Source organism: Acetobacter senegalensis, assembly GCF_001499615.1.
Classification (GTDB): Bacteria; Pseudomonadota; Alphaproteobacteria; order Acetobacterales; family Acetobacteraceae; genus Acetobacter; species Acetobacter senegalensis.
In genome coordinates this window covers 1-57671 of record NZ_LN606600.1, presented here as the reverse complement: position 1 = coordinate 57671, position 57671 = coordinate 1, and the positions used below count along the sequence as shown (strand labels likewise).

Here is a 57671-nt window from a genome sequence, read left to right as displayed (position 1 = left end):
TTTCCTGTTACGCCGTTGTGTGGGAGGGCGTGATACCCGGCGTGCCCAAAGGATGGTAACGCATTCGAGAGCAGACGGACCCGCGCGCAATTTGTTAAGGGAAAACAGGACCATGGCAACATCTGTCGTAACGGAAGATAACCATATCGATCGGGATATAACCATCAGCAACAGCAGGCAGTGCGCGCAGGACGCACGCTGAAATAAACCAAAGGAGATTTTCTGGCTGAGTGAGCCTGAAGCGGAGCAGGAATGAATTTTTTGTCGTGTACAATCTGGCTTGTTGGGGTGGGGGGCGCTGAATGTGACCACCTCGTGGCCCAGTTCAGCCAGCGTGGCTTCAAGGTTCAGGTGTTTCCCGATGGAAAAGCGGCTTTCGGCGCGTTTGACGGGTCTCTGCCAGACATGCTGGTGGTTGCGGCTTCCTTGTCGGATATGTCTGCCAGCCAGCTTTGCCAGCGTTTGCGCCTTAACTCCGTGACGCGGGGCATCCCCGTTGTCGTGCTGACACAGGCTGCGGATGCCGTGGTGGAACATGAAGTTCTGGGGCGGGGAGCTGATGCGTGCTTCCCCCTGAAGGGCGATCCTGCGTTTCTGATGTTCCGCATCTGCGCACTGCTGCGGGATTACGACGAGGAGACGCCTACACGGGATAATGCCGTGTTCCGTCAACCATCCGTGGCGGTGGTGACGGCTCCGGGAGGCGCATTATGGTCCTGGCGCGGCGGGGGGCAAGGCGGCGTTCCTTTGCTGGTGGAACTGCTTCAGCAGGACGGCGAATCCGTAAAACTGATTGATGATCCGGATCGGCTGGATTTTTCGGCCTACCCTGTGGGCTCGCACCCATCTGACTGTGTGGTGGTTGATCTGGGCTGCCCGCTTTTTGATGGGCTGGCGTTGGCCCGAACACTTGTGGCCATGCGGCGGCGGAACCGGCAATGCATTCGGGTGCTTGGGATGGCGGAGCGGGGGCAGGTTTCCAGCCATCTGGCGGTCATTGCTTTCGGAGCGGGGATTGATGATCTGGTGGATGCCGATATTTCGCCTGATCTGCTGATGGCGCGGATTGGCAGCCTTGTGCGCCGCAAGATCCTGCAAGATGAAATGCGCAGGGAAGAAGCGCATATTGAAAGCGCGCGCGCCCGTATGGCGCTGGCCGATGCCCTCAGGCGTGTGAATGCTGATCTTGCCGCAGCCAACAGGAAATTGATCGAGGCACAGGCAAAACTGGTGCAATCGGCCAAAATGGCATCGCTGGGGGAGTTGGCAGCGGGGATCGCGCATGAATTCAACAACCCGCTTGCTTTTGTTCTGGCGCATGAAGGCACGGTAAACCGCAGCATTACACGCGCCATGCAGGCTGTGCGGGAAGGAGATATGCAGGCTGCGGAGAGCGCGCTGGCCAAAAGTCAGGAACGGCTGGCGTCTTCCTTTGTCGGGCTATCCCGCATGCGTGATCTGGTGGCCAGCCTCAGGCGGTTTTCAAGATTGGAGGAAGGGGAATTCACCCGGCTTGATGTGCCAGAGGCACTGGCCATGGTGTTGATGCTGCTAGCCCCTAAACTTGGGCAGGAGATCCGCGTTGTCTGCCATCTGGATGCGCCGCCAGAACTGTTCTGTCAGGCGGCACTGGTTAATCAGGTGGTCATGAATATTGTGAGTAACGCAGCAGACGCCATTTTGGAAAAGCGTCGTGAAAACAAGGAGGCTTCTCCTGGTGTGGCTGAAGAGGACAGCATTGAGATCAGTTCCTGTCTTGAGCCACGCAACGGAGAGGAAGAGGGGCAGGATTACGTGATCCGTATCAGTGATACAGGGCCGGGTGTGCCGGAAAATTTGCAGGAACGGATATTTGAACCTTTTTTTACAACAAAACCTGTAGGCTCAGGGACCGGGCTTGGACTGGCCACCGCTTATGGCGTTGTGCAGGCTCATGGTGGGAGTATTGTTGTGACGAACGCGCAGGAAAAAGGTGGTGCCTGCTTCACATTGCGGGTGCCCTACAGGGCTGTGGAGGAGAGGCGGAGTGATTACGCTGCCTGAACCAGACCGGAAAGCCGTTGTTCTGGTTGTAGATGACGAGCTTGAAATCCTTGTCGCGCTGGCTGATCTGCTGGAGGATACGTACGACGTTCTTTCAGCATCGTCGGGAGAGCAAGGACTAGCTCTGCTTCAGCAGAACCCGGATGTTGCGGTCATTATTTCTGATCAGCGCATGCCTCACATGACGGGTGACGCCTTTCTGGCGCGCGCGCGCATGGTTTCGTCGGCAGGCGCTATCCTGCTGACGGGATATGCTGATATCTCGGCTGTGGAGGCTGCTCTCAATCAGGGCAAGATCTCGTTTTTCGCTTACAAGCCGTGGGATGATGAAACGCTTCTGTCCATGGTGGCGCAGGCGGCCGGACGGTATGAGCTTGAAAAGGAACTGGCGTGCGAGCAACGGCTGTTGCGCGGGCTTCTGGACAATCTGCCGTTCGGGTTGGCGTTCAAGGATGAGAAAGGGCGCTTTATCCGGCTGAACCAGCAGATGGCGGCGCAGTTTGGTCGTCCTGCTGAAGCCTGCATCGGGCAGAAGGAAGAGACCCTGATTGACGCCGAACGTCTGCAAAGTCTCAAAGAGGCTGAGGCAGCGCTGGCGTCTGGCGCGCGCGATCAGCAGGTTCTCAGGCTCACCAGCCCGGACGGGCAGGCCCGCTGGCATGACCTCACCCGTATGAAACTGGGTGGCGCGCCGGATGACGCCGGACAACCGCGAAAAGATGAACTGGCTGATTATTCCATCCTGATAGACCGGGATGTGACAGATCTGCTCAATCTGGAGCAGCGGCTGCGGCAGGCCCAGAAAATGCAGGCCATTGGAACGCTTGCCGGAGGTGTTGCGCATGATTTCAACAATCTGCTCACCGCCATTATGGGATCGCTTGAACTGGTGATGGATCTTGAGCCACCCAAGGAGCCTGGGGTGGCGCGGTTGTTCCATAATGCAATAGAGGCTGCACGGCGCGGCGGCGCGCTGACGCAGAAACTGCTTGATTTCAGCCGTCCGCGCCATTTGTCCTGCCAGCAGGTGGAGGTGGGGCAGATCTTGCGAGATCTGCAAAGTTTCATGGTGCGTGGGCAGGTGCCTGATGACCTGCAAACCGCTCTGGGCGCAAACAGTGAGGAAGCCGCCAGCCGAATTGGCTCCGTGCAGTTTGATATCCCGGATGAGGCTCTTCCGCCGGTCTGGACCGATGCAGTGCAGCTTGAACTGGCCATTTTCAATCTGTGCATCAATGCGCAGGATGCGCAGCCTGATGGGGGCACTATCAGCGTCTCCGTGCGCAAGGCTGCGCGTCTGCTCGGGCGGAGCACCACGGCCGCCGCTGGCGGTGCGTGGGTGGTGGTGCAGGTGATGGACCGCGGTGTGGGCATGACAGAGGAAATGCAGGCCCGTATTTTTGATCCGTTTTTCACCACCAAGGATATTGGGAAAGGAACAGGCCTCGGTCTTTCCATGATTTACGGCTTCATCAACCATTGCGGGGGTGAAGTCCGTGTGGAAAGCGTGCCGGGAGGGGGGACGTCCATAGAACTCTGGCTGCCAGCCATGGCGACGGATGTGAACGCGGAAGACTCGTCTTCTTCTGTCGTGACCCCACTGCCAGCACAGCAAGAACGGGCCGCTACGCTGCCGCCCGTAGGGGACGGGCGCCTCATTCTTGTGGTGGATGACGAGACAGGGGTGCGGAGTGTCACATCCGGCTTCCTGCGTCGGGCTGGCTACGAGGTTCTGGAGGCGTCAAGCGGGGCGGAAGCTCTGGCCATGGTCGAGGGCAGGCCGGAAATCTCGCTGGTGGTGATGGACGTGATGATGCCGGGCATGAATGGCGATGAGGCCGCACGGCGCATTCATGTTCTGCGGCCGGATCTGCGGGTTCTGTTTGTCACGGGGTATACGGATCTGGGGCTTCTGCCTGCCGGTGTAACGGTGTTGCACAAGCCTTACACGCGGGATGCGCTGCTGGGGGACGTGCGGGCAATGCTGGCAGCGTAAACTCCCCTCTTGTGCTGACGGAAGGAAAGCCTATTTCTTTCTACCATGTATAGCGATCACACAGCCTCCTCCCCGCATGATCCCGTCGGATGGCACGGGACCACTATCCTCTGTGTTCGGCGTGGCCCGGACGTTGCCATGGCAGGTGACGGTCAGGTGACACTGGGCCAGACCGTCATCAAGGGCAATGCGCGCAAGGTGCGCCGCATTGGCCCGTCCGGGTCCATTCTGGCAGGTTTTGCCGGAGCCACGGCGGATGCCTTCACCCTGCTTGAACGGCTTGAAGCCAAGCTTGAACGCTACCCCAACCAGCTTGAGCGGGCCTGTGTGGAACTGGCCAAGGATTGGCGGACAGACCGTTATCTGCGCCGGCTGGAAGCCATGATGGCCGTGGCGGATGCTGAACATTCCTACACCCTGACCGGGAACGGTGATGTGCTGGAGCCGGAAGATGGCATTATCGCTATTGGATCCGGCGGGAATTACGCCCTTTCTGCTGCCCGTGCGTTGTTGACCGTAGACGGGCTGGATGCGGAGGAAATTGTGCGCCGCTCCATGAAAATTGCCGGGGACATCTGCGTTTACACCAATCATTCCGTCAGGGTGGAAACGCTTTCTGCCAGCACGGCAACCGGGAAGGGAGAAGCGTGATGGAAGCACCAACCTTTTCCCCCAGAGAAATTGTCTCGGAACTTGATCGGTTTATCGTAGGGCAGGGTGACGCCAAGCGGGCTGTGGCCATTGCCATGCGTAACCGCTGGCGGCGTGCGCAGCTGGGTGAAGGACTGCGCGAGGAAGTTGTGCCCAAGAACATCCTGATGATTGGCCCGACCGGGTGCGGTAAAACCGAGATTGCCCGCAGGCTGGCCAAGCTGGCGCAGGCTCCCTTCCTGAAAGTGGAAGCCACCAAGTTTACGGAAGTGGGCTATGTGGGCCGCGATGTGGATAGCATTGTGCGTGATCTGGTGGAGGCCTCCATCACCATGCTGCGTGATGTCAGGCGGCGTGATGTGAAGGTGAAGGCCGAGCAGGCGGCGGAAGACCGGCTGGTGGACGCTCTGGTGGGGCAGAGTGCTGCGGCCGAGACCAAAAACAAGTTTCGTACCATGCTGCGCAATGGCGACCTTGAAGATAAAGAGGTTGATATTGCCGTGGTTGAAGCGCCGCCGCAGGGTGGGGGCGAAATGCCCGGCGTGATGCCCGGAAATGTCATCAATTTTGGCGAGATGATGAAAGGCTTCATGAACCGCACACCACAGCAGCGCCGCCTGAAGGTTGCCGCCGCGCGTGAGTATCTGGAGCGGGAAGAAGCGGACAAACTGCTGGATAATGAAGCCCTGACGCGTGAAGCCGTAGCCCATGCGCAGGATAACGGCATTGTCTTTATTGATGAGATCGACAAGGTATGCGCCCGCGCGGCAGAAGGCGGCGCACGCGGGGGCGATGTCTCACGTGAAGGCGTGCAGCGTGATCTGCTGCCGCTGATTGAAGGCACAACGGTTTCCACCAAATATGGGCCGGTGAAGACAGACCACATTCTGTTCATTGCCTCCGGTGCGTTCCATTTGGCCAAACCATCTGATCTGCTGCCGGAATTGCAGGGGCGTTTGCCCATTCGTGTGGAATTGCAGCCGCTCACCCGTGAGGATCTTCGGTCTATCCTGACCGACCCCGAACACTCTCTGCTCAAGCAATATACCGCTCTGATGGGGACGGAGGGTGTGACGCTTTCCTTCTCTGATGGCGCAGTGGATGCTCTGGCTGAACTGGCGGCGGATATTAACGAACGAGTGGAAAATATAGGCGCTCGTCGTCTGGCCACGGTTCTGGAAAAACTGCTGGAAGAAATCTCCTTCACGGCTTCTGACCGGAAGGGGGAAACCATTGTGGTGGAAGCCTCGCTTGTGAATGACAAGGTTGCCCCGCTGGCCCGCAAGGGTGATCTCAGCCGGTTTATTCTGTAATGGAGGCGCCGTTCGTTCTCCCTGCGGAAGAGACCGCAGCCGAAGCCATTGACGCCATTCGTGATGAGCTGGAACTGTTTGATGACTGGATGGAGCGCTATCAGTACATCATAGAAATGGGGCGCAAATTGCCCCCATTTCCCAAGGATTGGTGTGATGATGCCCATCGGGTGCCGGGATGCCAGAGCCAGGTCTGGCTGGAGGCTAAGGAGGAAGATGGCATTCTGTATTTTGCCGGTCTTTCCGATGCCGCCATTGTCTGCGGTTTGGTGGCGCTGTTGCTGCGTGTCTATTCAGGACGCAGCCCTGAGGAAATCCTGAACACTGACCCGCAGTTTTTGCGGGATCTGGGATTGGTTCAGGCACTGTCCACCAATCGTGGGAACGGGGTGGAAGCCATGGCGCGTGCAATCCGGTCTGCGGCGGCCCCTCAGAAAATATCCTAAATCAGTATAGGTCTTCTGCCCGCGTCTGACAGGGGCGGGCAGAAGACATTTTGGGCCTCTTTCCTGTATCTGGGCAGGAAAGAGCTTGTGGCATTGTGTCCGGGGTGCAAATTGTATCTAATGTGTAACGGACGGGGCGGCATTCTGACTGCTTTCTGCCGAAATGATGTGTGCAGGCTTATGCTGTCATGAATGTCGCGTTTCTTTATATTGCTGAACCCTATCAATGTTATCATGGTGCATCACTGGCCTTGGCCCTGGGGGCGTATGCGGGCGTTGATGTTGTTAATTACTACAACTTTCCGGAAACACGGGAGCATCTGAAGCGGATTGGCCGTGTGATGGGCGCGCCAGAACCGGATATGAAATTTCTGGACCGTTCCTTCCCCATAAAAATGCATGAGGCCGCAAAGCGTCTGGATCGCGTCAAACTGATGCTGCTGCGGCAAAATGCGGAAGAACTGAACCAGTATGATGCGATTGTTGCCACGGAATACACGGCAGGCTTTTTACGCAAGTTGGGCGTAACCCGGCCCAAACTGATTCTTGTGCTCCATGGGGCAGGGGACCGGCTGGTGGATGATGAAGCCCTGATGCGGGATTTTGACTTTACGTTGTTGCCCGGCCCGAAAGTTGAACAGTACAGTCTTCAGAAGAATCTGGTGCGACCGGGCCACTATGCCACGGTCGGGCTACCGCGCATGGATGTCTGTGCGGCAATGCAGCAGGACACACCGGAGGGACTGTTTTCAAATCCCAGACCATTTGTACTCTATAATGCCCATTGCAAGCGGAAGCTTTCCTCGCTGCCACGCTTCATGCCTGCCTTGTTCAAGGGGTTTAAGGGGCAGTCACGCTATAATCTGGTTGTGGCGCCGCATATCAAGACCTTTCATAAAAGCCTTGGTATGAAAACCCGTTTCATGAAGCGGTATAATGCTCCGACCATTCATGTTGATACACAATCTGATCGCCTGATTGACATGACCTATACCGCCCACGCGGATATCTATGTGGGGGATGTCAGCAGTCAGGTGTACGAATTTCTGGTGAAGCCCCGGCCCTGCGTGTTTTTGAATACAACCGGTATTGAGTGGCGGAACAATCCGCATTTTCTGCACTGGAATCTGGGCGAAGTGGTTGATCGACCCGAAGAGGTGATGCCTGCCATCATGCGGGCGCAAGAGGTTCACGCCCGTTATCGTCCCTTACAGGAAAAGCTTGTGAAAGACTCTCTGGGAGATCCGGTTCTGGGGGCATCAAAGCGAGGGGCAGCGGCCATCATACGCTTTATGAAATAGACGCGGCTTAATCTCTGAATATGCTGCGTCGTTCTGGTCTTGTGTCTGGATGTTTCAGGGTATTGTTTTTCTAAAAGTATAAGAATTCTTTAGACGTTTTCTGGAGTTCAGATGAACAGCTTCCGGTAGCCGCCTCTATGCCGAAGAAGAGGTGGCTAGGAAAAGGCATTAAGCAACTTGGCGGGATCTGGAGCCCAGTTTTAAATTTGCCAGTATGTGGGAACATCAAGATCTTATGGCCGGAAACTACTGCAAGAGTAGGTTCTTAGAGCCAGCCACTTCAGTTCTCTGGTCAGCTTTCTTGGCTTTTCTGAAAAATTTTGAGTGCTGCGCTTACTTTTTCTTTCTGGTTTCTGATACCTATCCTTGTCGCTTCATGGATAAGAAATAAAAAAACCGGCAACCTGTTTTCAGGTGCCGGCTTTTTTGTAAGCCTGTTCTGTTCTTTGGAGACGGGATTTAGGCGGATTTTTTCTCGGAGAGGCCTTTCAGCACATCCGCAGGACGAATGGGCTGATGGCGCAGCCGTACGCCCACGGCATTGAAGACGCCATTGGCAATGGCCGCCCCAATGGTGGTGACCCCCGGTTCCCCAAGGCCCATGGGTTTTTCAGTGCTTTCCACAAATTCGATGTCGATTTCGGGTGCATCTGAAATACGCAGGGGCGTGTAGGTGTTCAGGTTCCGGTCCCGCACATTGCCGTTCACAATTTCCGTGTTTTCGAACAGCGCCATGCTCAGGCCCCACAACGCGCCGCCTTCGGTCTGGGCTGCCGCACCGTCCGGGTCCACAATGGTGCCTGCATCCAGCACCAGCCAGATTTTCTGGCAGGTAACGACGCCTGTTTTACGGTCCACATGCACCTGCACGGCACCAGCCGTCCAGGTTGGCATATTGCGTTCCTGCCCGAAGGTTGTGGCAATGCCGATGGCTGTATCAGCGGGCAACTGCACTTTGCCGTAGCCACATTTTTCCACCAGCCGCTTCAGCACGTTGGCCTGACGCGTTGCACCACCCACGGAATTAGGCGCGCTGCCAACGTTGCGACCTTTGGCTGTCAGCAGGGAAAGGCGGAACGCCACAGGGTCCTTGCCGAGTTCGTGTGCCAGTTCATCCAGAAAGGCTTCATGCGCCCAAGGCGTCCAGCCGGAACTGACCGACCGCAGCCAGCCCGGACGGAAGGTAGCGTCAGCCAGGTCATTATCCAGCGCCCGCACCCGCATTGGGCCAACATCATACCAATGGTCAGCACCTGCAATGGCGAACTGATCGTAAGGTTTGCCGTCGGCTCCTTTTTCCATGAAGGCCGCAGCCATCACGCCTGTGGGCCAGCCAGCGGAAGCATGGTGCTCCCACCCTTTGAGGCTTTTCTGGTCATCCAACGCCACGCGCACCGTCTGAATGGACGGGGAGCGGAAGGAGTCAAATAGCATGTCGTCCGAACGGGTCAGGATCAGTTTGACCGGCTTGCCACCCAGCGCCTTGGAGATGAGCGCTGCGGGTACAGCGTAGTCTCCGTTCAGGCGGCGGCCAAAGCCCCCACCCAGCAGATAGCTGCGCATGATCACCTGAGATTCCGGCACCTGCAAGGCTTTGGCAATAACCGGCAGGAACAGGGACTGCCACTGGTTGCCGCAATGGATTTCCCATTTGCCGTCCTGCAGGCGTGCCAGCGCATTCATGGGTTCAAGCTGGTAATGCAGCACGGAGGCACAGGTATATGTGCGTTCAAAAACCTGCTTGGCGGATGAGAAGGCTTCATCCACCCCGGAATCATTGAACACGCAGGAACCACCGGTTTTCTCGGCAATCTGTTTGCGGCCGTGCTCAATAATGTCCTTTTCAGACACATTGGCGGTCTTGCCCGGTGTCCAGGTGACTTTCAGCGCATCCGTCGCGCGGATGGCCGCCGGGTAGGAGGACGCCAGAACGGCAACCCAGCCGGGCACAGTATCCGACGGGTCTTCCAGAACGATGTAGCGGATATAGCCTTTGATCTTCTTGGCTTCGCTATCATCTACAGAGACAACCTTGGAGCCATAGCGGGTTGGCGGCAGTTTGGGGCGCGCATACACCATGCCGTCCAGCTTGGCATCAATCCCGTAGATGGCGGTGCCGTCGGTCTTGGCCGGAATATCCAGCGCCTTGACGTCCTTGCCAATCAGGCGACGTTCGGACGCGGGTTTCAGCGGCAGCTTGGCCATTTCATCAGGCGTATAGGTGCGCGTGGGGTGCGCGCGGCTGACAATATCGCCATAGGAAATGGATTTGCTGCCAGCAATCACGCGGCCATTGCGGGCGATACAGCTCGCGGGCGAAACGCCCATCAGCTTGGCGCCTTCTTCCACCATGACCGTACGGGCTGCCGCACCAGCCTGACGGAAGACATCCCATGTCATCCACACGGACCATGACCCACCTGTGACCATCAGCCCCCATTTGGGGTCTGTATCCACCTGCGTGATCTTGACCTTGTCCCAGTCGGCTTCCATTTCGTCCGCGATGATCCGGGCGAGGGCGGTGCCGGTGTGCTGGCCCATTTCCGCACGGATGACGTTGACGTTCACCACGCCATCCGGTGCGATGGAGCACCAGATGGTGGGTTCAAAAGCGCCATCACCGGGTAGCCCGGCAGAAGCGGGGAAGGTCTGCGCGGCCTTGGCTTCCCGCGCGAACCCGAACAGAAAAGCGGAGCCAGCAGCCGTCAGCAAAAAGCCTCGGCGGGTTGGTCCACGTCCTGCTGCGCGATCCTGCTGTGCCGCAATGCGTTCAAGTTTACCCATTTGATGCAGTCTCCTCACGCATGGCGGCAGCGGCTTTCTTGATAGCCTTGCGAATACGGATGTACGTCATGCAGCGGCACAGGCTACCGCCCATAACGCCATCAATCTGTTCATCCGTGGGGTCCGGATAATCCTTCAGCAGGCTTGCCGCCTGCATGATCTGGCCGGACTGGCAGTAACCGCACTGAGGCACCTGAATGTCACGCCATGCTTCCTGCACCGGATGTTTGCCTTCCGGGTGCAGGCCTTCAATGGTGGTTACTTCAGCACCTTCAATGGAGCTGACAGGGGTGATGCAGGAGCGCGTGGCGCGCCCGCCCACATGCACCGTGCACGCACCGCACTGGCCTACACCGCACCCGAACTTGGTGCCGGTCTGGTCCAGTTCGTCCCGCAGTGCCCACAGAAGGGGGGTATCATCTGGCACATCGACGGATACGTCACGGCCATTGAGTTTGAACTTAATCATGTCTGGCTCCGTGTGCCGTCTCAGTGAGAAGAATTGACAGGAATGGTCTTGACGGTCTCGCGCACTTCAGCGGCTTTCTTCTCAAGGTCTGTCCACGGCGGCAGGGTGGTGCGTGTGCGGCGCAGATAGGCTGCAATACGCGCCATGTCGGCATCGGACAGGGCATTGTAGAAACTGGGCATGGCAATGCCGGACTGGCCTTCTTCAGCCGTAAGGCCGCGCAGCATTACCTGGAAGAGGTTTGTCGGCTCGTCCAGCCACAGGGCGTTGTTGAGCGCCAGATCCGGGCGACCAAGCACAGGGGAAGGGGCCGCATTGTAATGGCAGGCCGCGCAGGCGCCCTGATACAGTTTGGCGTCCGGGTCCACATTCGGGCCGATCAGATCAATCTTGGATTGCTCCATGGCGCGGGCAAGGGCGGCCTTGTCATGCTTCTCGCGTTCCGCAGCGTGGTCCACGTCCGCATAATAATGGGCAATGGCGTGCACATCATATTCCGGAACCTGAGACAGGAAACGGTGCGGTACAGGAGACATGGGGCCACCGGCAGGACCGTGCAGCGGGGCCACGCCAAAGCGCAGATACTGATACAGTTCGTCTTCGGTCCAGGTGGTGGGGGTGGGGTTCTTGTCGTTCAGCGGAGGGGCAATCCATCCATCCACAACCGCGCCATCATACATGGAGCCCTTCTTTTCGGCCCCCATGAAGTTACGGGGTGTATGGCACGCGCCACAGTGGGCGTTGCCTTCCGCCAGATAGGCCCCACGGTTCCACAAGGCATCATGGCTTGGGTCAGGCTTGTATATGCCGGGGGTGAAGAACAGCAGTTTCCAGGCTGCCTGACCAATGCGCAGGCTGAGCGGGAAAGGTAGTTCATTCGGACGCCGCGCCATATGTACGGCCGGGCGGGTCATGAGATAGGCGTACAGATCAGAAATGTCCTGATCCGTCATTTTGGTGAAGTGATCATACGGGAAAGCCGGGATCAGATGCACACCCTTGCGGGAGACGCCCAGACGCATGGCGCGACGCAGTGCTTCTTCTGACCAGCGGCCAATCCCCATTTCCGGGTCCGGCGTGATGTTGGAGGAATAGATGGCCCCGAACGGGGTTTCCATCTTGTAGTCACCCGCCAGTTCCGGGCCACCGCCCATGTCTGTGCGGGTGTGACATTCCGCGCAATAACCTTCAGCCGCAACAATGCGGCCGCGTTCAATCTGCTCCGCCGAGAAGCTGCTCGCCGCCGGTGGATCAATTGTGGCGATAGGCGGGTACCACGCATAATACAGGAAGCCGAGTCCACCCAGGACACCGGCTCCAACCACTCCGGCTAAGAGACGTTTGATCACTCTACCCCCAATCCAGTAAAGACAGCGCCCGCCATACGCAGAAAGACCGCCACAGCAGTCTTCCCTCCCTAGCGTTGGCAGGCGGCAGTCTAAAGGCCCGTTATTTCTTAAAGATAAGGCTTATCTTGAATTGAGTAGCAAATAAACGCATAGGTTCGGCTCTCGCGCGCCAAAAAATGAATAAGATTTATTTGGATCACGAGAATGTTAGAAGAAACCGCTGATTTTCGCAGTATCTATATTTTAACGTATATAGACAAGGCCAATTTTGCATGAAAGCCATGCAGTCAAGGCTTGCGACATTACGCCGTTTTATTGTGTTGGGGACCGGGAGATGCTTCTCCTGAAAAGCGCTGGAGCCTTTCAGGAGGAGGGGTTTTGTTATGACAAGCCCAGATTTTTCAGAGTGTGGCGCACGCCGTGCTCACGCATGCTGGTGCGCAGAGCCACCACATCTTTTGTAAAGGCGGGGTAAGCATCCAGCCCCCATCCGGCAAAGACCGGCATCCGCAGGCCTGCGGCCAGATCACTCTCCAGCGCCAGAGCCTTTGCCGCATCAGGCAGCCCGGGTTCAGACAGCGTGTAGGATTTGTGGCTTTCCGTCTCGCCGCGCAGATATTCCAGGAAGCACGCGACGCCAAATGCTAGGCGGCGGTGATCCTTGTTGGCCCCCAACACACCTTTTACTGTGTCTGTCAGGAAGACAGGCAGTTTGGATGCGCTGTCTGATGCAATACGAAGAAGCTGGTCACCCACAGCCGGGTTGCGGAAGCGGTGCAGCACCTGATGGGCATAGCCTTCAAGCGAAACACCTTTGGGAGGCGTGATGAAGGGGGAGGCATCCTGTGCCAGAAACTGCTCCAGAAGTGTGACCAGAGAGGTATCACCCATTGCATCTGGCACGGTCTGATAGTCCATCAGCAGGCCGGGCAGGGCCAGCATGGAGTGAGAGGCATTGAGCATGCGCAGCTTGACCTGCTCATACGGCCCCACATCGTTGGTGAATTCTACCCCCACGGATTCCAGTTCCGGACGGCCTGCGCAGAAATTATCTTCCACCACCCACTGGGTGAAATCTTCCGCAAACAGAGGCATCTTGTCCGCAACGCCGCTGAGTTCGTCCAGTCGGGTAACATCTGCTGATGAAACGGATGGGGTGATGCGGTCCACCATGGTGGAGGGGAAGGTCACGTTTTCCGCAATCCATTCTCCCAGAGCAGCATCACGGGCTTTGGCGTAGGAGCAGAAGGCTGTGCGGGCAACCACACCGTTATCCTGCAGATTATCGCATGTGAGAACGGTGAAGGGGCCAACCCCGCTATCCCGGCGCAGGCGCAGGGCTTCTGTTACCAGCCCGAAGGCGGTTTCTGGCAGATCCCGTTTCAGATCAGCGGCAATGGCCGGGTCATCAAGCATGAAGCGGCCATCGGCATCTACATAATAGCCGCCTTCTGTAATGGTCAGGCTGACAATCTTAATAGCAGGGTCAGCCAGCCGACGAATGGCTCCGGCCCGGTCTTTTGCTGCCTGCACATACTCGGTAATGGCACCAAGCACGCGCGTGGTATGGCCGCCATCTGTTGCAAATTCGGTAAGGGTATAAAGGCCGTTCTGTTCGGCCATAATCGCTGCGCGGCGGGTTTCACGCTCATTATCGCGTAGCCCTATGCCTACAATCGCCCAATCCTGCTGGCCGGGACGAGCCAGAACCCGATCAACATACATCGCCTGATGAGCCCGGTGAAAATTGCCAACAGCCAGATGTGCAATGCCGGGTGTGGTCTTCTGACGGTCATAAGCAGGGGTGAGAACCTGCGGCGGAAGCTGTTTGAGCGTGGCGTTGGAAAGGGGAGTCATGAAAGTGGCGTACCTCATAATGTTGTTCACGCCCAATGGGGCATGAAAGGTGAAAAGAAGCGCGCAGCAAAATACTGTTTTGCGCTTCCGTGCACATGGGTCAGGCCGTGCACGAAGGAGAAAGCGCGGAAGAAAGCACAGGGTTGCCCGGCAGGATGGCCTGCGGGGGCCATGATGAAAAGGAGAACCCGCAGCAGGTGCCTTATGCCATGAAGGCATGGCATGCCCCTTAGTGGCAGGAGGCGGCTGATAGCGCTTTACAGGCGCGTGTGGCCTGACTGTGAATGGAGCATAACATACTCTGACTGAAAAATCCTGCGCGGAGATGACTTGAAAATGTAAGGGGCTTCCGTTAAGGGAGGCCCTTCGCACACGCGCCCGGGCTTGTGGGGCATGCCCGGCCGTGTTCTGTCGTTCTTATGGGGCGACGCGTTTTTCGAGCTTTCAGGAGTAAAGAAATGCCCAAGATGAAGACCAAATCGTCGGTCAAGAAGCGGTTCAAGATCACCGCAACCGGCAAGGTGCTCTCTGGTCCGTGCGGCAAGCGTCACGGCATGATCAAGCGCCCGCAGAAAATGAAGCGCACCAACCGCGGCGCACAGGTGATGACACCGCAGGACGGTCGTACCGTCAAGCAGTGGGCACCCTACGGGCTGGTTTGAGGAGTATCTGAGAAATGGCACGTGTAAAACGCGGTGTAACCACGCACGCCCGTCACAAGAAGGTTCTTGAACTTTCCAAGGGCTTCCGTGGTCGGTCTTCCACAAACTACCGTATTGCTCTGGAACGGCTCGAAAAGTCTCTCCAGTACGCATACCGTGACCGCCGGAACAAGAAGCGCGAATTCCGCGCTCTGTGGATCCAGCGTATCAATGCCGCCGTGCGTGAGCATGGCCTGACCTACAGCCGTTTCATCAACGGTCTGGACAAAGCTGGCATTGAAATCGACCGTAAGGTTCTGGCCGCCATCGCTTTTGATGACGCCGCAACCTTCGCTGAAATCGTGAAGAAAGCTCAGGCCGCTCTGGCTGCCTGAAATTTCGGCCGATAAAGTGTTAGAAAAGGCCGTCCAGTCTGGGCGGCCTTTTTTATTGCCAGTGATGGTTTGAACAGCGGTTGAGGTAGGGTGGCGGCACGCTGGCCGCCCCGGCTTTTGGCTGGTTTTCTGTGGGGAGGGGTTTTCTCCGCGCCGCAGAGAGAGTATCCGCCCTGTAGCGTATTTTTTCCCTCGTGCGAGGTTTCATGAGCGACGATCTTGAGATTCTGCGGCAGGATGTCCTGTCCGAACTGGCTGAGGCCGCAGACCTGCGGGCATGGGATGCCATTCGTGTCGGCACTCTTGGTAAATCAGGCCGCCTGACAACCTTGCTGAAAGCCTTGGGGAAAATGGCCCCGGATGAGCGCAAGGCGCGCGGTGTGGCGTTGAACCGCCTGCGGGATGAACTGACCCGCGCTGTTGAAGATCGCGGCAAGGCGCTGGAAGCTGCGGAGCTTGAAGCGCGTCTGGTGGCTGAACGTGTGGATGTGTCTCTACCGCCGCCGCCTGCGCAACAGGGCTTCATTCACCCGATTGCGCGCGCGGTGGAAGAAATGACCGCCATTTTCGGGGCAATGGGTTTCAGCGTTGCGGAAGGTCCAGATATTGAAACGGACTGGCACAATTTCTCCGCGCTGAACACGCCCGATCATCATCCGGCCCGCACGGATCATGATACCTTTTATCTGCCCCCCGCGCCGGGGCTGGATGTCACCCGCGTTCTGCGGACCCAGACCTCTGGCGTGCAGATCCGCACCATGCTGGCGCAGAAGCCGCCTATCCGTGTGATCTGCCCGGGGCGCACTTACCGCGCAGACCATGACGCCACACATTCCCCCATGTTCCATCAGTGTGAGGGGCTTGTGGTGGGCAAAGGCATTACGCTGGGGCACCTCAAGGGCTGCCTGATCGAATTCCTGCGCGTGTTTTTTGACAAACCGGATCTGCCTGTGCGTTTCCGTTCCTCTTATTTCCCGTTCACCGAGCCTTCCATGGAAGTGGATATCGGGTGGTCCCGCCGTACAGGTGAGATTGGCGGAGGGGATGACTGGCTTGAAGTGCTTGGCTCCGGCATGGTGCATGCCCGTGTTCTGGCCAATTGCGGGCTGGACCCGCGTGAGTGGCAGGGCTTTGCCTTTGGCATGGGCATTGAACGGCTGACCATGTTGAAGAACGGCATTCCGGACCTGCGTTCGTTCTATGAAAGTGATATCCGCTGGCTGCGCCATTACGGGTCTGACCCGCTTGCGCCCGCGCTGCTGCACGAGGGGCTGTAAGCCATGAAATTCACGCTATCCTGGCTATATGACCATCTTGAAACGTCCGCCACACTGGCTGAAATCTGCGCCAAACTGAACCAGATTGGCCTTGAGGTTGAAGGTGTTGAAAACCGTGGCGCGGCCATAGAACCGTTTCTGACCGCCCGTATTCTTGAAGCGACGCAGCACCCCAATGCAGACCGTCTTCAGGTTTGCCGTGTGGACGCTGGTCCGGGCTTGCAGGATGTGCAGGTGGTGTGCGGCGCGCCGAATGCGCGTGCTGGTCTGGCCGTTATTTTCGCGCCGCCAGGCACGTATGTGCCGGGGCTGGATATCACCATCAAAGCCGGCAAGATCCGTGGCGAAGCCAGCGGTGGCATGCTTTGCTCCCTGCGTGAACTGGGGCTGGGTGAAGAAAGCAACGGCATTGCCGAACTGCCTGACGATACGCTGCCCGGCCAGTCCTATGCTGATTTTGCCGGGCTGGATGATGTGGTGATTGAAATTGCCATCACGCCCAACCGGGGCGATGCCCTGAGTGTGCGGGGGATTGCACGTGATCTGGCCGCAGCAGGTTTGGGCACCTTGCGCTCTTGGCTGGCAGATACGGTGGATGGCACATTTGACTCCCCCGTTGTGTGGGAGAACAGCTACCCGGAAGCCTGCCCTTGGGTTCTCGGGCGCACCATCCGGGGTGTGAAAAACGGGCCAAGCCCTGAATGGCTGCGGCGTAAGCTGGAAAGTATTGGTCTGCGGCCCATTTCCGCGTTGGTCGATATCACCAACTATTTCTGCTTTGATCTGGGCCGTCCGCTGCACGTGTTTGACGTGAACAAGCTTGCAGGTGGCCGCCTGACGATGTGCCACGGTGAAGGTGAAACGTTCCGGGCGCTGGATGGGCAGGATTACACCGTTACGCCAGATGATTGCGTGATTGCAGACGCGAATGGCGTGCAGTCTCTGGCCGGGATCATGGGCGGCGAGGCCTCAGGCGCGGATGAAAGCACGACCGATGTGTTTGTGGAATGTGCGCTGTTCGACCCGGTGCGTATTGCGCTGAGCGCGCGCCGGGTAGGGGTCTCTTCTGATTCCAGCTACCGGTTTGAGCGTGGGGTCGATCAGGCGCTTCCCGTTGCCGCGCTGGAAGCCGCTACCCGTCTGATTATTGACGTGTGTGGTGGTGAAGCCAGCGAGGTTGTTTCTGCTGGTGACCAGCCTGCGTGGCAGCGTGACGCAACGCTGCGTTTTGAACGTGTCAAAACGCTTGGTGGGCTGGATGTGCCGCCGCAGGAGAGTGTGACCTTGCTGGAAAAGCTGGGTTTTGAGGTGCAGGAGCAGACGGACGCGGCCGTGCGGGTTAGCGTGCCATCCTGGCGGAATGATATTGCCCAGAAGTCCGTTCTGGCTCAGGGCGCGGATATTGCTGCCGATGTTGCGGCCAAGGCAGCTGAAGGCGTTGACCAGATTGAAGCGGAAAGTGATCTGGTTGAAGAAATTCTGCGCCTGAAAGGGCTGGATAGCGTGCCAGCCGTTCCGTTGCCGCCGGTAAGTGTGGTGCCGGGCGTGGCATTGACAGCCAAACAGACGCGGGCAGCACGTGCGCGGCGTATTCTGGCTGCGCGTGGTCTGGTGGAAACCGTTGGTTTCTCGTTTGTCTCGCACGAGGAAGCGTTGCGGTTTGGCGGTGCGCCAGACAGTCTGCGTCTGCTGAACCCCATTGCGTCTGATCTGGACCAGATGCGGCCCACGCCGCTGGTCAATCTGGTTGCAAGTGCGCAGCGGAACAGCGCACGTGGTTGGGCGGATATCGGGCTGTTTGAAGTCGGCCCAGCTTTTTCTGAAAAAGCTCAGACGCTGGTGGCAGCTGGTGTGCGCACAGGCCATACGCCCCGTTATCCAGGGCAGGAAAGCAGTGCAGTTTCTCTGTGGGCGGCCAAGGCCGATGCGCTGGAACTGCTGACGCAACTTGGCGTAAGTGCCGATGCTTTGACAACCACGGCCGATGCACCATCCTGGTATCATCCGGGGCGCTCTGGCGTGCTGCGTCAGGGGCCAAAGAACGTGCTAGCCTATTTTGGTGAATTGCATCCGTCTTTGCTTCAGGCAGAAGGCATTGATGTGCCTGTTGTCGGGTTTGAGGTGCTGATGGATGCGGTGCCCGAACCCAAGCGCCGTAAGAAATCTGCTCCGTCCCTGTCTGCCTTCCAGCCTGTAAGGCGTGACTTTGCGTTTGTTGTCGGGCGCGATGTGCCTGCCGAGGCTCTGCTGCGGGCCGTGCGTGGGGCGGATCGGAATCTTGTGGCGGGCGTCAGCCTGTTTGACGTGTATGAAGGCCCGCATGTGCCCGAAGGCCATCGTTCCATCGGCATTGAAGTCACCTTGCAGCCAGTGGACAAAAGCCTGACGGATGCGGAACTGGAAGCTGTGTCCGAGCGGATTGTGGCAGCCGTTACCAAAGCCACAGGTGCTGTGCTGCGTTAAAGGGCGTGGAGGCGTACAGGCCTCCAAGAACCATACAGGCAGGGAGAGAGGGATGAGAATGCGGTGTGCAGGGGCTTTTGGCCGTAATGTCCGGCGTGTTGCTCCCCTTTCGGTACTGGTTGGAGCCTTGTGGCTGGCCGGTCTGCCTCAGTGCACGGCCGCGGAGCGTATTACCGGGGCAGGCTCCAGTTTTGCTGCGCCTTTGTATGAGGCGTGGTCTTCTGTCTCGGAAGCCAAAACCGGCGTGCGGGTCAATTACCAGACCATCGGCTCAGGCGCGGGCCAAAATCAGGTATTGGCTGGCACGGTGGATTTTGGAGCCTCCGACGCGCCTATGGCGCCAGAGCGATTGGAAAAAGGCAAGCTGCTACAGTTTCCCACAGCTATTGGCGGCATTGTGGTGATTGTGAATGTACCCGGCGTGCCAGATGGTGGCCTGAAATTAACCGGCACCATTCTGGCTGGTTTGTATGACGGTACCATCACGGTGTGGAATGACCCCCGTATTGTGGCGCTGAACCCGGACCTGAAATTACCGGATCTACCGGTGGCGCCTCTGCACCGTGCTGATGGTTCAGGCACCACATATGTTTTCACAGATTATCTGAGCCGTGTGGCCCCCCAATGGAAGGAAACCATAGGGCAGGGAACGTCCGTTGCATGGCCTATGGGCGCAGGCGCGCGCGGAAATGACGGGATAGCCTCTTACGTGCGCAATACACGCGGCAGCGTGGGCTATGTGGAATACGCCTATGCGGAACGAAACCACCTGCCAACGGTGCAGTTGCAAAACCGCGCAGGGGAATTTGTTACGCCTTCCGCCGAGAGTTTTGCAAAGGCTGCGGATTCCGCTGAATGGGCGGATGAAACGCTGACAGCGTCCTTGTGTGATACGGATGGACAGGGCGCGTGGCCGATTGTCACCACCACCTATGCGCTGGTTCCCCGCGCCATACTGGCAAAGCCGCGCGGAGTGGCTGTTAGCCGGTTTTTCTCATGGGGATTGACGGAAGGCGAGGCGGAAAGTCGCAAGCTGGATTATGTGCCTGTTCCCGTACGTATCAGAGATGTGGTGCTGCATCGGCTCGGCAATAACCCGCCCCCCTGAACTGGTAAGGCGAGGGGGGCTCCGATTGAAACTGGCAGGATTATCTCTGGGGCCTTGGAGGTAGTCGCTTCCTTGGAGGTCGTGTTTCGCGCTGTTCTCTCAGGCCGTTTAAAAATCATTAGTATGAGGGCAGAGGGGGCTGAAAAGGTGGGATGGAAAACTCAGTGCGGGAGCGTGGGAGGAAAATCCAAAACATTCTGCATTAAAGAGGCCCGTGAGCTTGGCCTGATCGGTTTTTCAAATCGCCTCTGCATGACGCACGATTGCCCTGATCGCTCTGGTGTGGCGTGCGTTTCAAAATCCACTCTGGTCGTCTTCTGATTGCCGGGCGCGATTTGCAACGGCTGATAAGGGTGCCTTTCTGGTTGTGGGAGGAGTGATGTTATCCTGCCACAAACTTAATCTGCGTCTCAGAAACCGGGAGACCTTCACCGCTAAGCGTGTGGGGGGGGCGAGGCGCTACTGGAGAATAGGTAGCGCACAAAAGGGTGGCAAAGGAAATACGTCAGCCATCGTGTGTTCGTGCTATAACAAGGTCGCGTGTGAAGAATCCTTTCCTGTCGGATGGCATGGAATGAGGGAGCGATCAGAATGAAAAAAAGAAAAATCGTTATGCACCACTATTACGGGCGGTGAGCGTGATGGGGCTTGGGGTTTGTCTCAGCGTCGCTCCTGCGGCCTTAGGCGCACGGGCCTGGGCGGAGGCGGTGCAGTATGGCCCGGAACTTGAAGAGTTCGTATATCCTTATCCTGTTGCGCAGTACACTTTTTCTTCTCAGCAACAGTCACTGCACATGGCCTATATGGACGTGCATCCGCAAAACCCTAACGGACGCACAGCAGTTTTGCTGCATGGCAAAAACTTTTGTGCCGCGACATGGCAGCAGACAATAGTGCAACTGGTGCAGGCAGGGTTCCGCGTTGTTGCCCCTGATCAGATCGGTTTTTGCAAATCAAGCAAGCCGCAACAGTATCAGTTCAGTTTTCAGCAACTGGCGCGTAACACGCATGATCTGCTCAGCAGCATCGGTGTTTCAAACCCCGTTCTGATTGGCCATTCCACAGGAGGAATGCTCGCGGTGCGGTATGCTCTGATGTATCCGGAGCAAACAGCACAGCTTGTACTGGTGGACCCAATAGGGTTGGAAGACTGGAAAGCCAAGGGTGTGCCATCCCTGAGCGTGGACCAATGGTATGCGCGTGAACTGGCGACAACTGAAGACACGATCCGCACTTATGAAACCCAGACTTACTATGCCGGGGAATGGCGGCCGGAGTATGAAAAATGGGTGCAGATGCTGGCGGGCATGTATCGGGGGGCTGGCAAGCAGGCCGTGGCCTGGAATTCAGCGTTGTTGTATGACATGATCTATACGCAGCCCGTGGTCTATGAGTTCGGAAAAATTGCAGTTCCTACCACGTTGATGATCGGGGCAAAGGATAATACCGCTATCGGGAAAGCCGCAGCGCCGCCAGATGTTCAGAAACAGTTGGGGCATTATCCTGAACTGGGGAAAGCTGCTGCCAATGCTATTCCCCATGCACATCTCATCATGTTTTCAGAACTGGGGCATTCTCCACAGATTCAGGACCCAACCGCATTCCATGAAGCGCTGTTGAAAACACTGGCACCGGCACGATAAGGCTGGATTTGAAAAATGCCGACCGCCTCATTCCCATAGTTTTGTAAATTGTGAGAGTAAAGCGTCAGTGTTTGTGATCTGTGCGTGTTATTTTGCGGGCGGGTGATGGCGTTTTTTTCCAGTGCATCCACGCGGTGCAGCAGAGTGCGATCAGGACGGCATAGACGCCGAGCAGACCGGTAAGGGCCAGCAGCATCCTTGCTGCATGTGCGGCAAGGCAGCACAGTAAAAACGAAGTTGCCAACAGGAAAAATCCCGCTGTGCGTAAGAATGATTGATGGCGGGGCAATAAAGGTGGCGTAAAGAGTGTGGTGGCTTGGCGCGGAGTAGCAAAAGCTAACAGGCACACAGCCGCCAGCGCCAGACAGGCAATGGGCAGCAGCATCAGGATTTCTCCTTTGCCGCGCAAGCCATGCGCCATGTGGCGTAAGAAAACAGGCAGGTCAGAGAAAATGCTGTCACGCCAACGCCAATTTGCAATGGGGTTACAGGTAGCCCGTTGAGAAGGGCCACGCCGAGGCACGCCAGAGTAGCCATGCCCAGCAGGTCTCGCCATGCCACTGTGGCAGGACGTACGGCGGCATATAGAAGCAGAATGGCCCATACGCAGAACACTGTCTGAACTTCAATCTGGGCGCGTGTGGCCAGAGAAGGCGGCAATAGGCGGTTGGCAAGGAAAAAGCAGGCAAATGCTGTGGGAATTCCCCCTATCATGCCAACATTGACGCGCTCAACCAGCCTGAACCCGAAGCCCCGGTGACGCTGGCAACGCTTGCTGGTCCATAAATGCAGGCCGGTGGCAATAACACCAGCAAGACCCAGACCCGATAGAAAATAGAGCCAACGTGTGAAAACCGGCGCGAAATGGGCCACATGCAACCCGTAAAGGAAACGGTAAAACCCCATGATGGGCCGGGATTCTTTGTGTTCAGCCAGGAGCGTGCCCGTTGTTCCATCATAACTGAGGGTATGGGTTTCCACCCCCACGCCAGAGGCACTGGGGGCTGCAATAGCCTGAATGACGGAAGCTGCATCTGATGGGTTGCTGATGGTCAGGCGTATCAGACGGTTGGGGGCAAAACGGTGGTTTATGTCAGCCAGAACCGGGCCGATGGGGGCCAGTGTTCCTGCTTTGCCGGAAGCTGGCCGTTCTATACCAGCGGGGTTGAAATCATGCTCCAGTGCGGAGAAGTCCTGATGGTAAAGCGTGGTCAGCCCCCACGGCATCAGCATGTTGGCAAGTGTCAGCGCGCCGGTGAAGGCAATCATCAGGTGAAATGGCAGGGCGGCCACGCCCAGCAGATTATGAGCATCCAGCCAGCTTCTCTGCCCTTTGTTGGGGCGGAATGTGAAAAAATCCAGGAAAATACGCTTATGAGCGATAATGCCTGTCAACAGAATGAGGACAAGCGCCATGGCGGCGACAGCCGCGATCAGCCTGCCCCATGGATAAGGAAGCTGTAGTTCAAAGTGGAAACGGTAGAAAAAATCTCCTCCGCGTGTGTCACGTAATGGGGAGGGGCTGCCGGTTTGTGGATCGAGAGCATGATCCTGATAGGCATCTCCCTCCAGCCACAAGGCTTGAACATAAGGCGCACGAGCGTTTGCCGCTTCAAGATACCATGTTGGGGATTTGGCAGCATGGACGGAAAGCCATTGTATGGCCGTCTGTGTTGCCATATCCGGATTGACGGTGCTCGGAGTTCTGAGTTCAGGCCGCATCCATGTGTTGATTTCAGGACGAAAAACACTGAGTGTTCCCGCCAATGTCATGGCCAGCAGCAGCCAGCCCATGGTCAGCCCGGACCATGTGTGCAGCCATGCCATACAGGCCCGAAAAGTGGGTTTCATGGCCGCCACCCAGCAAGAATGGCAACAGCCCCTACCACAAGACAGAAAGCAACCGTGGCTCCCCATGCGTGGACGGCGGTGCGGGCGCTGAAGCACAGTATCATCATGACAGGCCAGCAGATGAGCGCGAGCAACGTGGACAGGATTGCTGCCTCAGGCCGGGAAAGGGGCAGGGCAGAGGCGGCTGCAATGGCCAGCAGGGCTGAAGATGCATAACCACCGCCCACCCCGGCGACAACGCGGGCCGTAATGGCAAGAATTGCGTGTTTACGAAGGGCGAAAGACGAGATCATGGGAAAAGAAACAGTCACGCAGGACAGCGGAGAGCCCTAGAGGAAAGAGGAAAAACGGATGGGAGACGTATCAGGTCCCGCCTGCTCTGGGGCACCATGTTTGTTTTGCGACTTATTTGCAATATTTGGGTGAGGTAAAATCAGATTTCTCGCTGCTTTGTAAGATTAAGCGCAAAGGTCACCCGTGCGGCGGGATGAAAGATCGAGATAATCCAGAGAATGCGTCTTTCTGATGATCCTTGTGCAGAAAGGATTTTTTCAAAACAACAAAAATGCTGTCCAGCCTCATCCCGTACTCGTCCCAATGTTGTCCGGAAGTCTATCCACAGATTCTGTGGATAACGGGAAAAGAGGGTTTTTGGGGTGGGGGAGTCTCTCCGTTGGTCATCAGAGGAGAATATTTTTGTGGGACGGGGAAGAGGGACCAACAAGGTGTCCCCGTGTCATCCCGTGATTATCCCAATTTTCATCCACAGATTCTGTGGATAAACCCGAAAAGCAGCGCTTTATGAGCTTACTGGACCCACACCTGTGAGAAAAAGAGCTGGTTTACCGTCGTGTAGAAAAAATTGCCCAACCGTGGGGAAGTCAGCAGAACGGTGTCTTTCTCAATCAGGGGCGCGATGGGGGCTTGTTCCATCACCAGTTTATCGGCTTCACGCCACAGGGCTTCGCTCTGCTGCGGGGTGAGGGAGACGTCTGTCTTGGCGCGGTCCATCAACGCCTGAATGCGTTTGTCACAGAAGCCGGGAATATTGATGGAACTGTCTGAATTGGGGTGGAAATTCTCGCACCCCAGCAGATCATCCAGAAAATTGGATGGAGAAGGATAGTCGGCAGACCAGTCTTTAAGGGCAATCTGCACCTTGTTGGACGTATTCTGCATGTAATTAAAGGCCACAGAACTGCTGAGCGGACGCAGTGTGGCTTGATAGCCCAGGCTTTGCAGCATGTCCCGCACCCAGGTGCCCATGGCCATGTCCACACTGGTGTTGGCCGTGATCAGGGTCACTTTCTGCCCGGCTGTGCCACTTTCGCGCACAAGCTGGCGCGCTTTTTCCAGATCAGGGGCGCTCCAGCGTGGAGCGGGTGCGGAGGGGGAGGCACCTTTGGTGTAGAAACAGAAATCCGTCGCACCCGGCAGGGAAGACGGCAGCATGCCACACAGGGGACGGGCGATGCCGGGGCCGCCATAGAAAATGACCATGGCCTTGCGGTTCAGGGCATAATTCACGGCCTGCCGGGCCTTCTGAACATTGAAGGGTGGCAGATTGACGTTCATGGGCAGAAAATACATGGCTGCATGCGGCATGACATGCGTTTGCGCCGTGTAGCGGCTGCCCAGCTCGCCCAGCCTGTCCATGGGAATGCTTCCCTCCATCCAGTCATACTGGCCGTTTTCTACCGCTGTGACAGCAGCTTCGTCCGGAATGCCAAAGCTGTAGGTTATGGTGTCGGGATAGCCGTCAGGCTGGGCTTCCGCGCTCCATTCCCTGAATGCGGGATTACGGTTCAGAACAAGGGATTTGTTGGGATCATACGACGCTATGGCATACGGCCCCGTGCTGGGGATGGGCGTGTTGCCTATGTCATGGTCAGGCGTATCCGCTGGCACAATAACAGCGTGCGTAAAAGCCAGCTTCTGAAGGAATTCAGTATCAGGTGATGACAGGTGGAAGGTAATGGTCCGGTGTGCCGGGTCTTCTACCACGCCACCGCTGAGTGTGCAGGTGGCAGGCTCCTTCAGGCACAGATCAGCCCCTACGATGGCAGAATAGAATGACCCTGCGGTAGGAGAGCCTACCCGGAAGATACGGCGCATGGAGGCGGCGACATCCGCAGTGGTCACAGTCCGGCCATTGGAAAAATGGATATCGGGGCGGAGGGTGAACACATAGGTCCGGCCACCGTCCTGCGGGGCAGGCAGGGTCTCTGCCAGATCCGCCACAACCGTATTGCCGTCTGGGCCGGGCACTTTTTTGAAAGTGGTCAGTCCGTCATACACGACAGCAAACAGGTTGATGTATTTGCCGGAGTAATTGATGTGCGGATCAAGCGTTCCGCCCGACGCTGCGGCGACCAACCGTAAGGTGCCCCCTCGATGCGCCGCGAGAAGGGACGGGGATATCAGTTGCCCTTCTTTCCGCGGTTGGGGTGTCTGGGCGTGAAGGCTACCAGCCGTGAGCAGACCGAGCGCGCACCCTCCGGCCAGAAACAGGCGTTTGAACCGTGCTTCATGTCCTGGCCCGCAGCCTTTACGGCCGCTATGGGCTCTTAGGGGCATTGGTATCCACAGCAGGCGGTGCGTCTTGATCTGGCACCATGAGGTGAGAGAAATTTTTGTACACACCGCTGAGCACGTAAATGCCCAGAACAAGAGTGACAACAATAATTCCGAGCCTTACCAGTTTGCCTGGCATGATATCTCCTGCCCCTTTACCGGTAGGAAGGGGAGGAAGATGCAGGCGGACGGTACCAACGTGGGGTGCCTTCTCCATGGTGGGAGCGGGGATGATAGACATGCTTCGGATGGGAATCCGCGCACGCGCTCAGCCCCAGCACGCTGACAAGCATCAGACCCTGAAAAGCCAGAAGGCGACATGTAAAACGTTTCATGCGGCAACCATACCGGTATTCTTCTCAGGGGAAAAGATGCCTGATGTTCAGGCTCCAGCCGTGCCTTTACCCACCATATCCAGCGGGTTTACCAGCCGGTCAAATGTGGCGCTGTCCAGATAGCCGGATTTCAGGGCCGCGTCTTTCAGGCTGAGATCATGTTCAATGGCGATATGGGCAATTTCAGCAGATTTGTCATACCCGATCTCCGGGCTGAGAGCCGTGACCAGCATGACGGAGCCGTTGACATACTGAGCCAGTTTTGGCCGGTTGATCTCCGTCCCTTCAACCGAAAAGACCCGGAAATTGTGGCAGCCATCGGCCAGAATGCGGATGCTGTGCAGGCAGTTGGCCAGAATGACCGGGCGCATCACGTTCAGATCAAGCTGGCCCTGACTGGCGGCTACGGCCACGGTATTGTCATTGCCCAGCACCTGTGTGGCAATCATGACCATGGCCTCACACTGGGTCGGGTTGACCTTGCCGGGCATGATGGAGGAGCCGGGCTCGTTTTCCGGCAGGCTCAGTTCACCCAGCCCGCACCGGGGGCCAGAGGCCAGCCATCGCATGTCATTGGCAATTTTCAGCAGGGCACCGCCAACCCGCGTAACCCGGCGGAGGCGCGGACCATGGCGTCCAGCCCGCTCAGGGCGGCAAACTTGTTGGGGGCGGTGACAAAGGGGCGGCCAGTAAGCTCCGCAATCTTGCGGGCAATGGCTTTGCTGAAACCCGGAGGCGCATTCAGCCCTGTGCCGACGGCCGTGCCGCCTGCCGCCAGTTCAAACAGAGCTTCCCGCGCGTGGCGCAGGTTTTTCAGTGCGTCTTCCAGAAGACTGGCCCAGCCCGACCATTCCTGCCCTACGGTAAGAGGCACAGCATCCTGCAAATGGGTGCGGCCGATCTTGACCACATCCATCCATTCATCCGCCTTGCTGTGAATGGTTTCAATCAGCTTTTCAACGCTGGGTATCAGCCGGTCTTCTATTTCCAGCAGCGTGACCACATGCATGGCGGTGGGGAAGGAGTCATTGCTCGACTGCCCCATATTCACGTCATCATTGGGGTGAACGGGCTTTTTAGACCCTATTTCCCCACCCGCAAGCTGAATGGCGCGGTTGGCGATAACCTCGTTTACGTTCATGTTGGTCTGGGTGCCAGAGCCGGTCTGCCATACAAACAGCGGAAAATGGTCATCCAGTTTGCCAGCCGTGACTTCATCCGCCACGCGGGCGATGAGGTCCGCTTTCCATTGCGGCATACGACCATCGGCTGCGTTTACCAGTGCTGCCGCTTTTTTGACAACGCCGTAGGCATGATACAGGGGCAGCGGCATGCGGTCCGTGCCGATTGAGAAATGGATCAGACTGCGCTGTGTCTGCGCGCCCCAGTATTTATTGGCCGGGACTTCAATTTCTCCCATGGAATCCCGTTCCCTCCGGGTGCCTTCGGCCTGAATACCGATGGGACAGGATGTGATCGTGGGTGCTGAAGTCATTGTTCTGGTTTCCCCTTGCTGTTCTGGCCCAGACCCCGGAGGGCGTGCCGCGCCCTTAGCAATATGGGGCGCTTAACGTGCGCCGCAGGGTGAAGACTCTGAGAAGACAGGTCACAAGTAAGAGACCATTTCGCTTCCGCTGCGTTAGGGATGAAGGCAGCTATGAGGTGATAAGGTTTTTGTCTGGTTTGCGAAATATCATGAACGGGTGTGGTCTGACCGATCGGTCACGTGTTAGAAGCAAAAACAAAATAGACGGGAGCCCCCGCCATTTTGGTGCCTTATCAGCACGATATGGGAGGCTGCTGAGAATAAGATCGATTCTGGACGGAGAGGCTAAAAGAGCATGGCGGTAACGGGTCTGGCTGCGGTACTGCTCGCCATTGGGCTTCTTCTTGTTATTGTAAGCGCGGTACAGCCCATAGCGCGCAGGCTTGAACTTTCAGAAACAGTGTTGCTGGCTATTGTCGGCATCATTATCGGCAGTCTGGCGGATTTTGCGCTACGCAATTCGCATCTGGCGGCGCTGAACGGTCTGGCGGAAATGCTGCTGGACTTCCCTATAAACAGTGAAGCCTTCCTGCTTATCTTCCTGCCTGCCTTGGTGTTTCAGGGCGCATTGGCCATTGATGTCCGGCGGCTGGCGCATGAAACAGCAACCGTGCTGCTACTGGCCGTTGTGGCGGTTGTGGTTTCCACGGCCACCATTGGCTTTGCATTGCTGCCTTTTGCCCAGATGCCGCTGGTGGTCTGCCTGCTGCTTGGCTCCATTGTGGCGACAACAGATCCCTCCGCCGTGGCTGGTATTTTCCGTGACATCGGGGCCGCTACCCGCCTGACCCGGCTGGTGGAGGGGGAAGCGCTTCTGAACGATGCCGCCGCCATTTCCATCTTCTCCATCCTGCTGCCATCGGTCACGCTGCACCACGCCATTCACCCCGGCGAGGCCGTGATTTCCTTCGTGATTTCCTTTGTGGGCGCGCTGATTGTGGGGGTGGTTTTCGGCCAGTTGACCCTCATGATGATCACGGCACTGGGCGGCTCCCCGGCGGCGGAAATTACGCTTACGGTGGCGCTGCCTTATGTGGCCTATATCGTTTCTGATGAATTTCTGGGGGTATCTGGCGTGGTGGCCACGGCCGCTGCCGGGCTGACGCTTTCCGTCTATGGGCCATCCACCTTCCGTCCGCAGACATGGTTGTTCCTGAACCAATTGTGGCAGCAGCTTGTGTTCTGGGCCGGTTCTCTGGTGTTTGTTCTGGCCTCCATGCTGGTGCCCCATCTGCTGGTGGGCATGACCCGGTGGGATTGTGTGCTTATCCTGATTGCCAGCGTGGCCGGTCTGGCCGCGCGTGGAGCCGTGGTGTTCGGGCTGTTGCCTTTTCTGGCCATGACCAAACTTTCTCCGCCGGTGCCCACACCGTTCAAGGTCACCATGGTATGGGGTGGCCTGCGCGGTGCCATCACACTGGCGCTGGCGCTGGCTGTGACGGAGAACGAACGGGTTTCTACCCCGGTGGCGCATTTTATCGGGATTATCGCCACAGGGTTTGTGCTCATCACGCTTCTGCTCAATGGGACCACTTTGCGGTCTCTGGTGCTGTTCCTGAAGCTGGACAAGCTTTCACCCATTGATGAAGCCATGCGGCATCAGGTGCTCAGTATTGGTCTGGATAAGGTAAAGGAACGGGCGGAGAAAATGGGGGACGAACTTGGGTTCTCCACCGATGCCACACGTCCGGTTTTGCAACAGATTGATCGGCGGGCGGATGAAGAGCAGGCCGCCAACGAGTTTGATACGGCGCTGGGTGATACGCAGCGTGTGAACCTGGCGCTGATTACCATTGCCAGCCAGGAACGCTCGCTCCTGCTGGATCTGTTCCGCATTCAGGGGCTTTCCCGCCGGGTGATGGAAACCCTGCTACGGAGTGCTGAAGCGGCCATTGATGGCGCACGGCTTGAAGGGCGGTTGGGCTATGTTCGCGCCTTGCGGCGGCGGCTCAGCCCTTCACTGCGCTTCAAGACCGCGCAATGGATCCACAACCATCTGCGGATTGATCGGCCCCTTATGCTGTGCATGGCTGAGCGGTTTGAAATGCTGATGGTGGCGCATTTCGTGTCCATCTCGCTGACCCGTTTCATGAGGGAGCGGCTGGAGCCAACGCTTGGGCCGCGTATTGGCGAGATTGTGGCCGAGGTGTTGCAGCGCCAGCGCAAACTGCTGAACGAGGCGTTGGAAACGCTGCGGCTGCATTATCACGGCTATTCAGAAGCGCTGGAAAACCGGATTTTCCGCCAGATTGTTCTGCGGCTGGAAGGGGAGGAGTATGATTCCTTGCTCTCTGAATCGCTCATCAGTGATGAACTGAACCGTGAGTTGATGAAGGAACTGGAACGCCGCCGCAGCCGTCTGGACAAGCCTTTGAGCTTTGACCTCAAAAGCGGCATTGAAAGCCGTCTGAAGCATGCCGCTGTGTTCCGCGGGCTGCCGGGGGCCGAGTTGCATGATCTGGCCACCACCACATCCCTTCGGTTTGTGGCCCCGCAGGAGATGATCTGTCGGCGCGGGCGGCGTATCCGGAATGTCTATTTCATTAGCGCGGGTCTGGCTGAGGCTCATATTGCCGAGCGGGATATCCTGTATGGAGCGGGCGACCTGATAGGCGCTCTGGGCGCTTACAAGAATGAGCGTTGTCCGGCGAGTATCCGTGCGGTGCAGTTCGGGCACTTCATGGTGATCAGCGCGTCCCGCTTCCGTCGTCTGGTGGAAGAATATCCGGTTGTTCTTGAGAATATTGAGAAGCTGCGGCGCAAACGCGAAGACGGTGACCGGGCCATCAAGCTGGTGCCGGGTGACAAGGGGGGCGGTGAAGGGGCGGAACAGCCCGGCATGGCCGCTCAGGCGCTTTTGAGCATGGACCGTAACCGGCTGCCACCTCCCGCGGCTTCCGCAGAGAAGGAATGACTGTAGGAAAGATTCTGGCGGTTGTATGAAGATAAAAAAGGGGGCGTCCGCCACATGGTCGGACGCCCCCTTTTCTGTTTTCCTGCGGACTGTCAGAACCCGCTGGAGGGAGGAAACTGGTTGCTTTCACTCTGGCGCAGTGCCAGCCCGATCTGCACCCAGCCAATACCGCTGGCAATCAGTTCGACAGCAATGAAGGTGCCAATCAGCCACAGCCCGGACCACGGCAGCGTAAAGTAGAGGCTCAGGCCGACCAGCAGGCTGATTACGCCGCCAAACAGGACAATGCCCCAGCCCGGCAGGCCGCGTGACTGGATAGCCAGAATGCAGCGCATGATGCCCACCACAATAAAACAGGCGGCTGCAAACAGTGTGATCATACCGGCACCCGTTACCGGTTCTTCAATAATCATGACCCCGGCGATGATATAGAGTACCCCTGCCAGAAGGGAGAACAGGAACCCGCCCCAGTCCCGCACGGCAAAGGCGTGGATCATCTGCATGGTGCCAGCAATAATCAGCAGCACGCCGATGAAAATGGTGCTGGCGAGTGTTACGGAGACGGCATCAATGGCAGCAATAAAGCCCAGAATGATCAGGGCGGCGCCGAGCGCTACAAAGAGCCCCCATTTTTTGGCGAATGGCATGGCAGAATATCCTTTTCTGACCGTTTAATAAGACCACGATACGCCAATTGCGAAAGGACTGATACAAATACCGCAGGCTGTTGGTTCGGGGCGTGCTGTCTTAACTCAATTCTGGGGAGCAGAAGGCGGCAGTAGGGGACTTTTCGCGCGGAAAAGATTGACACAAAGCCAGTCTTTCCGTAATGGCTGCCCCCATTGCCGGGAATGTGGACAGGACGGCTGACAGATGGACTATGCTCCCATCTGGCGGTGATACGGACTGCGCCCGCTCTGATCCGTGGGGGACAGAGACTACCGGCGCAATGGCAGGCAGGGTGGCGCAGGCTGGCCTGTTTTGCAGTAGTGGAAGAGAAGAGCGCAGAATGAGCAAGCGCCTCGAGAGCAAGTACAAGATTAACCGTCGCCTTGGCGTCAACCTGTGGGGCCGTGCAAAGTCTCCGGTTAACCGTCGTGAATATGGTCCCGGCCAGCATGGTCAGCGCCGTAAGGGCAAGCCTTCTGACTATTCTGTGCAGCTTATGGCCAAGCAGAAGCTGAAGGGCTACTACGGTAACATCAGCGAAAAGCAGTTCCGTCGGTATTATCAGGAAGCCGTGCGCCGCAAGGGTGATACGTCTGAAAACCTGATCAACCTGCTTGAGCGTCGTCTGGATGCGGTTATCTACCGCATGAAGTTCGCCATCACGCCGTTTGCTGCGCGTCAGTTCATCAACCATGGCCACGTGCTGGTGAATGGCCGCAAGATGAACATCCCGTCCTATCTGGTTAAAGATGGCGACGTGATTGAAATCCGCGAAAAGTCCAAGCAGCTTGCTATCGTTCTGGATGCGACGCAGACCAACGAACGCGATGTTCCGGAATACATGGAAGTTGATCACCGCCAGATGAAGGGCACCTTCATCCGTGGTCCGAAGTTCTCTGACGTGCCGTATCCGGTGCAGATGGAACCGAACCTGGTGGTGGAATACTACTCCCGTTAATCGGCGCTTCGGCCCGATCTGTGCAGCGCCGGGTGGAGGGCAACCTCCTTACCCGGCGTTTGCCGTTTTAGTCCCTTGTCTTTTCCAGCCGGATTGTTCCCCATGTCTGATGCGCCCGTTACCGAACTGAGCACGGAAATTGCCCGTCGCCGCACTTTTGCAATCATCTCGCATCCGGACGCCGGTAAAACCACGTTGACGGAACGGATTCTGCGCGCTGGTGGGGCCATTCAGCTTGCCGGGAACGTACGTGCCAAAGGTGAGCGCCGCCGTACACGCTCGGACTGGATGAGTATTGAGCGTGACCGTGGAATTTCCGTCGTCAGTTCCGTGATGACGTTTGAATATGGCGGGTGCATCTTCAACCTGCTTGATACCCCGGGACATGAAGACTTTTCCGAAGATACGTACCGCACACTGACGGCAGTGGATTCCGCCGTCATGGTGATTGACGCGGCTAAAGGGATTGAGGACCGGACACGCAAGCTGTTTGAAATCTGCCGCCTGCGTGACATCCCGATTGTCACCTTCATCAACAAGATGGACCGTGAAGCGCAGGACCCGTTTGAACTTCTGGATGAAGTGGCATCTTCTCTGGCGCTGGATACCTCGCCAGCAACGTGGCCCGTGGGGCGTGCAGCGAAGTTCGTGGGCACGTATGATCTGCTCACCAAGAAACTGCATACTCAGGAAGAGCTTCCGCAATCTGACCCGCGTATGATTCAGCTCGCAGAAGAACTGGAATTGGCCGAGGCAGCCCTGCCACAGTTTGACCGGGAAGCGTTTGACGCCGGGCATCTGACCCCCGTGTTCTTCGGTAGCGCCATGAAGGAAATTGGCGTGACAGACCTGCTGGATGCTCTGGTATCCTTTGGGCCGTCTCCCCGAAATCAGGTGGCTGAAACCCGCACAGTCAAAGCGGATGAACCAGCCATGACGGCTCTGGTCTTCAAAATTCAGGCGAATATGGACCCGAACCACCGGGACCGTATTGCTTTCGCGCGGATCTGTTCAGGTAAGCTTACGCGCGGCATGCGGTTGCTGCATACGCGCACAGGCAAGAATTTTGCCGTGCATACACCGCAGTTCTTTTTCGCGCGTGACCGGCAACTGGCGGAGGAAGCCTTTGCAGGTGATGTTGTGGGTATTCCCAACCATGGCACCCTGCGTATTGGAGACACACTGACAGAAAGCGAAAACCTCAGCTTTACTGGTGTGCCGCATTTTGCGCCGGAAATCCTGCGTCGTGTGCGGCTGGATGATGCCATGAAAGCCAAAAAACTGAAGCAGGCGCTCACCCAGCTTGCTGAAGAAGGGGTGGTGCAGCTTTTCCGCCCGCAGGATGGAGCGCAACCGATTGTCGGGGTTGTGGGTACCCTGCAGCTTGATGTGCTTCAGGCACGGCTGAAGGCGGAATATGGCGTGGCAATCGGTTTTGATGCCACCCCGTTCTCTTTGGCGCGCTGGATTACCGGGCCTCGTGATAAAATTGAAATCTTCGCTCAAATCAATCGAAGCGCCATGGCGGATGATCTGGATGATGACCCTGTGTTCCTGGCTACCTCGGCTTTCATGATGCGCCGTACCCAGGAACAGAACCCGGATATCACCTTTCACGACATCAAGCAGATCGGGATTGAAATTAAATAGGACCAATGGGGCAGAAGGGCTTGCCTCTGATTGTGCTTACCCAGTCAGAGGTTCCTTTTCGTGATATTTTGAGTGTTTCTTTAGGTCCGCGGGAGCAATATGTTCTTCGCATTGAGGGATATTCTCTGGTGGGAAGCTAGGTTACATCAAGATGTTGCATAGCGAGACCGGTATAGTCTCAAAATATGCTTGCTGTTTTTTCTTCAGTTCTTTGTTAAGAATTCTGATTCTTCTGTTAAATGTTTGGTATGCTTTTTATTCAGTCTATTTAGTCTCGTCAGGGTTATGATCGCTACTTTGAAAATTAGGAATTCTGGATTAAATATAGTCCTAACAATGCGAGGTTAGGCAGTTTTTTATGACTGAAAAAACATTAGACGCGCTGGTAGCAGAAAATACACTGGATATTTATCCTTCCGAGCCAATGCCCTTTGAAATTGAGTGCATTGAGCGCGATCATCAGGCCATGGAGTATTTTGGCCATCATGGCGGAACGGTGCTTGAGCACGCCTTTACTATCGCCAATATCCTACACCGGAATCAAAAGCCATTTGAAGCAGCCTGTATTTATGGGGTAGCGTTTCGTATTCGAGTTGCAAATATGGACCAATACCCGCTTCCACAGTCTCTGATGCAGGTGCGTCTGCTGTGTCTTCTCAAGGCTGGCAAACCATTGCCTGAGCATGATTTACAAACGCTTGCCGGCCTGTCGCGCCCGTACGTCAATTATATTGAAGGCATTGCGTCTGCTTGGCGGGGGGGCGATAACAAAGAAGCACTGACCCATATCGGAAACGCTTTTGAAGAATTCTTGAGTGGAGAAGAAATTGACTGGCTCTATTTGGAAATAGCACAAAAAATTCAGCCCAGCCTTTTTAATAGTGATATGCCAGAAGTAGAAACTGGAAGGACGATTCCCAGAAAGCTCTTTATGTATTGGGATAAAGAGCCGACAGAAGAAATAAATGAAAATATTTATTTCCATCAAAGTATTCCTGATCTGGAAATTGAGGTTTTTAATCAGGAAAAAGCAGCTTCTTGGTTGTATGAATATTATGGTGTTGAAGCGCGTAAGTTTTTCCTTTCCATGCGCCATCCTGCGGAAGCTGCTGACTTCCTGCGGGTGCATGTGACCAACCTACTTGGTGGTTGGTGGCTGGATGCCAATGCCCGCATTCGGGGGGAAGCGGCTCTACAGTTCATGCTGGATCAGAAAGATGATGTTGTTCTGTTCTTGAAGCCGAATTTTGTCAGCCATAATGATTTTTATGGTACGGTCGCCAAAAGCAGTATTATGGAAGAGTGCCTGCGTATTCTGTATAATAATTGTTATAAGCATAAACATCTTCATATGGCTTATAAAACAGGGCCAGGCATCTTTAATCGTGCGCTTTCTCGCACGGCTTTTCGCGTTCTGCAGGGTATTCCCAATGAGGAACGGGTCAAACTCTATGATCAGTCGAAATTTGAGGAGGTCATCCAGCAAGGCAATTTGCTGTGAAAAGATTTTTTCTCTCTGATGAATGTGGATTGTAATGAAGAATCTGAAATTAGAAAGATACAATAATGTCGTTGTGTTTTTGAGAACGGCGTGCAGGTATTTGTTTAGATGATTTGAGTGCGAACGGTTTTGGCTGTTGCTGGTTCTACAGGAGGGGCAGAGCTGCTACAGGATATATGAATGTTCCTGTTGTCTTTTCGCTGTAGGCCAGCACTCGAAAACCGTATTGTTTCTTAGGTATATAAACCGCTTGAAGATTAACTGAGCAATTCTGTTAAGATTTTGTGTGTCAAGTGCGTTTTTCCGTCAGGCAGACAAGGAAGGCGAGGGCAGGTAGAGCGGCTCCTAATGTTGAAGCCCATATCCAGCCGCCGTGGGCGTATGTCCAGGCTCCCAAAGCTGAGCCAGCGGCGCCGCCCAGAAAAAAGATGGCCATATATAGGCCGTTAAGGCGCGCGCGGTGTTCCGGCGCAAGCACGTACAAGGCACGCTGCCCCAATACCAGATTTGCAGTGACACCAAAATCAATCGCCACGCCTGCAATGCAGAGCGCCAGAACAAACAGGCCGGGTTGTTGAAACAGCCAGGTCGAGAGAAAGGCGAGGGACGCTATTCCCATAGCAGCAAGGCTTGCGGGCCAGGTCCAGCCTTTGTCCGCAATGCGTCCTGCAATGGGGGCAGCAATGGCTCCTGCTACACCAACAAATGCGAAAAGTGCTATTTTCCCTTGGGAAAACAGATACGGCGCTCCGGCGAGAAGAAGGGGGGTAACGGTCCAGAACAGGCTGAACGCTCCGAACATGCAGGCGTGGTAAAAGGCCCGTCTTTGCAGTACCGGCGTATGAGTGAGCAAATACACCATGGAGAGCAGGAGATCACGATAACTGCTCTGCGTTATGGGGACGCGCTGTGGCAAGACGCGCTGGAGCACAATGGACAGAGCCAGCATGACACCAGCGGATAGCAGGAAAATGGTCTGCCAGGAAAAAAACTGAGCAACAAAGCTGGAAACAGGGCGTGCCAGCATGATGCCCATCATGAGGCCGCTCATGACATTACCTACCACGCGCCCTCGGATTGCCTCTGGTGCAAGATGGGCGGCAAATGGCACCAGAATCTGCACGGCGACGGAGAGCAGCCCGACCAGTCCTATTGCGAGTAGAAACGGAACAGGGTGGCTGGAAAAAGGAAGAACCAGCAGCGCCAGCATGACAAGCCGCGTCATCCAGACGATGAGGCTACGATTTTCCAGCAGGTCAGCCAGTGGGACAATCAGCAATAGGCCAAGGCAGTAGCCCATCTGTGTCATGGTCACGATCAGGCCAGCCTGACTTGCGGACATACCCAGCGCGGCGCTGATCGGACCAGCCAGTGGCTGCGCGTAATAAAGATTGGCCACAATCAACCCGCACGCAGCGGCAATCACCATAACCAGATGAGGCGTCAGTCCTTCCTGCTCTGGATGCCCTGAAGAAACGGGAGAAGAAGTGGGTTTGTTCATGGAGAGACGGCTTCCAGCAGAGCACGGGAAGTAGGGAGGAGATCTGGGCGTTGCAGCCAGCTTGCAATCTCCTTTTTAGGAACAAGAGCAAGCTGGTCATATTCCTGATTGGCGCAGCTTTGCCAGCGTTCCTCCACTTCTTTGAAAGGTAAAGAGGTGTGAAGGGAAAGGCCGATATCCAGAATGCGGGTGCCCGGATGGCGGCAGATCAGTTGCGGAGCCCCTACGGTAAGGTCATGCGCTGTTAGCCCAAGTTCTTCTTCTGCTTCGGCTAGGATTTGCTCTGGGAGAGAGACATCCGCGCATTCTCCACGTTTTTCAATGCTGCCTGCCGGGGGGCTTTGCCAGAAATTTCCCTGATAGAGCGAGGAAGGGTGCCGTCGGCCCAGAACGTATCCATCGGGTGTTTCAAGAAGACCGATCACGGCCAACGATTGCAGGCGCAGATGAGGAAAAAGAGCGGGGTTTTTCATCTGGGCAAAAACTCGCCGGTATTCTGTCCAGTGCCCGGATATGGTGGTGGCGGTAACGCGGTCAGCCGTGAAGACGCAGCCATTGAACAAGGCGGGCGTTTTCTGGCGAGCCTGCGCCCAGAGGTTGGTTATCTCCGTTTCGAGTGTGTGCGAAAGCGAAGGCGTGGACGAAGACACGCGAATGGTACAGGCAGGGGAAAGCCGGAGGAGCGGCCACTGACCGGAAAAGCTGGGTATCATGTCGGGCATGATACGCAATCTGATCGGAAATTTGTAAAAAGAGTGAAATTTAAAAGTAAAATTACAGATGGCCAAGAAAAGGGAGGCGGGCAGAAAAGCCTGCCTCCCGTTCTGTCAGCCTGAAATCAGACGAGCTGCTGTTTCAGGGCCGCGGTCAGATCCTTGGTTGTGGCGTCGCCACCCAGATCCTTCGTGCGCAGACCACCATCCGTGATGACTTTCTTGATGGCGAGATCAATACGGTCAGCCAGATCCTGACGGCCAATGTGCTGAAGCATCATGACGGCAGCCAGCAGCAGGGCCAGCGGGTTGGCAATGCCTTTGCCGGCAATGTCCGGTGCGGAACCGTGAACGGCTTCAAACACGGCGGCTTTTTCACCAATGTTTGCGCCCGGAGCCATGCCCAGACCGCCAACAAGACCGGCCGTGAGGTCAGACAGGATGTCACCAAACAGGTTGGTGGTGACAATCACGTCAAACTGCCACGGGTTGATGACAAGCTGCATGGCGCAGGCGTCAACAATCCGTTCGTTGAAGGCAACGCGACCTTTGTATTCTTCAGCAACCTTACGGCCTTCTTCAAGGAACAGGCCGGTCAGCAGCTTCAGAATGTTGGCTTTGTGAACAATGGTTACGGTCTTGCGGTTGTTCTTGACCGCATATTCGAACGCAAACTTCACAATGCGGCGGCATTCCGCACGGGAATTGAAGCCGGAGCTCAGTGCAATGCCCTTGGGGTCTTCACCCACCGGGATGTAGTGCTCCATGGCGGCATAGTAGCCTTCAAGGTTCTCACGGAAGAGAACCAGGTCGATCTTGTCGAACCGGCCGCCGGGAACAATGGTCTTGGTCGGGCGCAGGTTGGCGAACAGGCCGAACTCCTGACGCAGTGTGACGTTAATGGACTTGAAGCCGCCACCAACCGGAGTGGTCAGCGGGCCTTTCAGTGCCAGGCCTGTGCGGCGAATGCTCTCAATGGTCTGTTTTGGCAGCGGATCATTGACCGCATCCACCCCGGCCATACCGGCCAGTTGACGGTCCCATTCAAACGGGGCCCCAACCGTATCAAGGATTTCGATCACCGATTCCACAATTTCGGGACCGATACCGTCGCCGGCGATAAGAGTAGCGGGGATGGTTTTGCTGTCTGTCGTCATTCTAGAAGCTCCCTTCACTTCGCAGCTTTTCTGCGCCTGTTCGGCTGGTGACGCGATTCCCAATTGCGTGACCAGTCGCAACTTCGCCTCTGCCTCACGCCCTGTTGAGGGGCGCGCAGGCCGTTTCAAGCCATTTTCTGGCGTCTTCAGGCAGATGTGGGCCAATCAGGGCCAAGATTTGCGCATGGTAGGCATCAAGTAAGGCCATATCTTCCGCCCCGAGAATCCCCGGATCAATCAGGCGACGGTCGAATGGCGCCAGTGTCAGCGTTTCAAACCCCATGGTGGGGCGTGCGCCTTCCTGTGTGGGGAGGGAATGCACCAGAACCAGCGTTTCCAGCCGGATGCCGTAAGCGCCGGGCTCGTAATAACCCGGCTCGTTGGAGAGGATCATGCCAGCCTGAAGGGCAATGGGGTTCGGAACCTTGGAAATACGGGCAGGCCCTTCATGCACGGAGAGGAAGCTGCCCACGCCGTGGCCCGTGCCGTGGTCATAATCCAGCCCGGCCTGCCAGAGGTCGAATCGTGCCAGCGTATCCAGCGCATTGCCGGTTGTGCCAACCGGGAAACGGGCGCGGCCAAGGCGCAGATTGCCTTTCAGCACACGGGTGAAGGTTTCTTTCAGTGGGGCTGGGGGAGTGTCCGGGCCAGTCCATACTGTGCGGGTGACATCGGTTGTGCCTTCAGGATACTGCCCACCGCTATCGATCAGATAGACCTCGTTGGCGTTCAGCGTGCGATCCGTTTCCGGCGTGACGCGGTAATGAATAATGGCTCCATTTGGGCCTGCCCCTGAAATGGCCGGGAAGGATTCACCCCGGTAGTCTGCCCCTTTGGCCCGGAACGCATCCAGCTTGGCAGCGGCTTTCAGTTCTGTGGTGCCCTGACCATCCGTATCCAGCCAGTGCAGAAAACGACACAGGGCGATGCCATCTTTCAGGTGCGCTTTACGTGTGCCTTCCTGTTCCACGGTATTCTTGCACGCTTTGGGCAGCAGGCATGGGTCAGAACTTTCCTGCACGATTGCGCCGTGCCGGGTAAGGGTTTCTGCAAACCACACGGCGTTGGTAGCGGGATCAACGGCGACAGTCCGGCCTGCAAGAGTAGCGAGAACTGCTTCCATTTTTGCAGGGTCATGCACTCGCACATCGGGGCCAAGCCATTCCCGTACATCTGCCGGGAGTTTGCTGGCCTGCAGGAACAGATCAACCGTGGCGTCCGCATGAAGAAGGGCGAATGCCAGAACGACAGGTGTGCAGGGAATGTCCGAGCCACGAATATTAAGAAGCCACGCAATGGATGCGGAATCGCTCAACACGGCCGCAGTCAGACCGGTCTGCGCCAGAGACTGACCAAGACGGACCCGTTTACTGTGCGAGTCTTCGCCAGCATAGGCCAGTGGATGAACAACAGCGGGAGCGGCAGGAAAGGCAGGGCGATCGGACCAGAGGCGGTCGATCAGATTGCCGTCTGTCGGCACCAGAGAGAAGGACTTGGCGGCTTTCTGGAAAGGCCGCAGTTCCGCACTGCTCATGATGCGCGGATCATACCCGATGCGGCTACCGGCCGCTGCATGTTTGGCCAACCACACAGAAGGCGGTGTTTGAATGATATGCTGCCGCTCCCAACAGCTTTTATCCACCTGCTGATCCATCTGGGTGATGTAACGGCCATCAGAGAACACCGCAGCAGTTTCTGGCAACACGACTGCCGCGCCCGCACTGCCGGAAAAATTGGTCAGCCATTCCAGCCGTTCTGCGCAGGCTGGTGTGTATTCCCCCAGAAATTCATCACTATGCGGAATAATCAGCCCATCCAGACCGTTCTGTTTGAGCAGATTACGCAAGGCGCTCAGGCGAGTGGCGGAAGAAGAGGGCATAAGGAACCTCGCAGGGAAGAATGTGGGGGCCGGTAAAGAAAGGCCCATGCGGTGGAAAAGCGCACAGGCCGGGAAGGGAGCGTATCAGGCGGAAGCACCATAGGGACGACGCAGCACCAGCGTGGCCCAATCCCCTTCAAGGAAAGTGTGTTCCAGCACCAGCCCCTGCCTGCGGTGTGCGGCCAGAACCATGCGGATCTGGGTGCGGAGCAGCCCTGCCAGAATGACCGTGCCGCCGGGAGCCAGATTCTGGGCAAGATCCTTGGCCATAAGGCACAGGGGGCGGGCGAGAATGTTGGCGAAGACCAGATCATACGGCGCATTATGCCGGATTTCCGGCGTTTCCCAGCCATTGCCCAGACGGCATATGAGCGAGCGGCTCAGGCCATTGCGTTTGGCATTCTCGGCAGAAACCCGCACGGACCATGGTTCGATATCCACGGCCAGAACCTTCTGATGCAACAGGGCGGCTGCAGCCATGGCCAGAATGCCGGAGCCACATCCCAGATCAAGAATGCGCCGGGGTTTGCGGTACGCAATGCGTTCCAGAGCCCGCAGGCACCCCCGGGTAGAGCCATGTTCGCCAGACCCGAAGGCCACGCCGGCATCCAGTGTCAGCACAATGCGGGTGGGGCTGGGGGTGTTTGGCAGATGGGTGCCGCGAACAACAAAATGCTGGCCTACTTCCTGTTCGGGGAAGGATTCATAGGTACGCGCCAGCCATCCCTCGGCTTCTGTCGGAACACGGTTGAGGTCTGCGCTTACGCTGCTGGTCAGTTCTGCCAGGGTCAGGGCAAGGGCGAGGTCATCATCCCGGTGCCCAACGTCTTTCACACCTTCTACGCGCCACAACGTGCCTTCCGGGTTGGCTTCAAAAATACCAACCGTGGTGCATACGCTGCCAATGGCGTTTTCATAGGCCTCAACAGCCGCTTCAGGAACAGTGACCGTAACCGTTTCAAGTGCGGTAGCGTGTCTGCGGGGAGGAGCGGCCATTAAAGTTTCTCTATGAAGGAGGACAGAAGACGCTTGGTGTCGCCACTTTCAAAGACGACCTCAAGATGGTGCCGGTCTGCACCGATAATGATACCCACGCCAAACCGGGGGTGGCGCACATGGTCACCAAGCTGGAAGGCGGGGGCTGTTTCCGCCAGAAGCGGGTCCTGCCGCCGACGGCTGGTGAGAGGCATGCCGCCTTCAAAAACCGAATCAGACAGGTTCAGGCCACGGCGCTGGGTCGCGCCCTCGTTTTGGCGGGCCACATGCTCTTCGGGCAGTTCGTCCAGAAAGCGGCTGGGCATGGAAGGCTGCCAGTTGGCATAAATGCGGCGGCTGCCAGCATGATAGATCAGGGCGTGTTTGCGGGCACGGGTAATGCCCACATAGGCAAGACGCCGTTCTTCCTCCAGCCCTTTCAGGCCGCCTTCATCCAGCGTGCGCTGTGAGGGAAAAACGCCTTCCTCCCAGCCGGGCAGGAAGACAATGTCAAATTCCAGCCCCTTGGCCCCATGCAGGGTCATGAGCGAGAGCTTGGCTTCACCTGCGTTTTCATCATGCTCCATCACCAGCGCGACGTGTTCCAGAAACTCGCCAAGCGTGCCGAAATCGGCCAGAGCGCGTACCAGTTCTTTCAGGTTTTCCAGCCGCCCCGGAGCCTCTGGCGAGCGGTCATTCCGCCACATATCCAGATAGCCGCTTTCTTCAAGCAGATGCTCCACGGCCACCACATGCCCTTCACGCGCCAGAATGTCCCGCGTGGTGGAGAGCACGTCCAGCAGTTTGCGGACTTGATCCGCCATTTTACCTTTTACGCCGCCTTCAGTCAGAAGGGCCTGCGTTCCAGCTGACAGCGGCACTTCTCTGGCACGGGCGGCGGCGTGGAATTTCTGCAAAGCGGCAGGGCCAACGCCACGTTTGGGCGTGTTAATGATCCGTTCAAATGCCAGATCATCCGCGGGCTGATGCACGGCGCGCATATAGGCCAAAGCATCCCGGATTTCCGCGCGTTCATAAAAGCGGAGGCCACCGACAATGCGATAGGGCAGGCCAATCTGCACCAGCCGTTCTTCAAAAGCGCGCGTCTGGAAACCAGCGCGTACCAGAATGGCCATTTCTGCCAGTGAGTGGCCTTGAGCCTTGAATTTTTCTGCTGCGTCACACACGGCACGGGCTTCTGCATCAGAATCCCACACCCCGGTGACAGTAACTTTCTCGCCGCGGGCGTCTTCCTTGCCGGAGCGGAGGGTCTTGCCCAGCCGTTCGCCATTATGGGCAATCAGGCCGGCCGCGGCCCCCAGAATATGCTGCGTGGAGCGATAATTGCGTTCCAACCGCACAATCTGCGCGCCGGGGAAGTCTTTTTCAAAGCGGAGAATGTTTTCAACTTCCGCACCGCGCCAGGAATAGATGGACTGGTCATCATCCCCCACGCAGCAGATGTTGGAGGGCGCGCCGGAACGTTTGGCGAGTAACCGCAGCCAGAGGTACTGAACGGTATTGGTATCCTGATATTCATCCACCAGAATATAGCGGAACAGGCGGTGATACTGGTCCAGCACATCAGGGCGTGTGCGCAGAATTTCTGTGACATGCAGCATCAGATCGCCAAAGTCACAGGCGTTCAACTGGCGCAGGCGGGTCTGATACGCGGCATAGATAGCGCGGGCATGACCGTCCGCAAAATCCGAATCTTCGGTGTCGGTTACGCGTTCGGGCGTCAGGCCCCGGTCTTTCCAGCGCTGGATCACGCCTAACAGGCCTGGTGCAGGCCAGCGTTTGATATCAATGCGCCACGGCTCCATCACCTGTTTGAGCAGGCGTAACTGATCATCCGTATCCAGAATTGTGAAGCTGTGTGTCAGGCCCACATATTCCGCATGGCGGCGCAGCATGCGGGCGCACAGGGCATGGAACGTGCCCAGCCATAGGCCTTCCGCGGGTTCGCCCAGAATAAACCCGATCCGTTCGCGCATTTCACGCGCGGCCTTGTTGGTGAAGGTCACGGCCAGAATCTGCCATGGCTTGGCGCGGCCTGTGAGCAGAATATGGGCAAAGCGGGTTGTAAGCACCCGCGTTTTTCCCGTTCCCGCACCAGCCAGAACCAGCAGGGGGCCATCGGTTGTTTCAATCGCCGTGCGTTGTTCCGGGTTCAGGCGCGCCAGATAGGACTCGCCTTCACCAGAGGACGATGAAAAAAGCGGTGAGGAGGGGTGTTCGGATGTAGTCACCTGGCTCTTATATAGTCTTGCACGCCTCAGGCCAATCGGAGTGACAGAATGGACGGCCCGTTTACGGGAGAAAAAGCAGGAACGCCCTGTGAAAAAGCGGCCGGGGCTGCGGATGGTCCTGCATTTGCCAGCACTGGCCCCAAAGGCCACCGGCAGCGCATGCGCCAACGTGTGTTGAAAAGGGGGGCGGACTCACTCGCTGATTATGAAATACTGGAAATGCTGCTGTTTCCCGGCGTGCCACGGCGGGATACCAAACCGCAGGCCAAGGCGTTGATCAATCATTTCGGGTCTCTGGCTGCCGTGCTGGAGGCTCCGGCAGAGAGTCTGAAAAAACAGGGCGTTGGTCCACTTTCCACAAGGCTGCTGACACTTATGCCCGCCGTGGCGGACAGCATGGCCAAGCCTGAAGAACAGGTGCGCGTTGTTCTCGGCAGTTGGGATGCACTGCTGCAATATTGTGATGTGCATTACGCCAGACTGCCTGCAGGCCAGATGCGGGTCTTGTTTCTGGATAGCCGGAATCAGCTTCTGGCCGATGAACAGGTGCCAGATGAGGCTGAGACGTCTGCTTCTCAGCCTGCTGCAAGCAAGGCACAGACTGCCAAGGCGATGGAAGAGGCATTACGGTCTGCTGTTGCGTTTCTTTTGCAGCGAGTTCTCGCAGTGAACGCCTCTGCCGTGATTACCATAAGATTGACGCCAGTAACGCTGGAGCCCGATCGTCAGATGGCGGCCGATACACCGTTTGTGCAGATGTTGCTGAAAGAGGCCCCGCTGTTTGCTGTGGATGTGCACGATCATCTGGTTCTGAAAAAGGGGGAATGGCGTAGCTTCCGGCTGGTAGGGCAGGAGTGGTGAAGAAGACGCCCGCTTTCAGGAAAACAGGAAGCACAAAGTCTGTGACCCCTAAGGGCAAAGGCTTTGCCGATATGGGTCCGGCGTTACACGGCATGAAGCCCGTGGAACTGCCCTTTCTTACGCGCCTTATGGGGTATGAGCCTGATGGTGGTGACACACCAGATGCTCCAGCCCTTGATGACAAGGAGATTCTGGCGCGTCTGATTGCGGCTGTCGCGTCGCGCTCTATCAACCCGGATGATCTCGCCGTGGCACTCCTGCAGCGTTTTGGATCGTTGGCGGCAACCATCCGTGCGTCCTTACCGGACATGGAGGAAGCCACAGGCGGGAACAGTCTTTTGCAGGTTTATTTCCTGCTGGCGCATGAAGCGGGTATCAGGCTGCAACGTGCCCGGCTTATGCGCAACAACGTGCTGGCGGATAAAGATCAGCTTTACGCCTACCTTCGGGCTATGCTGGCGCAGGAACTGGTGGAGCAGGTGCGGGTTCTGTTTCTGGACGCGCACCGCTGCCTTCTGGCTGATGAAATGCAGGGACGCGGTACAGTGGACCATACACCGGTCTATCCCCGGGAAGTTGTACGCAGGGCGTTGGAGTTAAAAGCGGTGGGTCTGATTCTGGTGCATAATCACCCCAGCGGTGATCCTTCGCCTTCGCAGGAAGATATCGCCATGACGCATCGCATTGCCCAGGCCGCCAGTCTTATGGGCATAACCGTCTTGGACCATGTGATTGTTGGCGGCTCACGTCTGGTCAGTTTGAAGGAAGAGGGACTGTTCTAAGGCCCGACTTCCTTCAAGCAGTCAGGACGATACCGTTTCTGCTGATGTTTCGGTCACTTCCTCGGGCGTGGACTTTGTAGCCAGAGGGCCCAATGCATCCTGAATGCCAAGTTCTCCGGGCAGGCTCCCAAACGGGAAAATGCAATTCACATGGCCCATCTTGCGGCCGGGCCGTGCTTCTTCCTTGCCATATAAATGGGGCAGCAGACCGGGGGTGCCGATAATCTGTGGCCATAGCGCCATGTCGTCAGGCCCGATCAGATTTTTCATCACAGCATCGGAATGACGGATGGCGGGAGGAAGCGGCATACCTGTTACGGCGCGGATATGCATGTCAAACTGATCGACCGGGCACGCATCCATGGTCCAATGGCCCGAATTATGTGGCCGTGGTGCGATTTCATTCACCAGTAGCGCACCGGTGTGGTCCAGAAACATTTCCACACCCAGAATACCCACCAGATCAAGTTTTTCTGCAATGGACACGGCCAAAGCCTGCGCTTGGGCACTGATGGCAGGTTCAACGGGGGCCGGAGCTAATGTGAGGTCGAGAATCCCATCACGATGACGGTTCATGCCCGGATCAAAACAGCGGACGGTGCCATCTATACCGCGCACGACCATCACACTCAGTTCACACGCAAAATCCACCATGCCTTCTGCTACCAGCGGATGCGGAGCAAGCGTATTGAAAGCAGTTTCAAGGTCCGCAGGGTGATGAATGCGGCTTTGGCCTTTACCGTCATATCCGTTGCGGGTGGTTTTCAGGATAAAGGGCAGGCCAAGTGTTTCTGCCGCCGCATGGAGAGACGCACGATCCGTAACCGCATGCCATGGCGCAAGCGGGATGCCATTTTCCGTGAAGAACGTCTTTTCCGCCAGCCGGTCCTGACTGATGCGAAGAATATGGCCGGAGGGCCGCACGGGACAGTATTGGGAGAGACAGTCCATGGCGTCGGCGCTGATGTTCTCGAATTCGAACGTCACTACATCCACGCCACGGGCGAAGGCGTCCAGTGCTTTCAGATCATCATACGCGCCGAGGGTAACGCCGTGCGAAACCTGCGCTGCAGGGCTGTTGGGGTCTTTGGTCAGAATATGCGTTCTGAAACCAAGCTTGGCCGCGGCCATGGCGGACATACGGCCCAACTGGCCGCCCCCGACAATACCAATAACGGCATTCGGGCCAAGAGGAGCACTGGCGGAAGTGGAGGGAAACGGGGTCATTCTTCGTCTGTCATGGGAGTGTTGGCAACGGAGGCCGTTTGCAAAGCACGCCAGGCTTCAAGCCGTGCGGCAAGTTCCGGTTCCTGCAACGCCAGAATGGCGGCCGCCAGCAGAGCAGCGTTTTTGGCGCCCGAAGAGCCAATGGCCAGCGTTCCCACCGGAATACCACCCGGCATCTGAACGATGGACAGTAGACTGTCCATGCCTTTCAGGGCACGGGATTCCACCGGAACACCCAGCACCGGCAGGCGTGTCCATGCCGCGCACATACCCGGCAGATGTGCAGCGCCCCCAGCGCCGGCAATAATAACCGAAAGCCCGCGCCCGGCTGCGCTTTTGGCATAATCAGCCAAACGGTCTGGCGTGCGGTGTGCCGAGACAATCAGGGTTTCATGCGGAATTTCAAGTTCAGTCAGAATGGCATCCGCATGACGCATGGTGTCCCAGTCTGACTGGCTGCCCATGATAATGCCCACTTTGGGTTCGGGAGTGGTGGTCTGGCTGGTGGCTGCGGGCAGGGGAGAAGTTTCGCTCACGGTGGGGTTGCGTCCAGTATCAGGAAAAAACGGTCAGGCAATATCATCGGGGATAAGCTGGCTTTCAAGCCATGCAATCCGGTCACGCAGCAAAAGTTTGCGCTTTTTCAGTCTTTGGAGATGAAGCTGATCTATTGGCGCGGGGTCCTGCGTTAACCGACTGATGATGGTGTCCAGATCACGATGTTCACTGCGAAGTTCATGAAGCTGGCCGAGCAGTGAATCGCGGTCTTTCAGCATGTTACTTGGTCTCCTGCACGACGAATCATGTGCCGATGAATAGGGCAGTGTGGGGCGCTTCAGCCGTATTGGGTTCAGTCTTGCGCATGTTCAGAATGGAAACCAGCGGCAAAAAGCAAAAAAACAGATATGACCATAGCGCATACCTAAAATGCCTGCCTCATGAAAAAAACATGAAAAATTCGCCGGAGCGTGCGTTACGGTATTATGACCATCAACCGAATGGAGGCAGCGATGACGCTCCTGTCGAGGATTGAAAGTCTTAAATCTCGCCACTCACGGATTGATCAGCAGATCTCTGCAGAAGGGGGACGACCCCGACCTGATGCTCGGGTTCTCATGACCCTCAAACTCCAGAAACTTCGTCTCAAGGAAGAAATCGAGCGCCTTTCTTCCTGATGAGGCTCAGGCTCCATAAAAGAGCTATCTGGTCGGCCTTAAAAGCCGACCAGACCAAGGAATGATCAGTCTTCAACCTTGCTTTCATGCTCATGCGGTTCGTCCAGCATGGGCGGCGGCTGCGGAATTTCCTGCCCTTCACGTTCCAGACGCAACGTGGCTGCTGTTACGGCTGCATTCAGATCGGTCTGGCTGCACAAACCAATGGTAACCGGATCACGCGGTTTGATGTTGGGAGTGTTCCAATGCTGCTTGTTGCGCACCTTGGCGATGGTGTCCTTGGTGGTACCCAGCAGTTTGACAATTTCCTGATCCCCCAACTGCGGAAAATTACGCAGCAGGAAGGCAATGCCATCCGGACGATCATGCCGTTTGGCAACAGGTGTATAGCGTGCCCCTTTTGAGCGACGCTTGACCGGATTGCCAGAGGAAAGAATTTTTAGTTTTGCGTCCGGGTTGGCTTCACATCGGCTGATTTCTTCCTGGGTCAACTGGCGGTTGGCAATGGGGTCATACCCGACAATTCCCTGCGCAACCTCACCGTCAGCAATGGCCTGTACTTCCAGCGGGTGCATGCCACAGAATTCGGCAATCTGCGTAAAACTCAGGGCTGTCTTTTCAATCAACCACACGGCGGTGGCCTTGGGCATCAGCGGTAGGGTCGTCATTGGTTCCATCCTGTCGTCGGGCGGCGCTTGCGCAGGCACCGGAGAAAGTGACGGTTCGGAAACCTGTCCGAAGGCCCGCGTGCCTGCCGGCGCGCATGAGTTGGCGACGATATGGGCGGACCGCCCCGCATAGGTCAAGAAGCAAATGCATCAAACAGAAAAGGAGGAGCCTGAGCCCCTCCTTTTTGTGCTGGTTCTTGATGGAAAAATTACGCAGCCGCTGCGGGAAGCTCCGGCGCAGGGCTTGATGTGTTGGCTCCTTCGGCTGCTACCGGAGGGTGCACAACTGGAGCGGGAGCAGATGCTGCGGACTGAACCGGGATACGGCGCGGCTTCAGGGCCTCCGGCATGATCTGCCTGACTGATATCCGCAAAAGACCGTTGTTCATTTCCGCGCCGGTTACCTCTACATGATCAGCCAATGCGAACCGACGCTCGAACGCGCGACGGGCGATGCCTCGATGCAGAATTTCCCCTTCATTCTGCGGCTCGCTGACGCGACCAGAAACAACCAGCGTGTTGTCCTGCACAACAAGTTCAATATCATCAGGGCCAAAGCCAGCCACAGCCATTGTCAGGGCGTAGCTGTCATTTCCGGTCTTGGCGATGTCATAGGGTGGGTAGCTGGGGGTAGCCGTGTTCCGGGCTGCGGTATCCATGACCTGCGCCAGTCGATCAAAGCCGATAGCGGTACGGAACAGCGGTGCAAAATCATAGCTCATAAGAAAACCTCCTCGTTCAGCAAGGTCATGCCGGAGTTTGAACTGGCCCCCTTACGGCAGGCCTCTCCGGCGGATCTAGTGGTGTGATGAAACCCCATGCCGGGCGTTTTCATCACAGCTAAACGTGGAAAACCCCGCTCCCTGTTTCAAGGGGCGGGGCTCCAGATTTTTCATACGACCTGAAAGAAGGTGGCGTATTACTTTGTGCGGGTACCGATACCAGCAAAGCGCTTGTTGAATTTTGCCACCTGACCCCCGGTGTCCAGCATACGCTGCACGCCTGTCCATGCCGGATGAGACTTGGTGTCTACGTCCAGACGCAGGGTGTCGCCGGGTTTGCCGTAGCATGACCGAGTCTTGTATTCGGTGCCATCGGTCATGATGACGTTAATTTCGTGATAGTCAGGGTGAATGCCGGGTTTCATGATGAGTCTTTCTGTTCAAACAAAGCTGTCCCGATGCCGACCGGGCTATGCGTGCCAGTGCATATACCCATCTGTGCGGGCGGGATCAACAACTCTTCCGCAGAAACCTGAATATTGGCTGTGGTGAAGGGGATTTTGGTGTTATAACGTTTAACGGCATGGCAAAAAGGTATCAGGGGCAGGCGGAAATTTACCGCATTTTTCCTTTTTTCTTGTGAAATACCACGCAACGTTGGTACAGACACGCATTATTGTAGATGTGAAGGAAAGCACTGCTGTATGGCTGACATTAAATCTCGGGTGCATACCCCTACCTGGGTCTCCGAATTCCGCGCCTTTATTATGCGTGGCAACGTGGTTGATCTGGCCGTTGGTGTGATTGTGGGTGCGGCGTTCACCGGCATTGTCAACAGTCTGGTGAAGGACGTGTTCAACCCCCTTATCGGTCTGCTGATTGGCGGGATTGATTTCTCCAACCTGTTTGTCACCCTCAAGGGGCCGCATCTGGCCACGCTGGCAGAAGCCCAGAAGGCTGGCGCTGTTACCATCAACATCGGCCTGTTCCTGAACACGGTCATCCAGTTCCTGATTACGGCTCTGGTGATCTTCTGGGTCGTGAAGGCGCTGACCCGCCTGCATGTGCGTGAAGAGGCTGCTCCGGCTGAACCGCCGCCGCCCACCAAAACGGAAGTTCTGCTTGAGCAGATCCGTGATGAGCTTGCAGCCCGCAAGGTCTGATTTCTGACACGCATTCCTGCGTGAAGAGATTATTCCCGGAAAGGCGGATATGGGCTACGCTTCCTATATGAAGCGCCCTATGTCTGCCTTTCCGTTTTTTTTACGCCGTTTCCGCGGCCTATGCTGCACCATGGTGGCCGTGAGCCTGTTGGCTGGGTGCCAAGCCCCCATGGCAGCGGTCAAAATAACCCCCACACCAACCACGCTGATATATAGCTATATCATCGCCCACGGCATGGCGCGGGGAAGAGTGATGTCCGGCGACCTTGCGCCACAGGACGTTATTAGACTGGCTCAAGCAGATCAGATGGCGTTGCTGAGTGTGCTGATGGCGGAGAAGGAGCCTTCTAGAATAAATGTGAGGATTTATTCAAATAGAATAAAAGAATATCTATCGGAAATTGAAAATTAAAAATTTTGAAAAAGTATGGATTCTTCATTTGAAAATATTATTTTATTACAAAATAATCCAAAATCCTATGATTTCGAGCCGTGGGATGTCTGTCCTGATCTCTGTATGATAAAAATATCGCGGGTTTAAAGATTGTCTGCCGTGTCAGACATGTGGAGGGTTCTAAAAACCCCTTGGTTTTGAGTACGTATCTGTGATTCCATGCCTCCTATGGTGATTGGGAGGATAAATCATGAAGCCGCCGGGTTTCTTTGATGTTGAAGAGCGGCTTGCTCATTTGAGCGGGCTGGGGAATCAGCTTGAAGCGTTTTTCCCGTACTGTGGATTTTGAGGTGTTCCGCCCTGATCTTGATCAGGCTCTGGCCTGTTCGGATGGAAGCAAAGGCGGGCGTCCGCTATTTGATCCGGTTCTGATGTTCAAGATCCTGGTGATCCAGACTCTGAACAATTTGTCTGATGAGCGAACAGAATACCTGACAAACGACCGGCTCTCCTTTATGCGTTTCCTTGGTCTGGGGCTGTCGGGCCGGATACCGGATGCCAAAACGGTCTGGCTCTTTCGCGAGCGTCTGACACAGGCGGGTGCGATCGGTGGCCTGTTCAATCGCTTTGACGCAACGCTGCGGAACGCTGGTTATCTCCCAATGTCAGGCCAGATCCTGGACGCAACGCTGGTGGCTGCTCCAAAGCAGCGCAATACCAACGCGGAGAAGACGGATCTTCGGGTGGGACGGATCCCTCAAGACTGGCAGGACAAACCCGCAAAGCTGTCCCACAAGGATCGTCATGCACGCTGGACACTGAAGTTCACGAAAGCAAAGCCTCAGGACGACGGAACCATGCCGTTCAGCGATCTCGCTATCCCGTTCTTTGGCTATAAATCGCATATTTCCATCGACCGGAAGTTCCGGTTCATCCGGAAATGGAAGACGACGGATGCGGCCGCCGGTGATGGTGCGCGATTGAGAGAAGGGCTGTTGGATAAAACCAATACGGCTTCAACGGTCTGGGCTGACACCGCCTATCGCTCGAAAGCGAATGAGGACTTCATGGACAAAGAGGGTTTCGTCTCAAAGGTTCATAGGAAAAAGCCACATCTCAAGCCTATGCCCTGTCATATCCAGCGGTCCAATGCGCGCAAGTCCGTTATCCGGTCTCGCGTTGAGCATGTCTTTGCTGATCAGAAATCACAGATGGGATTGTTCATACGCACCGTCGGTATCACACGGGCCACCATGAAAATTGGGCGGGCTAATATCGTCTACAACATGCGCCGCTTTCTCCTACTGGAGCGGATCAGCATCACTGCTTAGAAAACCAGAGGATAAGGATAATATTTCCCTCTTTGCCCCAGACCCAGAGCGAAAGTCATCACCCAGAACCATCAATACCTGCTCGTTGAGCCCAAAATTAGAACACTGCGGCCTCAATCAACGGCTCTTTGATTTCTTCACCTTGGATAGAGCCGTATACTGACAAATGATAACTAGTAAGTTGCAAAGAAAACAATTTCACATTAGGTTGTGTAACCTATTCAAAGATACTTTCTGAGGGAAATTCATGAAGAAAATAAACAAAAGATTTGTTTTGAGCGCAAAAAATGATACCTATATAAAAGCAACACCACAAAAGCATTCTAGCCAGCTAGGGCATAATGAAAAAATATTTATAGAAAAAGATACCCATATAGAAGTGACTCTCTTGGCAGATATTGGAGATTACTATTTATCACAGCATGCTTTGGTAAATGGGAAGAGAGCAAAAAAAAGCATAAAATTTTTATTCAAAAATCACTGGGGTATAATGCGTAACAAGAGTGTGTCTAATGATATATTTGCGCGCAAATCTTTTGTAAGATTTAAGCGTTCGTTATAATGTATTGTGGAGGATGCGGGAGTGCGTATGTTTTTTTTATTATGCATTGCTCTAATTAGTGCGACCTTTACTTTTTATCCTAATATAGCATGCGCTGCTCCTGAAGAAACTCTTAGCTTAAAATATACTCTTGATAAAAAAAGTTTTAATTTTCAAAAGAAAAATGTTTTTTCTTTTCCAATAAAAGGAGATATTCGTCTCCTAGGTATAAAGGGTTCTTTTTATACAAAAACTGTGGGATCTATAAATAGGCAGCCGCAGTCCGTTTCGTTGTTTACTATTTCCTATACAAAATCCCTAAACTGTCCACAAAATGGCACTGTTATAAATAGCTATGAAGAGTATTTCAGTAAATATAAACAGAAAATAATTTCTTCTTCTGTCGTAAAACAATCTCATTTTGGAATGGAGAAGATGGATATAAATATAAATTTCAAGAGAGGTTTCGATATTAGCTTAGGGAATGGAGGGTGTATACTTATGTTGTTTGACGGAACTGATTTTTCTAACAGGATATATCATATGCAGTCTAATGTTAATTTGATTTATACTCCTATACGGGAAAAAGATGTAAATATATTCTATAATTCTGGCTTGGACGCTGAATTTACAATATCTCCATCTTACAGGAAAAATTCTTTAAATGCATATTCTGTTATCCCTGTATCTAAAGAAACAAATTTAAAGCCTGGCAGTATATTTGATATATATGGGAATGTGTCTTTTGCACCTCCTCGGAGTTTTGGTAATTTACCTTTAAAAAAATGGTCAATAAATTCGTATATCTATATATACAAAAATGGAAGCTGTGATAGAAAATTCCCAAATCATAGGAAGCAAAAATTCACTTGGAATGACAGATCAATGCAGAATGGAAAAATAAATTCTCCCTTTTTAGATAAAGATTCCGAAATTATATTTAATAAAAAATTCTCTTCAAAGGGTCTAAATCAAATTAATGAACAAATTTTCGTTAAAAATTTACCTGTTGAGATAAAAATGGGGGACTGCATTGTTTTTGCTTTAACTCCTAGTGTCGATAGCGATGATGTAAGCAACATCAACGCAGAAGATCAAATTAGAGTTTTATCGTCGAGCAAGATACAACATTGAAGAATCCCCATGGGATGCTTGGAGAGATCAAAAAATAGTAGTTTGAAGTCTTTTGGGCCCAATGATCGGTAGTTCTTCAGGGTGTGGGAGTGTCAGGAAATTAGTGTTTGGGACACGTTTATATGTCCTGATTACCGGTTTGCGTGTTCAAAACGTTCCCTAAAGAGAATGGCGAACTGTGTCTTTGTGACGCTTCATTCCCTTGTGGGTATGATCCACTCTTTTCCTGCCCGATTCAAGGCCGGAAAGAGCAGTTTGAGGGTAGCGTCGTCATTTTTTTCTTTTGCATCAAATGCCCAAACAGGAAATTTAGGATGGACCTGAAAGTGGTGCATATTGTAGACGGTACTAGGGATAATCGACATTCAAGCGCTCCAGGTCATGGCTGCTGCGAGATAGATGAAGCCTATGAAATGGATGGTTCTGCGATCGTAGCGCGTTGCGAAACGACGAAAATGTTTGAGCTGGAGGGATCGAAGAACCGTTAATTGGTTCTTTTTTTGCGTGTTGCTTGCTGGTTTGTTGACCTGATTTTCACTCTGCGTTTTGAGCAGAGTGAAGGTCTCATGCTCTGGATTGCTACGCTGCGGCGTTAATTCGCTCCAGGAGGAGAAAGCGGCGCATATTATAGACGATATTGGCCAGCCCGATCCTCATGGTGGCTCGCGTTATGCCTACGGTTCGTATGAACAGTCCTGTCTGCGCTTTCTGATCGGCAAAAACATGCTCGACACGCGACCGAATAACGGACTTTCCTGCATTCGATTTCTGGATATGTCGTGGCATGGGCTTGAGATGAGGCTTTTTCCTGTGAACCTTCGAGACAAAGCCATGCTTTTCCATGAAATCCTCATTGGCTTTTGAGCGGTAAGCTGTATCTGCCCAGACATCAGACGCCGTATTGCTGTGATCAAGAAGCCCCTCACGTAGTCTGACACCATCGCTGGCGGCGGCATCCGTCGTAACCGGCCGTTCTGTGCCGCCTTGATTATGCGGCCTTTTTGTGAAGCGTATTCGCGGGTTGCCAGTTCCATGGCAACAATTCGTGGAGGCGGTTGATCTTGTGTTCGTTGATGCGGGCGAGAACATCGGCGAGGTAATCGTGCGGGTTGAGGCCTGAAAGTTTTGCGCTTTCGATAAGCGTCATGGCATCAGCGATGTTGTCGCCCCCGGCGTCTGAACCGGCAAACAGATAGTTTTTCCGCCCGACGCATACCGGTCGTATGGCCCGTTCGGCAGGATTGTTGTCGATGGCAACACGACCATCTTCGAGGAAGAGGGTAAAGGCTGCCCACCGGTTGAGCGCATAACGGATTGCTTTTGCCAGTTCCCCCTTGCCAGGGATACGGGCGAGCTGTGTTTCGCACCATGCGTGGAATGCTGTGACACGAGGGCGGCTTTTTTCCTGTCGGACAGCCAGACGATACGGAGCAGGAGACCCGGTGAGCTGCCGCTCGATATCGTAGAGTTCCCCGATCTGCTCGAGTGCTTCCCTTGCGATTGTCGAATCACTGCCCTTCCAGACATCATGGAAGGCCCTGCGGAGATGAGCCCAGCAGGCCGCTTCGCGCACATGCACGGTTCCCGTTGCATCGGGTTTATACAGATCCCTGAACCCCGCGTAGGCGTCAGCCTGCAGAATGCCCCGGAACTGTGCCAGATGGGTCTGGGGATTGATCCCCTTGCGATCGGGAGAGAACCAGTAGGCCACGGCGGGCGGATCACTCCCGCCCCAGGGGCGGGGATCGCGCAGATAGGTCCAGATCCGCCCTTCCTTCACACCACGTGGTTTCCCAGCCTGGCGCAGACGGGAATCAAGAACCTGGATGGGTGTATCATCGGCATGCAGCAGGTCTGCCTTTACGACATCCTGACGGATCAGATCTGTGAGAGGACGCAGAACGGCAACGGCCTGACCACACCAGTCGATCAGGGTTGAACGGGGAATGTCCACACCCTGACGGGCAAAGATCTCGTTCTGACGATAAAGCGGGATATGGTCATCGAATTTCGAGACCAGGATATGGGCCAGAAGCCCGGGGCCAGCCATCCCCCGTGGAACAGGGCGCGACGGTGCTTCAGGCTGCACCATCGTTTCGCAATGGCGGCAGGATTTCTTCAGCCGTGCCGTTTCGACAACTTTCAGTTTTGCCGCAATAAAGTCCAGTATTTCGGTGACATCTTCGCCTACAAGACGCAGAGGACCGCCACAGGCAGGACAGGCCTCACCCGGGTCGAGAACAATACGCTCCCGTGGTGTCGTGTCAGAAACCTGTGGTTTGCCACGCTGCCGTGGGGGAGAGACTGCATCATCGCTGACATCATGCTCCCTGATATCAGGAGAAGGATCGGCTGCCGCGATGGCGATTTTTACATCTTCAAGGAGCAGTTCGAGCTGTTCAATCTCACGGTCTATCTTTTCTGAACTGGCCCCGAATTTCTGTTTCTGAAGGCGTGCGATCCGGATTTTGAGAGACTGGACAAGAGCCTCATACGCACGGGCCGACGCAGAAAGCCGGGCCACTTCGGTCTGCAGGGAAACAATCATTTCCCTCAGGATATCCGGATCATCAGGCAGGACCACGGGTGCAGGCGTCATTATGAAAAAATAGCAGAAAATCTAAGAAAATTCAAAAGGTTCTACACGATCACGCCATAAAAATCAGGCTACGCGAGACGGTGGTGCAGACCAGGAAGGGCGTCTCCACTCCATGCCTTCCCACAGCATGGCCATCTGTGCTGTCGTCAGGCGTGCAACGCCCTCTGCCGGAGACGGCCATGGAAAACGTCCCTTCTCAAGCACCTTGTAATAAAGACAGAACCCCTGACCGTCCCACATCAGAAGCTTGATCCTGTCGCCACGGCGACCACGAAAAGCAAAGAGCGCCCCTGATGTCGGGTTCTGACGCAGCACGTCCTGTGCCAGTGCTGCCAGACCCGATATGCCCTTGCGCATATCGGTCACCCCGCAGGCCAGATAGACACGCACGCCGTTGCCCACGCCAATCATGCCGTCTCCGCAATCTGGATGACCCGGGCCAGAAGATCTTCGGCAGGATGTCCCGTCACCCTGATACTACGGCCATTGCGCAGCACTATGGCCAGTTCGTCAGGTCCACCGCCAGATGTCACAGCAGGTGTCGTCACTGAAGCAACAGGAATAAACGCCACAGACTGATCTGGCGAAGATAGTCTTTGACGGAATGAACTCCGCCATTGGTAAAGGTGTTGGCGGGTCAGGTCATGCCGACGTGCCACATCCGATACACTCGCTCCATCCACACCAACTTCAGACAGTATCGCCAGTTTGCGTTCATCCGACCAGCGGCGACGGCGTTCAACACCAATCAGGATTTCCTGGGCCATTCTTACCTCTCAAATGACGTCAATAACGACGTCGTTAACGACGGTAAGTTACCAGTCACAATCTTTAATCATAAGGCGGCCTCAAACGGCCGGTTA

The 57671-nt window shown here is 55.7% G+C and carries 49 protein-coding genes and 3 pseudogenes; 24 read left to right on the top strand and 28 right to left on the bottom strand.

Annotated features, from left to right (window positions below):
* Nucleotides 1-252 precede the first annotated feature (252 nt).
* The 6 genes from ASN_RS00250 (at nucleotide 253) to ASN_RS00225 (ending at nucleotide 7750) form a co-directional block, all read left to right on the top strand.
* Nucleotides 253-2043, top strand: a complete 1791-nt coding sequence (locus tag ASN_RS00250; RefSeq protein ID WP_050942232.1) for an ATP-binding protein — start codon at nucleotides 253-255, stop codon at nucleotides 2041-2043.
* The gene (locus ASN_RS00245; protein ID WP_058986889.1) at nucleotides 2027-4039 is read left to right on the top strand and encodes a response regulator; all 2013 of its coding nucleotides are present in this window, start codon (nucleotides 2027-2029) and stop codon (nucleotides 4037-4039) included. The genes ASN_RS00250 and ASN_RS00245 overlap by 17 nt, the downstream gene beginning before the upstream one ends.
* A 45-nt stretch (nucleotides 4040-4084) precedes the next feature.
* Nucleotides 4085-4690, top strand: a complete 606-nt coding sequence (hslV, locus tag ASN_RS00240; RefSeq protein WP_006557057.1) for an ATP-dependent protease subunit HslV — start codon at nucleotides 4085-4087, stop codon at nucleotides 4688-4690.
* On the top strand, nucleotides 4690-6003 hold the full coding sequence (gene hslU, locus ASN_RS00235) for an ATP-dependent protease ATPase subunit HslU (RefSeq protein WP_006557058.1): 1314 nt from the start codon (nucleotides 4690-4692) through the stop codon (nucleotides 6001-6003). Before hslV ends, hslU begins: the two co-directional genes overlap by 1 nt.
* Complete coding sequence (locus tag ASN_RS00230) at nucleotides 6003-6449, top strand: SufE family protein (RefSeq protein ID WP_006557059.1); 447 nt, start codon at nucleotides 6003-6005, stop codon at nucleotides 6447-6449. Before hslU ends, ASN_RS00230 begins: the two co-directional genes overlap by 1 nt.
* A gap of 188 nt (nucleotides 6450-6637) precedes the next feature.
* A complete protein-coding gene (locus tag ASN_RS00225) occupies nucleotides 6638-7750 on the top strand; it encodes a hypothetical protein (protein ID WP_058989022.1) in 1113 nt (370 codons plus the stop codon).
* A gap of 459 nt (nucleotides 7751-8209) precedes the next feature.
* On the opposite strand, the gene ASN_RS00220 is transcribed toward ASN_RS00225, so the two are convergent.
* The 4 genes from ASN_RS00220 to ASN_RS00205 all read right to left on the bottom strand — a co-directional run bounded on the left by ASN_RS00220 (nucleotide 8210) and on the right by ASN_RS00205 (nucleotide 14209).
* A complete protein-coding gene (locus tag ASN_RS00220; RefSeq protein ID WP_058986888.1) occupies nucleotides 8210-10534 on the bottom strand; it encodes a xanthine dehydrogenase family protein molybdopterin-binding subunit in 2325 nt (774 codons plus the stop codon).
* Complete coding sequence (locus tag ASN_RS00215) at nucleotides 10527-11003, bottom strand: (2Fe-2S)-binding protein (protein ID WP_006557063.1); 477 nt, start codon at nucleotides 11001-11003, stop codon at nucleotides 10527-10529. Before ASN_RS00215 ends, ASN_RS00220 begins: the two co-directional genes overlap by 8 nt.
* A gap of 20 nt (nucleotides 11004-11023) precedes the next feature.
* Nucleotides 11024-12352 carry a c-type cytochrome gene (locus ASN_RS00210; RefSeq protein ID WP_039903083.1) on the bottom strand — a complete coding sequence of 443 codons (1329 nt, stop codon included), beginning with the start codon at nucleotides 12350-12352 and terminating at the stop codon, nucleotides 11024-11026.
* A gap of 381 nt (nucleotides 12353-12733) precedes the next feature.
* A complete protein-coding gene (locus tag ASN_RS00205) occupies nucleotides 12734-14209 on the bottom strand; it encodes a mannitol dehydrogenase family protein (RefSeq protein ID WP_058986887.1) in 1476 nt (491 codons plus the stop codon).
* A 458-nt stretch (nucleotides 14210-14667) separates the two neighbouring features.
* Between ASN_RS00205 and rpmI the strand changes: the two genes are divergently transcribed.
* From rpmI to ASN_RS00175, 6 genes are all read left to right on the top strand, one after another.
* Complete coding sequence (gene rpmI / locus ASN_RS00200) at nucleotides 14668-14871, top strand: 50S ribosomal protein L35 (protein WP_006557067.1); 204 nt, start codon at nucleotides 14668-14670, stop codon at nucleotides 14869-14871.
* A gap of 14 nt (nucleotides 14872-14885) precedes the next feature.
* Nucleotides 14886-15245, top strand: coding sequence for a 50S ribosomal protein L20 (gene rplT, locus ASN_RS00195; protein WP_006557068.1), 360 nt, complete (start codon nucleotides 14886-14888; stop codon nucleotides 15243-15245).
* A 206-nt stretch (nucleotides 15246-15451) separates the two neighbouring features.
* Entirely contained in the window at nucleotides 15452-16522 is a 1071-nt protein-coding gene (gene pheS / locus ASN_RS00190; protein ID WP_058986886.1) for a phenylalanine--tRNA ligase subunit alpha, read from the top strand.
* A 3-nt stretch (nucleotides 16523-16525) separates the two neighbouring features.
* On the top strand, nucleotides 16526-18985 hold the full coding sequence (pheT, locus tag ASN_RS00185; protein ID WP_058986885.1) for a phenylalanine--tRNA ligase subunit beta: 2460 nt from the start codon (nucleotides 16526-16528) through the stop codon (nucleotides 18983-18985).
* 52 nt (nucleotides 18986-19037) lie between these two features.
* Nucleotides 19038-20093, top strand: a complete 1056-nt coding sequence (gene pstS, locus ASN_RS00180; protein WP_082666523.1) for a phosphate ABC transporter substrate-binding protein PstS — start codon at nucleotides 19038-19040, stop codon at nucleotides 20091-20093.
* 641 nt (nucleotides 20094-20734) lie between these two features.
* The gene (locus tag ASN_RS00175) at nucleotides 20735-21736 is read left to right on the top strand and encodes an alpha/beta fold hydrolase (RefSeq protein WP_058989021.1); all 1002 of its coding nucleotides are present in this window, start codon (nucleotides 20735-20737) and stop codon (nucleotides 21734-21736) included.
* Nucleotides 21737-21800: 64 nt separating this feature from the next.
* On the opposite strand, the gene ASN_RS00170 is transcribed toward ASN_RS00175, so the two are convergent.
* From ASN_RS00170 to fumC, 6 genes and pseudogenes are all read right to left on the bottom strand, one after another.
* On the bottom strand, nucleotides 21801-22121 hold the full coding sequence (locus ASN_RS00170; RefSeq protein ID WP_058986883.1) for a DUF3325 family protein: 321 nt from the start codon (nucleotides 22119-22121) through the stop codon (nucleotides 21801-21803).
* A complete protein-coding gene (locus tag ASN_RS00165) occupies nucleotides 22121-23587 on the bottom strand; it encodes a PepSY-associated TM helix domain-containing protein (RefSeq protein WP_197603312.1) in 1467 nt (488 codons plus the stop codon). Before ASN_RS00165 ends, ASN_RS00170 begins: the two co-directional genes overlap by 1 nt.
* On the bottom strand, nucleotides 23584-23880 hold the full coding sequence (locus tag ASN_RS00160; RefSeq protein WP_058986881.1) for a hypothetical protein: 297 nt from the start codon (nucleotides 23878-23880) through the stop codon (nucleotides 23584-23586). Before ASN_RS00160 ends, ASN_RS00165 begins: the two co-directional genes overlap by 4 nt.
* Before the next feature lie 514 nt (nucleotides 23881-24394).
* Nucleotides 24395-26164, bottom strand: a complete 1770-nt coding sequence (locus ASN_RS00155; protein WP_058986880.1) for an ABC transporter substrate-binding protein — start codon at nucleotides 26162-26164, stop codon at nucleotides 24395-24397.
* Nucleotides 26145-26402, bottom strand: a complete 258-nt coding sequence (locus ASN_RS19360) for a hypothetical protein (RefSeq protein ID WP_157765066.1) — start codon at nucleotides 26400-26402, stop codon at nucleotides 26145-26147. The genes ASN_RS00155 and ASN_RS19360 overlap by 20 nt, the downstream gene beginning before the upstream one ends.
* A 141-nt stretch (nucleotides 26403-26543) precedes the next feature.
* Nucleotides 26544-27991: pseudogene (fumC, locus tag ASN_RS00145) on the bottom strand (class II fumarate hydratase).
* A 346-nt stretch (nucleotides 27992-28337) separates the two neighbouring features.
* Between fumC and nhaK2 the strand changes: the two are divergent.
* Nucleotides 28338-30956, top strand: a complete 2619-nt coding sequence (gene nhaK2, locus ASN_RS00140) for a Na+/H+ antiporter NhaK2 (RefSeq protein ID WP_058986879.1) — start codon at nucleotides 28338-28340, stop codon at nucleotides 30954-30956.
* Nucleotides 30957-31048: 92 nt separating this feature from the next.
* Here the strand turns inward: nhaK2 and ASN_RS00135 are convergent, their stop codons facing one another.
* Complete coding sequence (locus ASN_RS00135) at nucleotides 31049-31603, bottom strand: HdeD family acid-resistance protein (protein ID WP_058986878.1); 555 nt, start codon at nucleotides 31601-31603, stop codon at nucleotides 31049-31051.
* A gap of 362 nt (nucleotides 31604-31965) precedes the next feature.
* On the opposite strand from ASN_RS00135, the gene rpsD reads away from it, so the two are divergent.
* The 3 genes from rpsD (at nucleotide 31966) to ASN_RS00120 (ending at nucleotide 35734) form a co-directional block, all read left to right on the top strand.
* Complete coding sequence (gene rpsD / locus ASN_RS00130) at nucleotides 31966-32583, top strand: 30S ribosomal protein S4 (protein ID WP_039903125.1); 618 nt, start codon at nucleotides 31966-31968, stop codon at nucleotides 32581-32583.
* A gap of 102 nt (nucleotides 32584-32685) precedes the next feature.
* Nucleotides 32686-34233: a peptide chain release factor 3 gene (locus ASN_RS00125; protein WP_035382376.1), complete on the top strand. Its 1548-nt coding sequence runs from the start codon at nucleotides 32686-32688 to the stop codon at nucleotides 34231-34233.
* 358 nt (nucleotides 34234-34591) lie between these two features.
* Nucleotides 34592-35734, top strand: a complete 1143-nt coding sequence (locus tag ASN_RS00120) for a glycosyltransferase family 32 protein (RefSeq protein ID WP_058986877.1) — start codon at nucleotides 34592-34594, stop codon at nucleotides 35732-35734.
* A gap of 289 nt (nucleotides 35735-36023) precedes the next feature.
* On the opposite strand, the gene ASN_RS00115 is transcribed toward ASN_RS00120, so the two are convergent.
* The 6 genes from ASN_RS00115 to ASN_RS00090 form a co-directional block, all read right to left on the bottom strand.
* On the bottom strand, nucleotides 36024-37235 hold the full coding sequence (locus ASN_RS00115) for an MFS transporter (protein WP_058986876.1): 1212 nt from the start codon (nucleotides 37233-37235) through the stop codon (nucleotides 36024-36026).
* The gene (locus ASN_RS00110) at nucleotides 37232-37957 is read right to left on the bottom strand and encodes an NUDIX hydrolase (RefSeq protein WP_231948308.1); all 726 of its coding nucleotides are present in this window, start codon (nucleotides 37955-37957) and stop codon (nucleotides 37232-37234) included. The genes ASN_RS00115 and ASN_RS00110 overlap by 4 nt, the downstream gene beginning before the upstream one ends.
* 116 nt (nucleotides 37958-38073) lie before the next feature.
* Nucleotides 38074-39105, bottom strand: a complete 1032-nt coding sequence (locus tag ASN_RS00105) for an isocitrate/isopropylmalate dehydrogenase family protein (RefSeq protein WP_006557089.1) — start codon at nucleotides 39103-39105, stop codon at nucleotides 38074-38076.
* A gap of 94 nt (nucleotides 39106-39199) precedes the next feature.
* Nucleotides 39200-40984 carry an aminopeptidase P family protein gene (locus tag ASN_RS00100; protein WP_058986875.1) on the bottom strand — a complete coding sequence of 595 codons (1785 nt, stop codon included), beginning with the start codon at nucleotides 40982-40984 and terminating at the stop codon, nucleotides 39200-39202.
* Between the two features lie 84 nt (nucleotides 40985-41068).
* Nucleotides 41069-41980: a 50S ribosomal protein L11 methyltransferase gene (locus ASN_RS00095; RefSeq protein ID WP_058986874.1), complete on the bottom strand. Its 912-nt coding sequence runs from the start codon at nucleotides 41978-41980 to the stop codon at nucleotides 41069-41071.
* Nucleotides 41980-44211, bottom strand: coding sequence for an ATP-dependent helicase (locus tag ASN_RS00090; RefSeq protein WP_197603311.1), 2232 nt, complete (start codon nucleotides 44209-44211; stop codon nucleotides 41980-41982). The genes ASN_RS00095 and ASN_RS00090 overlap by 1 nt, the downstream gene beginning before the upstream one ends.
* Nucleotides 44212-44259: 48 nt before the next feature.
* Here ASN_RS00090 and ASN_RS00085 point away from each other — a divergent pair, with 48 nt between their 5' ends.
* Nucleotides 44260-45072, top strand: a complete 813-nt coding sequence (locus ASN_RS00085; RefSeq protein ID WP_058986873.1) for a JAB domain-containing protein — start codon at nucleotides 44260-44262, stop codon at nucleotides 45070-45072.
* Between the two features lie 41 nt (nucleotides 45073-45113).
* A complete protein-coding gene (locus tag ASN_RS00080; RefSeq protein WP_082666758.1) occupies nucleotides 45114-45854 on the top strand; it encodes a JAB domain-containing protein in 741 nt (246 codons plus the stop codon).
* 21 nt (nucleotides 45855-45875) lie between these two features.
* Here ASN_RS00080 and ASN_RS00075 read toward each other — a convergent pair whose 3' ends face one another.
* From ASN_RS00075 to ASN_RS00065, 3 genes are read right to left on the bottom strand one after another with little or no spacing between them, the layout of a single operon-like run.
* The gene (locus ASN_RS00075) at nucleotides 45876-47081 is read right to left on the bottom strand and encodes a 5-(carboxyamino)imidazole ribonucleotide synthase (protein ID WP_058986872.1); all 1206 of its coding nucleotides are present in this window, start codon (nucleotides 47079-47081) and stop codon (nucleotides 45876-45878) included.
* Complete coding sequence (gene purE / locus ASN_RS00070; RefSeq protein ID WP_081939114.1) at nucleotides 47078-47617, bottom strand: 5-(carboxyamino)imidazole ribonucleotide mutase; 540 nt, start codon at nucleotides 47615-47617, stop codon at nucleotides 47078-47080. Before purE ends, ASN_RS00075 begins: the two co-directional genes overlap by 4 nt.
* A gap of 33 nt (nucleotides 47618-47650) precedes the next feature.
* A complete protein-coding gene (locus ASN_RS00065) occupies nucleotides 47651-47857 on the bottom strand; it encodes a YdcH family protein (RefSeq protein WP_006557097.1) in 207 nt (68 codons plus the stop codon).
* A gap of 234 nt (nucleotides 47858-48091) precedes the next feature.
* Here ASN_RS00065 and ASN_RS00060 point away from each other — a divergent pair, with 234 nt between their 5' ends.
* The gene (locus ASN_RS00060; RefSeq protein WP_081473503.1) at nucleotides 48092-48256 is read left to right on the top strand and encodes a YdcH family protein; all 165 of its coding nucleotides are present in this window, start codon (nucleotides 48092-48094) and stop codon (nucleotides 48254-48256) included.
* A 65-nt stretch (nucleotides 48257-48321) separates the two neighbouring features.
* On the opposite strand, the gene ASN_RS00055 is transcribed toward ASN_RS00060, so the two are convergent.
* From ASN_RS00055 to ASN_RS19355, 4 genes are all read right to left on the bottom strand, one after another.
* Nucleotides 48322-48924: a DUF1013 domain-containing protein gene (locus ASN_RS00055; protein WP_039903101.1), complete on the bottom strand. Its 603-nt coding sequence runs from the start codon at nucleotides 48922-48924 to the stop codon at nucleotides 48322-48324.
* A gap of 209 nt (nucleotides 48925-49133) precedes the next feature.
* Nucleotides 49134-49646, bottom strand: a complete 513-nt coding sequence (locus ASN_RS00050; protein WP_058986871.1) for an Hsp20 family protein — start codon at nucleotides 49644-49646, stop codon at nucleotides 49134-49136.
* A gap of 197 nt (nucleotides 49647-49843) precedes the next feature.
* Nucleotides 49844-50071 carry a 50S ribosomal protein L31 gene (gene rpmE, locus ASN_RS00045; RefSeq protein ID WP_006557103.1) on the bottom strand — a complete coding sequence of 76 codons (228 nt, stop codon included), beginning with the start codon at nucleotides 50069-50071 and terminating at the stop codon, nucleotides 49844-49846.
* On the bottom strand, nucleotides 50068-50316 hold the full coding sequence (locus ASN_RS19355; RefSeq protein ID WP_157765065.1) for a hypothetical protein: 249 nt from the start codon (nucleotides 50314-50316) through the stop codon (nucleotides 50068-50070). The genes rpmE and ASN_RS19355 overlap by 4 nt, the downstream gene beginning before the upstream one ends.
* Before the next feature lie 34 nt (nucleotides 50317-50350).
* On the opposite strand from ASN_RS19355, the gene mscL reads away from it, so the two are divergent.
* The 5 genes and pseudogenes from mscL (at nucleotide 50351) to ASN_RS19345 (ending at nucleotide 54209) form a co-directional block, all read left to right on the top strand.
* Entirely contained in the window at nucleotides 50351-50809 is a 459-nt protein-coding gene (mscL, locus tag ASN_RS00040) for a large conductance mechanosensitive channel protein MscL (protein ID WP_006557105.1), read from the top strand.
* A 49-nt stretch (nucleotides 50810-50858) separates the two neighbouring features.
* Nucleotides 50859-51221, top strand: coding sequence for a hypothetical protein (locus tag ASN_RS00035; protein ID WP_058986870.1), 363 nt, complete (start codon nucleotides 50859-50861; stop codon nucleotides 51219-51221).
* 229 nt (nucleotides 51222-51450) lie between these two features.
* Nucleotides 51451-52534, top strand: a pseudogene (locus ASN_RS00030) (IS5 family transposase).
* 247 nt (nucleotides 52535-52781) lie between these two features.
* On the top strand, nucleotides 52782-53096 hold the full coding sequence (locus tag ASN_RS19350) for a hypothetical protein (protein ID WP_157765064.1): 315 nt from the start codon (nucleotides 52782-52784) through the stop codon (nucleotides 53094-53096).
* Nucleotides 53097-53117: 21 nt separating this feature from the next.
* Nucleotides 53118-54209: a hypothetical protein gene (locus ASN_RS19345; RefSeq protein ID WP_157765063.1), complete on the top strand. Its 1092-nt coding sequence runs from the start codon at nucleotides 53118-53120 to the stop codon at nucleotides 54207-54209.
* 579 nt (nucleotides 54210-54788) lie between these two features.
* Here the strand turns inward: ASN_RS19345 and ASN_RS00020 are convergent.
* From ASN_RS00020 to tnpA, 4 genes and pseudogenes are all read right to left on the bottom strand, one after another.
* Nucleotides 54789-55172, bottom strand: a pseudogene (locus tag ASN_RS00020) (transposase); the annotation flags it as partial.
* Nucleotides 55173-55197: 25 nt separating this feature from the next.
* Nucleotides 55198-56808, bottom strand: a complete 1611-nt coding sequence (gene tnpC / locus ASN_RS00015) for an IS66 family transposase (protein WP_058986868.1) — start codon at nucleotides 56806-56808, stop codon at nucleotides 55198-55200.
* Between the two features lie 63 nt (nucleotides 56809-56871).
* Nucleotides 56872-57219: an IS66 family insertion sequence element accessory protein TnpB gene (gene tnpB, locus ASN_RS00010; protein ID WP_010510701.1), complete on the bottom strand. Its 348-nt coding sequence runs from the start codon at nucleotides 57217-57219 to the stop codon at nucleotides 56872-56874.
* On the bottom strand, nucleotides 57216-57575 hold the full coding sequence (gene tnpA, locus ASN_RS19120) for an IS66-like element accessory protein TnpA (RefSeq protein WP_058986867.1): 360 nt from the start codon (nucleotides 57573-57575) through the stop codon (nucleotides 57216-57218). Before tnpA ends, tnpB begins: the two co-directional genes overlap by 4 nt.
* Nucleotides 57576-57671 lie beyond the last annotated feature (96 nt).

Bases quoted from the DNA above. Each gene is read 5' to 3' on its own strand.
- ASN_RS00250 (WP_050942232.1), top strand. From the start codon at position 253: ATGAATTTTTTGTCGTGTACAATCTGGCTTGTTGGGGTGGGGGGCGCT.
- hslV (WP_006557057.1), top strand. From the start codon at position 4,085: ATGTATAGCGATCACACAGCCTCCTCCCCGCATGATCCCGTCGGATGG.
- hslU (WP_006557058.1), top strand. From the start codon at position 4,690: ATGGAAGCACCAACCTTTTCCCCCAGAGAAATTGTCTCGGAACTTGAT.
- ASN_RS00230 (WP_006557059.1), top strand. From the start codon at position 6,003: ATGGAGGCGCCGTTCGTTCTCCCTGCGGAAGAGACCGCAGCCGAAGCC.
- ASN_RS00225 (WP_058989022.1), top strand. From the start codon at position 6,638: ATGAATGTCGCGTTTCTTTATATTGCTGAACCCTATCAATGTTATCAT.
- ASN_RS00220 (WP_058986888.1), bottom strand. From the start codon at position 10,534: ATGGGTAAACTTGAACGCATTGCGGCACAGCAGGATCGCGCAGCAGGA.
- ASN_RS00215 (WP_006557063.1), bottom strand. From the start codon at position 11,003: ATGATTAAGTTCAAACTCAATGGCCGTGACGTATCCGTCGATGTGCCA.
- ASN_RS00205 (WP_058986887.1), bottom strand. From the start codon at position 14,209: ATGACTCCCCTTTCCAACGCCACGCTCAAACAGCTTCCGCCGCAGGTT.
- rpmI (WP_006557067.1), top strand. From the start codon at position 14,668: ATGCCCAAGATGAAGACCAAATCGTCGGTCAAGAAGCGGTTCAAGATC.
- rplT (WP_006557068.1), top strand. From the start codon at position 14,886: ATGGCACGTGTAAAACGCGGTGTAACCACGCACGCCCGTCACAAGAAG.
- pheS (WP_058986886.1), top strand. From the start codon at position 15,452: ATGAGCGACGATCTTGAGATTCTGCGGCAGGATGTCCTGTCCGAACTG.
- pheT (WP_058986885.1), top strand. From the start codon at position 16,526: ATGAAATTCACGCTATCCTGGCTATATGACCATCTTGAAACGTCCGCC.
- pstS (WP_082666523.1), top strand. From the start codon at position 19,038: ATGAGAATGCGGTGTGCAGGGGCTTTTGGCCGTAATGTCCGGCGTGTT.
- ASN_RS00175 (WP_058989021.1), top strand. From the start codon at position 20,735: ATGGGGCTTGGGGTTTGTCTCAGCGTCGCTCCTGCGGCCTTAGGCGCA.
- ASN_RS00170 (WP_058986883.1), bottom strand. From the start codon at position 22,121: ATGCTGCTGCCCATTGCCTGTCTGGCGCTGGCGGCTGTGTGCCTGTTA.
- ASN_RS00165 (WP_197603312.1), bottom strand. From the start codon at position 23,587: ATGAAACCCACTTTTCGGGCCTGTATGGCATGGCTGCACACATGGTCC.
- ASN_RS00160 (WP_058986881.1), bottom strand. From the start codon at position 23,880: ATGATCTCGTCTTTCGCCCTTCGTAAACACGCAATTCTTGCCATTACG.
- ASN_RS00155 (WP_058986880.1), bottom strand. From the start codon at position 26,164: ATGCCCCTAAGAGCCCATAGCGGCCGTAAAGGCTGCGGGCCAGGACAT.
- ASN_RS19360 (WP_157765066.1), bottom strand. From the start codon at position 26,402: ATGTCTATCATCCCCGCTCCCACCATGGAGAAGGCACCCCACGTTGGT.
- nhaK2 (WP_058986879.1), top strand. From the start codon at position 28,338: ATGGCGGTAACGGGTCTGGCTGCGGTACTGCTCGCCATTGGGCTTCTT.
- ASN_RS00135 (WP_058986878.1), bottom strand. From the start codon at position 31,603: ATGCCATTCGCCAAAAAATGGGGGCTCTTTGTAGCGCTCGGCGCCGCC.
- rpsD (WP_039903125.1), top strand. From the start codon at position 31,966: ATGAGCAAGCGCCTCGAGAGCAAGTACAAGATTAACCGTCGCCTTGGC.
- ASN_RS00125 (WP_035382376.1), top strand. From the start codon at position 32,686: ATGTCTGATGCGCCCGTTACCGAACTGAGCACGGAAATTGCCCGTCGC.
- ASN_RS00120 (WP_058986877.1), top strand. From the start codon at position 34,592: ATGACTGAAAAAACATTAGACGCGCTGGTAGCAGAAAATACACTGGAT.
- ASN_RS00115 (WP_058986876.1), bottom strand. From the start codon at position 37,235: ATGAACAAACCCACTTCTTCTCCCGTTTCTTCAGGGCATCCAGAGCAG.
- ASN_RS00110 (WP_231948308.1), bottom strand. From the start codon at position 37,957: ATGCCCGACATGATACCCAGCTTTTCCGGTCAGTGGCCGCTCCTCCGG.
- ASN_RS00105 (WP_006557089.1), bottom strand. From the start codon at position 39,105: ATGACGACAGACAGCAAAACCATCCCCGCTACTCTTATCGCCGGCGAC.
- ASN_RS00100 (WP_058986875.1), bottom strand. From the start codon at position 40,984: ATGCCCTCTTCTTCCGCCACTCGCCTGAGCGCCTTGCGTAATCTGCTC.
- ASN_RS00095 (WP_058986874.1), bottom strand. From the start codon at position 41,980: ATGGCCGCTCCTCCCCGCAGACACGCTACCGCACTTGAAACGGTTACG.
- ASN_RS00085 (WP_058986873.1), top strand. From the start codon at position 44,260: ATGGACGGCCCGTTTACGGGAGAAAAAGCAGGAACGCCCTGTGAAAAA.
- ASN_RS00075 (WP_058986872.1), bottom strand. From the start codon at position 47,081: ATGACCCCGTTTCCCTCCACTTCCGCCAGTGCTCCTCTTGGCCCGAAT.
- ASN_RS00065 (WP_006557097.1), bottom strand. From the start codon at position 47,857: ATGCTGAAAGACCGCGATTCACTGCTCGGCCAGCTTCATGAACTTCGC.
- ASN_RS00060 (WP_081473503.1), top strand. From the start codon at position 48,092: ATGACGCTCCTGTCGAGGATTGAAAGTCTTAAATCTCGCCACTCACGG.
- ASN_RS00055 (WP_039903101.1), bottom strand. From the start codon at position 48,924: ATGACGACCCTACCGCTGATGCCCAAGGCCACCGCCGTGTGGTTGATT.
- ASN_RS00050 (WP_058986871.1), bottom strand. From the start codon at position 49,646: ATGAGCTATGATTTTGCACCGCTGTTCCGTACCGCTATCGGCTTTGAT.
- rpmE (WP_006557103.1), bottom strand. From the start codon at position 50,071: ATGAAACCCGGCATTCACCCTGACTATCACGAAATTAACGTCATCATG.
- mscL (WP_006557105.1), top strand. From the start codon at position 50,351: ATGGCTGACATTAAATCTCGGGTGCATACCCCTACCTGGGTCTCCGAA.
- ASN_RS00035 (WP_058986870.1), top strand. From the start codon at position 50,859: ATGGGCTACGCTTCCTATATGAAGCGCCCTATGTCTGCCTTTCCGTTT.
- ASN_RS19350 (WP_157765064.1), top strand. From the start codon at position 52,782: ATGAAGAAAATAAACAAAAGATTTGTTTTGAGCGCAAAAAATGATACC.
- tnpC (WP_058986868.1), bottom strand. From the start codon at position 56,808: ATGACGCCTGCACCCGTGGTCCTGCCTGATGATCCGGATATCCTGAGG.
- tnpB (WP_010510701.1), bottom strand. From the start codon at position 57,219: ATGATTGGCGTGGGCAACGGCGTGCGTGTCTATCTGGCCTGCGGGGTG.
- tnpA (WP_058986867.1), bottom strand. From the start codon at position 57,575: ATGGCCCAGGAAATCCTGATTGGTGTTGAACGCCGTCGCCGCTGGTCG.